This is a genomic window from Pseudomonas sp. MPB26 (genome assembly GCF_046605355.1).
Lineage (GTDB): Bacteria > Pseudomonadota > Gammaproteobacteria > Pseudomonadales > Pseudomonadaceae > Aquipseudomonas > Aquipseudomonas cedrina.
In genome coordinates this window covers 4,555,184-4,610,561 of the sequence record NZ_CP176793.1, presented here as the reverse complement: position 1 = coordinate 4,610,561, position 55,378 = coordinate 4,555,184, and the positions used below count along the sequence as shown (strand labels likewise).

58 protein-coding genes and 1 pseudogene (1 of these 59 only partly in view) are annotated in these 55,378 nt (G+C 61.7%); 27 read left to right on the top strand and 32 right to left on the bottom strand.

The window, feature by feature from the left end; all coding sequences use genetic code 11:
* Together ACLH0H_RS21365 and ACLH0H_RS21360 are read right to left on the bottom strand one after the other, a co-directional pair.
* Positions 1-408 carry the 5' end (the start) of a M10 family metallopeptidase C-terminal domain-containing protein gene (locus tag ACLH0H_RS21365; protein ID WP_411379524.1) on the bottom strand. It extends 1,125 nt beyond the left edge of the window, so the window shows 408 of its 1,533 coding nt (coding positions 1-408); its start codon is at positions 406-408; the stop codon falls past the left edge of the window.
* A gap of 306 nt (positions 409-714) precedes the next feature.
* A pseudogene (locus ACLH0H_RS21360) lies at positions 715-822 on the bottom strand (type II toxin-antitoxin system HicB family antitoxin); the annotation flags it as partial.
* 104 nt (positions 823-926) lie between these two features.
* On the opposite strand from ACLH0H_RS21360, the gene ACLH0H_RS21355 reads away from it, so the two are divergent.
* Positions 927-1,823 (top strand): LysR family transcriptional regulator, encoded by an 897-nt coding sequence (locus ACLH0H_RS21355; protein WP_411379523.1) that lies wholly within the window; start codon positions 927-929, stop codon positions 1,821-1,823.
* 177 nt (positions 1,824-2,000) lie between these two features.
* Here ACLH0H_RS21355 and phnN read toward each other — a convergent pair whose 3' ends face one another.
* The 11 genes from phnN to ccmA form a co-directional block, all read right to left on the bottom strand.
* The gene (phnN, locus tag ACLH0H_RS21350; protein ID WP_411379522.1) at positions 2,001-2,573 is read right to left on the bottom strand and encodes a phosphonate metabolism protein/1,5-bisphosphokinase (PRPP-forming) PhnN; all 573 of its coding nucleotides are present in this window, start codon (positions 2,571-2,573) and stop codon (positions 2,001-2,003) included.
* Positions 2,574-2,918: 345 nt separating this feature from the next.
* Positions 2,919-3,314: a hypothetical protein gene (locus ACLH0H_RS21345; RefSeq protein WP_411379521.1), complete on the bottom strand. Its 396-nt coding sequence runs from the start codon at positions 3,312-3,314 to the stop codon at positions 2,919-2,921.
* 16 nt (positions 3,315-3,330) lie between these two features.
* The gene (ccmI, locus tag ACLH0H_RS21340; RefSeq protein WP_411379520.1) at positions 3,331-4,515 is read right to left on the bottom strand and encodes a c-type cytochrome biogenesis protein CcmI; all 1,185 of its coding nucleotides are present in this window, start codon (positions 4,513-4,515) and stop codon (positions 3,331-3,333) included.
* Entirely contained in the window at positions 4,508-4,981 is a 474-nt protein-coding gene (locus ACLH0H_RS21335; RefSeq protein ID WP_411379519.1) for a cytochrome c-type biogenesis protein, read from the bottom strand. The genes ccmI and ACLH0H_RS21335 overlap by 8 nt, the downstream gene beginning before the upstream one ends.
* Positions 4,978-5,514, bottom strand: a complete 537-nt coding sequence (locus ACLH0H_RS21330; RefSeq protein WP_411379518.1) for a DsbE family thiol:disulfide interchange protein — start codon at positions 5,512-5,514, stop codon at positions 4,978-4,980. Before ACLH0H_RS21330 ends, ACLH0H_RS21335 begins: the two co-directional genes overlap by 4 nt.
* A complete protein-coding gene (locus ACLH0H_RS21325; protein ID WP_411379517.1) occupies positions 5,511-7,499 on the bottom strand; it encodes a heme lyase CcmF/NrfE family subunit in 1,989 nt (662 codons plus the stop codon). Before ACLH0H_RS21325 ends, ACLH0H_RS21330 begins: the two co-directional genes overlap by 4 nt.
* 3 nt (positions 7,500-7,502) lie before the next feature.
* Positions 7,503-7,970 carry a cytochrome c maturation protein CcmE gene (gene ccmE, locus ACLH0H_RS21320; RefSeq protein ID WP_076950450.1) on the bottom strand — a complete coding sequence of 156 codons (468 nt, stop codon included), beginning with the start codon at positions 7,968-7,970 and terminating at the stop codon, positions 7,503-7,505.
* Entirely contained in the window at positions 7,967-8,143 is a 177-nt protein-coding gene (ccmD, locus tag ACLH0H_RS21315; RefSeq protein WP_061435869.1) for a heme exporter protein CcmD, read from the bottom strand. The genes ccmE and ccmD overlap by 4 nt, the downstream gene beginning before the upstream one ends.
* Positions 8,140-8,895 carry a heme ABC transporter permease gene (locus ACLH0H_RS21310; protein ID WP_076950449.1) on the bottom strand — a complete coding sequence of 252 codons (756 nt, stop codon included), beginning with the start codon at positions 8,893-8,895 and terminating at the stop codon, positions 8,140-8,142. Before ACLH0H_RS21310 ends, ccmD begins: the two co-directional genes overlap by 4 nt.
* Before the next feature lie 84 nt (positions 8,896-8,979).
* Entirely contained in the window at positions 8,980-9,648 is a 669-nt protein-coding gene (ccmB, locus tag ACLH0H_RS21305) for a heme exporter protein CcmB (protein WP_411379516.1), read from the bottom strand.
* Positions 9,645-10,280: a cytochrome c biogenesis heme-transporting ATPase CcmA gene (gene ccmA / locus ACLH0H_RS21300; RefSeq protein ID WP_411379515.1), complete on the bottom strand. Its 636-nt coding sequence runs from the start codon at positions 10,278-10,280 to the stop codon at positions 9,645-9,647. Before ccmA ends, ccmB begins: the two co-directional genes overlap by 4 nt.
* 200 nt (positions 10,281-10,480) lie before the next feature.
* On the opposite strand from ccmA, the gene ACLH0H_RS21295 reads away from it, so the two are divergent.
* Both ACLH0H_RS21295 and ACLH0H_RS21290 read left to right on the top strand, forming a co-directional pair.
* On the top strand, positions 10,481-12,058 hold the full coding sequence (locus ACLH0H_RS21295; RefSeq protein ID WP_411379514.1) for a flagellar hook-length control protein FliK: 1,578 nt from the start codon (positions 10,481-10,483) through the stop codon (positions 12,056-12,058).
* Positions 12,055-12,384, top strand: a complete 330-nt coding sequence (locus ACLH0H_RS21290; RefSeq protein WP_411379513.1) for an EscU/YscU/HrcU family type III secretion system export apparatus switch protein — start codon at positions 12,055-12,057, stop codon at positions 12,382-12,384. Before ACLH0H_RS21295 ends, ACLH0H_RS21290 begins: the two co-directional genes overlap by 4 nt.
* 705 nt (positions 12,385-13,089) lie before the next feature.
* Here the strand turns inward: ACLH0H_RS21290 and glp are convergent.
* The gene (gene glp / locus ACLH0H_RS21285) at positions 13,090-14,316 is read right to left on the bottom strand and encodes a gephyrin-like molybdotransferase Glp (RefSeq protein WP_411379512.1); all 1,227 of its coding nucleotides are present in this window, start codon (positions 14,314-14,316) and stop codon (positions 13,090-13,092) included.
* The gene (gene moaB / locus ACLH0H_RS21280) at positions 14,300-14,839 is read right to left on the bottom strand and encodes a molybdenum cofactor biosynthesis protein B (RefSeq protein ID WP_076950445.1); all 540 of its coding nucleotides are present in this window, start codon (positions 14,837-14,839) and stop codon (positions 14,300-14,302) included. The genes glp and moaB overlap by 17 nt, the downstream gene beginning before the upstream one ends.
* 76 nt (positions 14,840-14,915) lie before the next feature.
* Here moaB and mobA point away from each other — a divergent pair, with 76 nt between their 5' ends.
* Together mobA and ACLH0H_RS21270 are read left to right on the top strand one after the other, a co-directional pair.
* The gene (gene mobA / locus ACLH0H_RS21275) at positions 14,916-15,518 is read left to right on the top strand and encodes a molybdenum cofactor guanylyltransferase MobA (protein WP_411379511.1); all 603 of its coding nucleotides are present in this window, start codon (positions 14,916-14,918) and stop codon (positions 15,516-15,518) included.
* A 79-nt stretch (positions 15,519-15,597) separates the two neighbouring features.
* Complete coding sequence (locus ACLH0H_RS21270; protein ID WP_010211805.1) at positions 15,598-15,819, top strand: YgdI/YgdR family lipoprotein; 222 nt, start codon at positions 15,598-15,600, stop codon at positions 15,817-15,819.
* 125 nt (positions 15,820-15,944) lie between these two features.
* Here ACLH0H_RS21270 and ACLH0H_RS21265 read toward each other — a convergent pair whose 3' ends face one another.
* The 3 genes from ACLH0H_RS21265 to ACLH0H_RS21255 form a co-directional block, all read right to left on the bottom strand.
* Complete coding sequence (locus ACLH0H_RS21265; RefSeq protein ID WP_411379510.1) at positions 15,945-16,835, bottom strand: pseudouridine synthase; 891 nt, start codon at positions 16,833-16,835, stop codon at positions 15,945-15,947.
* Positions 16,836-16,907: 72 nt separating this feature from the next.
* Positions 16,908-17,243, bottom strand: a complete 336-nt coding sequence (locus tag ACLH0H_RS21260; protein ID WP_076950442.1) for a transcriptional regulator — start codon at positions 17,241-17,243, stop codon at positions 16,908-16,910.
* A gap of 74 nt (positions 17,244-17,317) precedes the next feature.
* Positions 17,318-17,554, bottom strand: a complete 237-nt coding sequence (locus ACLH0H_RS21255) for a glutaredoxin family protein (RefSeq protein ID WP_076950441.1) — start codon at positions 17,552-17,554, stop codon at positions 17,318-17,320.
* A gap of 216 nt (positions 17,555-17,770) precedes the next feature.
* Here ACLH0H_RS21255 and ACLH0H_RS21250 point away from each other — a divergent pair, with 216 nt between their 5' ends.
* Entirely contained in the window at positions 17,771-19,480 is a 1,710-nt protein-coding gene (locus tag ACLH0H_RS21250; protein ID WP_411379509.1) for a cation:proton antiporter, read from the top strand.
* Between the two features lie 7 nt (positions 19,481-19,487).
* Here the strand turns inward: ACLH0H_RS21250 and ACLH0H_RS21245 are convergent, their stop codons facing one another.
* Positions 19,488-20,696 (bottom strand): ammonium transporter, encoded by a 1,209-nt coding sequence (locus ACLH0H_RS21245; protein ID WP_411379508.1) that lies wholly within the window; start codon positions 20,694-20,696, stop codon positions 19,488-19,490.
* A 348-nt stretch (positions 20,697-21,044) separates the two neighbouring features.
* On the opposite strand from ACLH0H_RS21245, the gene ACLH0H_RS21240 reads away from it, so the two are divergent.
* The 8 genes from ACLH0H_RS21240 (at position 21,045) to ACLH0H_RS21205 (ending at position 29,835) form a co-directional block, all read left to right on the top strand.
* A complete protein-coding gene (locus ACLH0H_RS21240; protein WP_411379507.1) occupies positions 21,045-21,359 on the top strand; it encodes a YqjD family protein in 315 nt (104 codons plus the stop codon).
* A gap of 4 nt (positions 21,360-21,363) precedes the next feature.
* Positions 21,364-21,747 (top strand): phage holin family protein, encoded by a 384-nt coding sequence (locus ACLH0H_RS21235; protein ID WP_076950438.1) that lies wholly within the window; start codon positions 21,364-21,366, stop codon positions 21,745-21,747.
* A complete protein-coding gene (locus ACLH0H_RS21230; protein ID WP_076950437.1) occupies positions 21,744-22,082 on the top strand; it encodes a hypothetical protein in 339 nt (112 codons plus the stop codon). Before ACLH0H_RS21235 ends, ACLH0H_RS21230 begins: the two co-directional genes overlap by 4 nt.
* Positions 22,083-22,173: 91 nt before the next feature.
* Positions 22,174-23,337 (top strand): EAL domain-containing protein, encoded by a 1,164-nt coding sequence (locus tag ACLH0H_RS21225; protein WP_411379506.1) that lies wholly within the window; start codon positions 22,174-22,176, stop codon positions 23,335-23,337.
* A gap of 71 nt (positions 23,338-23,408) precedes the next feature.
* Entirely contained in the window at positions 23,409-24,740 is a 1,332-nt protein-coding gene (locus ACLH0H_RS21220; protein WP_411379505.1) for a deoxyguanosinetriphosphate triphosphohydrolase, read from the top strand.
* Between the two features lie 172 nt (positions 24,741-24,912).
* Complete coding sequence (locus ACLH0H_RS21215) at positions 24,913-25,314, top strand: response regulator (protein WP_411379504.1); 402 nt, start codon at positions 24,913-24,915, stop codon at positions 25,312-25,314.
* Positions 25,315-25,564: 250 nt separating this feature from the next.
* Positions 25,565-26,191 carry a response regulator gene (locus ACLH0H_RS21210; RefSeq protein WP_411379503.1) on the top strand — a complete coding sequence of 209 codons (627 nt, stop codon included), beginning with the start codon at positions 25,565-25,567 and terminating at the stop codon, positions 26,189-26,191.
* Between the two features lie 8 nt (positions 26,192-26,199).
* On the top strand, positions 26,200-29,835 hold the full coding sequence (locus tag ACLH0H_RS21205) for a transporter substrate-binding domain-containing protein (RefSeq protein ID WP_411379502.1): 3,636 nt from the start codon (positions 26,200-26,202) through the stop codon (positions 29,833-29,835).
* Positions 29,836-29,999: 164 nt separating this feature from the next.
* Here the strand turns inward: ACLH0H_RS21205 and ACLH0H_RS21200 are convergent, their stop codons facing one another.
* Complete coding sequence (locus ACLH0H_RS21200; RefSeq protein ID WP_411379501.1) at positions 30,000-30,482, bottom strand: GAF domain-containing protein; 483 nt, start codon at positions 30,480-30,482, stop codon at positions 30,000-30,002.
* On the bottom strand, positions 30,479-31,369 hold the full coding sequence (locus ACLH0H_RS21195; RefSeq protein WP_411379500.1) for an ATP-binding protein: 891 nt from the start codon (positions 31,367-31,369) through the stop codon (positions 30,479-30,481). The genes ACLH0H_RS21200 and ACLH0H_RS21195 overlap by 4 nt, the downstream gene beginning before the upstream one ends.
* Before the next feature lie 163 nt (positions 31,370-31,532).
* Here ACLH0H_RS21195 and ACLH0H_RS21190 point away from each other — a divergent pair, with 163 nt between their 5' ends.
* Positions 31,533-33,842: an ATP-binding protein gene (locus tag ACLH0H_RS21190; RefSeq protein WP_411379499.1), complete on the top strand. Its 2,310-nt coding sequence runs from the start codon at positions 31,533-31,535 to the stop codon at positions 33,840-33,842.
* Between the two features lie 9 nt (positions 33,843-33,851).
* Here ACLH0H_RS21190 and ACLH0H_RS21185 read toward each other — a convergent pair whose 3' ends face one another.
* Together ACLH0H_RS21185 and msrB are read right to left on the bottom strand one after the other, a co-directional pair.
* Complete coding sequence (locus ACLH0H_RS21185) at positions 33,852-34,337, bottom strand: glutathione peroxidase (protein WP_411379498.1); 486 nt, start codon at positions 34,335-34,337, stop codon at positions 33,852-33,854.
* A 403-nt stretch (positions 34,338-34,740) separates the two neighbouring features.
* On the bottom strand, positions 34,741-35,133 hold the full coding sequence (gene msrB / locus ACLH0H_RS21180; RefSeq protein WP_411379497.1) for a peptide-methionine (R)-S-oxide reductase MsrB: 393 nt from the start codon (positions 35,131-35,133) through the stop codon (positions 34,741-34,743).
* Between the two features lie 202 nt (positions 35,134-35,335).
* Here msrB and ACLH0H_RS21175 point away from each other — a divergent pair, with 202 nt between their 5' ends.
* Positions 35,336-36,547: a pyridoxal phosphate-dependent aminotransferase gene (locus ACLH0H_RS21175; protein ID WP_003209058.1), complete on the top strand. Its 1,212-nt coding sequence runs from the start codon at positions 35,336-35,338 to the stop codon at positions 36,545-36,547.
* 304 nt (positions 36,548-36,851) lie between these two features.
* The gene (gene htpX / locus ACLH0H_RS21170; protein WP_411379496.1) at positions 36,852-37,739 is read left to right on the top strand and encodes a protease HtpX; all 888 of its coding nucleotides are present in this window, start codon (positions 36,852-36,854) and stop codon (positions 37,737-37,739) included.
* Between the two features lie 169 nt (positions 37,740-37,908).
* On the opposite strand, the gene ACLH0H_RS21165 is transcribed toward htpX, so the two are convergent.
* Entirely contained in the window at positions 37,909-38,565 is a 657-nt protein-coding gene (locus tag ACLH0H_RS21165) for a thiopurine S-methyltransferase (RefSeq protein ID WP_411379495.1), read from the bottom strand.
* A 103-nt stretch (positions 38,566-38,668) separates the two neighbouring features.
* On the opposite strand from ACLH0H_RS21165, the gene ACLH0H_RS21160 reads away from it, so the two are divergent.
* Positions 38,669-39,436: a DODA-type extradiol aromatic ring-opening family dioxygenase gene (locus ACLH0H_RS21160; protein WP_411379494.1), complete on the top strand. Its 768-nt coding sequence runs from the start codon at positions 38,669-38,671 to the stop codon at positions 39,434-39,436.
* 119 nt (positions 39,437-39,555) lie between these two features.
* Here the strand turns inward: ACLH0H_RS21160 and ACLH0H_RS21155 are convergent, their stop codons facing one another.
* A complete protein-coding gene (locus ACLH0H_RS21155) occupies positions 39,556-41,229 on the bottom strand; it encodes a DEAD/DEAH box helicase (RefSeq protein WP_186692766.1) in 1,674 nt (557 codons plus the stop codon).
* Between the two features lie 424 nt (positions 41,230-41,653).
* Here ACLH0H_RS21155 and ACLH0H_RS21150 point away from each other — a divergent pair, with 424 nt between their 5' ends.
* Positions 41,654-42,445 carry a crotonase/enoyl-CoA hydratase family protein gene (locus ACLH0H_RS21150; protein ID WP_411379493.1) on the top strand — a complete coding sequence of 264 codons (792 nt, stop codon included), beginning with the start codon at positions 41,654-41,656 and terminating at the stop codon, positions 42,443-42,445.
* Positions 42,446-42,580: 135 nt separating this feature from the next.
* On the opposite strand, the gene ACLH0H_RS21145 is transcribed toward ACLH0H_RS21150, so the two are convergent.
* Positions 42,581-43,336 carry a spermidine synthase gene (locus ACLH0H_RS21145; protein WP_076950422.1) on the bottom strand — a complete coding sequence of 252 codons (756 nt, stop codon included), beginning with the start codon at positions 43,334-43,336 and terminating at the stop codon, positions 42,581-42,583.
* Between the two features lie 124 nt (positions 43,337-43,460).
* On the opposite strand from ACLH0H_RS21145, the gene ACLH0H_RS21140 reads away from it, so the two are divergent.
* On the top strand, positions 43,461-44,807 hold the full coding sequence (locus tag ACLH0H_RS21140; protein ID WP_411379492.1) for a class II 3-deoxy-7-phosphoheptulonate synthase: 1,347 nt from the start codon (positions 43,461-43,463) through the stop codon (positions 44,805-44,807).
* 116 nt (positions 44,808-44,923) lie between these two features.
* On the opposite strand, the gene ACLH0H_RS21135 is transcribed toward ACLH0H_RS21140, so the two are convergent.
* Both ACLH0H_RS21135 and ACLH0H_RS21130 read right to left on the bottom strand, forming a co-directional pair.
* Positions 44,924-46,153 (bottom strand): winged helix-turn-helix domain-containing protein, encoded by a 1,230-nt coding sequence (locus tag ACLH0H_RS21135; RefSeq protein WP_411379491.1) that lies wholly within the window; start codon positions 46,151-46,153, stop codon positions 44,924-44,926.
* Between the two features lie 45 nt (positions 46,154-46,198).
* A complete protein-coding gene (locus ACLH0H_RS21130; protein WP_411379490.1) occupies positions 46,199-46,405 on the bottom strand; it encodes a DUF1127 domain-containing protein in 207 nt (68 codons plus the stop codon).
* A 70-nt stretch (positions 46,406-46,475) separates the two neighbouring features.
* Between ACLH0H_RS21130 and ACLH0H_RS21125 the strand changes: the two genes are divergently transcribed.
* On the top strand, positions 46,476-47,357 hold the full coding sequence (locus ACLH0H_RS21125; protein ID WP_411379489.1) for a LysR family transcriptional regulator: 882 nt from the start codon (positions 46,476-46,478) through the stop codon (positions 47,355-47,357).
* Here the strand turns inward: ACLH0H_RS21125 and ACLH0H_RS21120 are convergent.
* Positions 47,347-48,096: a sulfite exporter TauE/SafE family protein gene (locus ACLH0H_RS21120; protein WP_307386053.1), complete on the bottom strand. Its 750-nt coding sequence runs from the start codon at positions 48,094-48,096 to the stop codon at positions 47,347-47,349. The two genes, ACLH0H_RS21125 and ACLH0H_RS21120, sit on opposite strands and share 11 nt — an antisense overlap.
* Positions 48,097-48,205: 109 nt before the next feature.
* Here ACLH0H_RS21120 and ACLH0H_RS21115 point away from each other — a divergent pair, with 109 nt between their 5' ends.
* From ACLH0H_RS21115 to ACLH0H_RS21100, 4 genes are all read left to right on the top strand, one after another.
* Positions 48,206-49,156 carry a LysR family transcriptional regulator gene (locus ACLH0H_RS21115; RefSeq protein WP_411379488.1) on the top strand — a complete coding sequence of 317 codons (951 nt, stop codon included), beginning with the start codon at positions 48,206-48,208 and terminating at the stop codon, positions 49,154-49,156.
* Positions 49,157-49,236: 80 nt separating this feature from the next.
* Positions 49,237-49,689 (top strand): MarR family winged helix-turn-helix transcriptional regulator, encoded by a 453-nt coding sequence (locus ACLH0H_RS21110; protein WP_411379487.1) that lies wholly within the window; start codon positions 49,237-49,239, stop codon positions 49,687-49,689.
* A gap of 263 nt (positions 49,690-49,952) precedes the next feature.
* The gene (locus ACLH0H_RS21105) at positions 49,953-50,372 is read left to right on the top strand and encodes an organic hydroperoxide resistance protein (RefSeq protein ID WP_010176159.1); all 420 of its coding nucleotides are present in this window, start codon (positions 49,953-49,955) and stop codon (positions 50,370-50,372) included.
* 28 nt (positions 50,373-50,400) lie between these two features.
* Positions 50,401-51,417 carry an alpha/beta hydrolase fold domain-containing protein gene (locus ACLH0H_RS21100; protein ID WP_411379486.1) on the top strand — a complete coding sequence of 339 codons (1,017 nt, stop codon included), beginning with the start codon at positions 50,401-50,403 and terminating at the stop codon, positions 51,415-51,417.
* A 65-nt stretch (positions 51,418-51,482) separates the two neighbouring features.
* On the opposite strand, the gene ACLH0H_RS21095 is transcribed toward ACLH0H_RS21100, so the two are convergent.
* A complete protein-coding gene (locus ACLH0H_RS21095; protein WP_003172723.1) occupies positions 51,483-52,055 on the bottom strand; it encodes an elongation factor P in 573 nt (190 codons plus the stop codon).
* 49 nt (positions 52,056-52,104) lie between these two features.
* On the bottom strand, positions 52,105-53,238 hold the full coding sequence (earP, locus tag ACLH0H_RS21090) for an elongation factor P maturation arginine rhamnosyltransferase EarP (protein WP_411379485.1): 1,134 nt from the start codon (positions 53,236-53,238) through the stop codon (positions 52,105-52,107).
* A gap of 132 nt (positions 53,239-53,370) precedes the next feature.
* Here earP and ACLH0H_RS21085 point away from each other — a divergent pair, with 132 nt between their 5' ends.
* Positions 53,371-53,739 (top strand): hypothetical protein, encoded by a 369-nt coding sequence (locus ACLH0H_RS21085; RefSeq protein ID WP_411379484.1) that lies wholly within the window; start codon positions 53,371-53,373, stop codon positions 53,737-53,739.
* Between the two features lie 5 nt (positions 53,740-53,744).
* Positions 53,745-54,227, top strand: coding sequence for a transcription elongation factor GreAB (locus ACLH0H_RS21080; protein WP_411379483.1), 483 nt, complete (start codon positions 53,745-53,747; stop codon positions 54,225-54,227).
* A 118-nt stretch (positions 54,228-54,345) separates the two neighbouring features.
* On the opposite strand, the gene cysB is transcribed toward ACLH0H_RS21080, so the two are convergent.
* Entirely contained in the window at positions 54,346-55,320 is a 975-nt protein-coding gene (gene cysB / locus ACLH0H_RS21075; RefSeq protein ID WP_012722988.1) for an HTH-type transcriptional regulator CysB, read from the bottom strand.
* Positions 55,321-55,378: the final 58 nt, after the last annotated feature.

Below are 55,378 nucleotides of genomic sequence, written 5' to 3'. Positions count from 1 at the left end.
TCGGCTTTCTCCCAGCGTGCCGATAGTGGCATAGTTGTTGGCCGTAAAACGGTTGGGAAATGAGGCATAACCCCGATCACTGCGCGGGTTATTGAGGATGTTGAGGCTGCCATCGGCACCGCCCGATCGCTCGCGAAAACTGATATTGGCTACATCCTCCCAGGACTGCAGGGCCTGGCGGACGCGTTGCTGCTGCGCGTGCGTGAAACTGTTATCTACCGTGTAGTTCACATCGACTTTAGAGTCGCCATCACGGTCGTGATAATGCAGGTTTCCCCGCGTGAGTTGCCGGGCTGCCTGGTCCGTTGTGTAAGAGGGTTTATTCCCCACTCCTACACCAAACGGGCCGAAGTCCGACGCCGGCAGGCGATCTACAGGACTAACACGAAGCAGGTCAAAAATGTTCATTGTGCGGCACCTTCAGTTTTCACAAAGAGAGCCGGCCAACCGAGCGTTGGCCAGCCGTTCCAGTGGTAAAACTCGCACGCTGAAAACCCGAATACCAACGTCGATTTGGTTCTAACCGCAACATCTGCACGCGTTGAAATACCAGGCGATACAACCGGGTATTCATTTGCAATTTAAATACGCCAAAACACAAAGATCAGGGAGATATCACCTTGTTTTCACAAGAAAAAAACAAAATATAAAACAGCATTGTTTGCTCAAGCACCCTGTTTTCCCTTTGACCGGGACATATCCATTCAACCTTCCTCAGGAGCGCACCAATTTCTCAAGCGCGGCATCCGCCAGAAAGGAAGAGCAGCTCTTGACCTTGTGCTCACGCACATAACGGTCGATACGCTGGATGACATAACCGGGTTTTACCGGCTATTGAAAACCCGGCTGCTCAACGCTGGAAACACATGACACCCATCGTTCATCGCCTTAGGCTTGAGCGCCGCCAAGCCAAACAGGGAACACCGATGGACCGCCTCACCGCCATGGAAACCTTCGTCCACGTCGTCGAAACAGGCTCGTTCTCCGCTGCCGCCAAGCGCCTGGGTATCGGCCAGCCCGCCGTCTCCAAAAGCATTGCGCAACTGGAGGCGCGCCTGGCGGTACGTTTGGTGCTGCGCTCCACGCGAGGCCTGACGCCAACCGAGGCAGGCCTGGCGTTTTTCGAAAAGGCGCGGCGCGCCATCGAGCAAGCCAACGCCGCCGACGATGCCGCCCGTGGTGCCGGCGCGGGGCTCATCGGCAACCTGAGGATCAGCGCCCCGGTGACCTTCGCCCGTATGCATATCGTTCCTCACCTGGGCCCCTTCCTGGCGCAATTTCCCGAATTGAATGTGGACGTGGTGCTCGATGACCGCAGCCTCAACCTGGTCGAGGAAGGCATCGACGTGGCGCTGCGCATGGGCAATCTGGTCGACTCGAGCCTGACGGCACGCAAGATCGGCGAATCGCCGTGCGTCATCCTGGGCACACCGGCCTATTTCGAACGCTTCGGCGAACCCGCCACGCCGGCGGATCTGTTGCAACACGAGGCCGTGATTTACACCCGCGGCGAAGGCGCGCATTGGAACTTCACCCAAGGCGACACGCAGTACCCGCTGCTCGCCCATGGCCGCGTCCGCGTGACGGCGGCCGAAGGCGTGCGCGCTGCGGTGTTGAGTCATCTGGGATTGACCTTGTCGTCTACCTGGATGTTCGCGCCGGAGCTGGCCAGCGGCGAGGTGAAGCCGGTGCTGACCGACTGGGCATTGCCGGCCCGCGATTTATGGGCGGTGTTCCCGACCGGCAGGATGGCCAGTGCTAAGGCGCGGGCGTTTGTGGAATATGTGGAGCAATTACTGGCCGGGGCCCTGCGCCCAGACTAAATGGCGAAGCTACACACTGTAGTGAGCGGGCTTGTCCCGCGCTGGGGGGCGAAGCCGCCCCAATAAAGCCACCGCGGTGCTTCAGCTAGAACCGAGTCGCCTGGGTTGGGGCGGCTTCGCCACCCAGCGCGGGACAAGCCCGCTCACTACAGGTTCGTGTCGATACCCATGGCCATGTCAGGCGCGCGCCGAATTCCCGTGGTCGAGGCTACACAGCAGGCGTTCTACCGTATGTTCCAGGGGCCCGGAGTTATCCAGCACCAGCAACCCCGCGCGATTGCCGGTGATCAACTCGGCGGTAAACCCCGCATTGCGTGCTAGCCGCGCCTCGATATCCACCAGCGCTTCACGCCCGCGCGCGATCAAGCGTTGGCGCAGCACCGCCTGGTCGACCGTCAGCAGCAGCACCAACGCCGTCGGGTAACGTTCGCGCGTCTGCGCCAGGTGCGCGCGGGAGCCGTTGACCAGCACATCATCACCCGCCGCCAGCCAGTCGTCGATCTGCCGGGGAATGCCGTAAGACAAGCCGTTCGCCTGCCAACTGAGGGCAAACGCGCCCTCGGCCTGCATCGCGGCAAACTGCTGCGGGCTGACGCCCTGCGCCGCCTCGCCCACCGCTTCGGCCGAGCGGGTGATGACGCGGCGCACGATGCGGCAACCGCGCTCGGCCAAGCGTGCGCGTGCGGCGTCCAGCAGGCTGTCCTTGCCCGAGCCGGAGGGCCCGATGAGATAGATCAACCTGCCTGCCATCAAAACACCCTCTTCACTTGTCGACCGCGGCCACATTACCGGAGTACCACCCGCCGCGCACTACGTTCGGTGCGCCCATCAAACTGGTAACGGCCGTTGTACAGACCGGTGAGATGGCACGGCTGTTGATGCAGGAACGCTGGATCTGGAGTGTCCTGTGTCCTGATGGGCTGAGATGATCTCCTGTGGGAGCGGGCTTGCTCGCGAATGCGGTGGTTCAGTCAACGGATGCAGTGACTGACACACTGCATTCGCGAGCAAGCCCGCTCCCACATTTGGCTACGCGTTGATGTAGAGGATGTATTTCAAGGCCAACAAAAAAGGCGACCCGAAGGTCGCCTGTTGTCATTGCGCGTACTGCTTGCTCAGCCCTGGCGGCACGCCCTGCACGTTGGTCTCTTCCCACGGCCCGTTGGGGCTGATCGAACGGCTCCAGCCGTTGCTCCAGCGGTAGTACGTGCGCTGGCGGTAGAACGTATCGGGCTGGTCGTCGAGCACATACACCTGCATCTTGCCGTCCCAGTGGCTGGCCGCGCCCGGTGGTGGGGCGAAGGTCGGGGACTTACTCGGCAGCGGCTTCGGCGGCGGGGTCACCGGGCCGGAGGGTTTGGTGCTCGGCTGGGTCGAAGGGCCCGAGGGCGGGATGGTCGGGCCGGTGGGCCCCGGAGGTGGGCGGTGGACCGCACAGGCGCTCAGGCCCAGTACCAGGCTGAGCAGGGTGATGCGTGCAAATGCGATCATGGGCGTTTCCTCGAAATTACTTGTCCGGAGTGTCGATGGTCAGTTGCTGCAGCGCGGTGGTGCTGCTGGCCAGGGGTTGGCTGCGGCCGATCCACTCGCCCGTGGTCGGAAGACCTGCCCGGGATATGCGTGCAACCAGTTGGACTTCAGGGAAGTTGGACAGTTTCAACTGCGGCATCATCGCGTCGGCATCGCCCAGTTCGACGGTGACCGGCAGCTCGGCGACAGTGACGCGCTTGGCCGCCAGCGGCGCCGGCGGGCCGTTCACGGCGCGGGCGAAGATGAATACGCTGTCGGTCGGCAGGGCTTTGGCTTTGACCTCGGCGGATAAATCTACACGCACTTTCATGACGCTTTTTTGCGCGACAGTGCCACCGCTCTCCTTGAGCTTTTGCGCAGCGCGATCAATCCCGCCCTGCAGTGCGGCGCGGGAGTTGTCCTGCGCTGGCAGTTGCACCAGCAGGCGGCTCCAGTAGTCGATCGCTTCCTGATAACGCTGGCCTTCAAAGGCTGCGATCCCCAGCAGCCCGAGGCTGGTGACTTCCTTGGGATCGAGCTTTAACGCTTCGTCGGTCAACGCCTGGACCTTGGGCGACCACTGTTTGTTGTCGGCAAAGTACTGCGCCTGGGCCCACTGGCCGAGCAGTTCCGGCTGGCGGCCGGCCAGGGCCACGGTGCGTTCGAAAACTTTGGCGGCATCAGCCGGACGATCCTGGGCCATATAAGCGCGGCCGAGGAAGTACAGGCCTTCGGCCGAATCCGGTTGGGCCACGGCGGCGCGTTCCAGGCGCTGGGTCATGTCTTGCATGGACACCGGCGGCTGGGAGAATTCGCGGGTCAGCTCGACCTTGTCGCTGGCGCCGAAGTGCAGGTACAGGCCGAGGCCAAGCACGGGGACCAGCACGGCAGCGAGCAAGGGCAGCGGTTTGCCCAGGCGCGATTCGCGGGGTTTTTCCACGCCTTCGGTATCGGCCAGCAATTCACGGGCCGCTTCGGCGCGGCCGCTGTCGAGTTGCGCGGCATTCAGCACGCCTTCGTCCTGCTGCACTTGCAGTTCGGCGACGCGCTCCTGGTAGAGCGCCACGTTCAGCGCGGTGCGGTCTTCTTCGCGCTGGGCACGGCGGCCACGCAGTACGGGGATCAGCAGGAAACTCAGGGCAATCAGAAGCAGCAAGCCGGCTGCGAGCCAGAAATCAATCATCAGTCTTGGTGTCCAGCAATTGGTCGAGGCGTTTACGCTCTTCAGGGGACAGCGCGTCGGCGCCATCGGCAGGCGCGGCGCGGCGGCGGCGCACGATCACCGCCATCACCACCACGCCGGCCAGCAGCAGCCCGGCGGGGCCGAACCAGAGCAACGCGGTCTTGCCGGTGAGAGCCGGTTTGTAGCGCACGAAATCACCGTAGCGGTCGACCATGAAGTCGATGATCTGCTGGTCATTCTTGCCCTCCCCCAGCATGCGGAAGATTTCCCGGCGCAGGTCGGTGGCGATGGGCGCATTGGAGTCGGCGATGTCTTGGTTCTGGCACTTGGGGCAGCGCAGTTCCTTGGTCAGGTCGCGAAAGCGCTGACGCTCGGCGTCGTTGGCGAATTCGTAGGTGTCGATGGCGGCCTGGGCCACGCCGGCCAATCCCAGCGCCAGCACCGCAGCGGCGAGCAGACGCTTCATGGCGTGGCCTCGTCGACCAGCGCCTGGTACTTGGCGGCCAGTTGTTCGCGCCACACCACCTCATCGATCACACCGACATACTTGTCGCGGATCACGCCCTTGGCGTCGATGAAGAAGGTTTCCGGCGCGCCATAGACGCCGAGATTCAGGCCGAGGTTGCCGTCTTCATCGCGGATATCCAGTTGATACGGGTTGTGAAACTCGGCCAGCCACTTCAAGGCCGCCGCGTTGTCGTCCTTGTAGTTGATGCCGTAGATCACCACGCCCTTTTCGGCCAGCTTGTTCAGCACCGGGTGTTCGACGCGGCAGGAGATGCACCAGGTGCCCCACACATTGACCAGCGCCGGCTTGCCACGCAGGTCGGCCTCGGTCACGGTCTTGTCGCCCTGTACCGTCGGCAGGGAAAACGCCGGGAACGGCTTGCCGATCATTGCTGAGGGCAACTCGGCCGGGTCCAGGTAAAGACCGCGATACAGAAACACCGCCACCACCAGAAACAACGCCAGCGGCACGACCATCAACCAACGCTTCATACCGCCGCTCCTTGCAGGCCGAGGGCTTCACGCACCCGGCTCTTGACCTTGACCCGATACCTGCGGTCCAGCGCCGCGAGCAAACCACCAAACCCGGTAAGCAAACCGCCAAACCAGATCCAACGCACGAACGGCTTCACATGCACCCGCACCGCCCACGCCCCCTCGCCCAGGGGTTCACCCAGGGCCACGTAGAGGTCACGGGTGAAGCCTGCGTCGATGCCCGCTTCAGTCATCATCGAACTCTGCACGGTATACAGGCGTTTTTCCGGGTGCAGCACGGCGATTTGCGTGCCGTTGCGCACGACGCGCACGGTGCCTTTGTCGGACGTGAAGTTGGGCCCTTCAAAGTGCCTGGCGCCTTCGAAGATGAACTGGTAACCGCCCAGGTCCATGGACTCGCCCGGCGCCAGACGCAGGTCGCGCTCGGCGCTGTTCTGGCTGGAGAGCACCACGCCCAGGGCACACACGGCGATGCCGATATGCGCGATCTGCATGCCCCAGTAGCTGCGGGTCAAAGTCGGCAGACCTTTGAGCAGGCCCTTGTGGCGAGTCTTGTCGGCGATATCGCGCACGCCGGCCAGCAACACCCAGGCCGCAAGCAGGAAAGTAGCGAGCACCGCCCAGTTGAAGTCGCCATAGGCGACACCTGCGATCACCGCCAGGGCCACGCTGCCCAGCAACACCGGCATCAGCATGCCTGCCAGCCATTTGACAGGGGTGTCTTTCCAGCGCACCAGCATGCCGACGGCCATCACCACCATCAACAGGCCCATCAGCGGAATAAACAGCGCGTTGAAGTACGGCGGGCCGACGGACAATTTGGCGCCGCTCAAGGCATCCAGCACCAGCGGATACAGGGTACCGAGCAGGATCATCGACGCGGCCACCACCAGCACCAGGTTGTTGCCCAGCAGCAGGGTTTCCCGCGACCACAGGTTGAAGCCGACCTGACTCTTGACCACCGGCGCGCGCAACGCGAACAACGTCAGCGAGCCGCCGACCACAAACAGCAGGAAGATCAGGATGAACACGCCGCGCGCAGGATCAGAGGCAAACGCATGCACCGAGGTCAGCACGCCCGAACGCACAAGGAAAGTGCCGAGCAGGCTGAGGGAAAACGCGGCGATGGCCAGCAGCACGGTCCAGCTCTTGAACACGCCGCGCTTTTCGGTGACGGCCAGCGAGTGAATCAAGGCGGTGCCGACCAGCCAGGGCATGAAGGAGGCGTTTTCCACCGGGTCCCAGAACCACCAGCCGCCCCAGCCGAGTTCGTAGTAGGCCCACCAGGAGCCCAAGGTAATACCAATGCCGAGGAACGCCCAGGCGACGATAGTCCATGGCCGCGACCAGCGCGCCCAGGCCGCATCCAGGCGGCCGCCGAGCAAGGCGGCGATGGCAAAGGCGAACGCCACCGAGAACCCCACGTACCCCATGTAGAGCATCGGCGGGTGCACGATCAGGCCAATGTCCTGCAGCAGCGGGTTGAGGTCGTGACCGTCCACCGGGATCTGCGGCAGGATGCGGCTGAACGGGTTGGAGGTCATGATCAGGAACAGCAGGAAGCCGATGCTGATCATGCCCATCACCGCCAGCACACGGGCCAACATGACTTGCGGCAGTTGCCGCGAGAACACCGACACGGCGAAGGTCCAGCCGCCGAGGATCAGCGCCCACAGCAGCAACGAGCCTTCGTGGGCGCCCCACACGGCGCTGAACTTGTAGTACCAGGGCAAGGCGCTGTTGGAGTTATTGGCGACATAGGCGACGGAAAAATCGTCAGTCATAAAGGCGTAAGTCAGACAACCAAATGCGAACAGCAAAAAGGCGAACTGGCCCCAGGCGGCCGGCTGCGCCAGGCTCATCCACAGGCGGTCGCCGCGCCAGGCGCCGAGCAACGGCACCACGGCCTGGACCATGGCGAAGCACAGGGCGAGGATCATCGCCAACTGGCCCAGTTCCGGAATGAACAGTGCGGACGTCATCACTTAGCCCTCCTTCGCAGGCTTTGAATTTAAGCCAGGAGCGGATTGGCCGCTGTCTTTCAAAGCCTTGGTCACTTCCGGCGGCATGTATTTTTCATCGTGCTTGGCCAGGACCTCGTCGGCCACTACCACACCGTCGGCGTTGAGCTTGCCCAGGGCGACGATGCCCTGGCCTTCGCGGAACAGGTCCGGGAGGATGCCGCGGTAGGTGATGGTCACGGATTTGCTGAAGTCGGTGACCACGAAGGTCACGTCCAGGGAATCGCCGGAGCGCTTCAAGGAGCCCTTCTCCACCATGCCGCCGGCGCGTATGCGCGTATCGACGGGCGCTTCGCCGTTGGCGATCTGGGTCGGGGTGTAGAACAGGTTGATGTTCTGCTGCAAGGCGCTCAAGGCCAGAGCCACGGCAATGCCGACGCCGGCCAGGATGGCAAGGATGATCAACAGACGCTTTCTACGCAGCGGATTCACTTTTCGGTCTCCCGGCGCAGACGACGCGCCTCTTGTTGCAGGTAACGCTTGCGGGCCAGGATCGGCGCGGCGACGTTGAGGGCCAGCACCGCCAGGCAGATACCGTAGGCCGTCCAGACATAAAGGCCGTGATGGCCCATGGCGAGAAACTCGCTGAAAGAAGCAAAACTCATGCACGCGCCCCCAGGCTGTTTTGCACTTCGGCCTTGACCCAGCTGGCGCGGGCTTCACGTTTGAGCACTTCAAGGCGCATGCGCATCAGCAGCACGGCGCCGAAGAAGCAATAGAACCCCAGCACCATCAGCAGCAGCGGCGCCCACATCTCCACGGGCATCGCCGGTTTTTCGGTGAGGGTGAAGGTGGCGCCCTGGTGCAGGGTGTTCCACCACTCCACCGAGTACTTGATGATCGGGATGTTGATCACACCGACAATCGCCAGCACCGCGCAGGCCTTGGCGGCGCTGTCACGATTGCTGATTGCGTTGCCCAGGGCAATCAGACCGAAGTACAGGAACAGCAGGATCAACATGGACGTTAGTCGCGCATCCCACACCCACCACGAACCCCAGGTGGGCTTGCCCCAGATCGCACCAGTGACCAGCGCCACGGCGGTCATCCACGCACCGATGGGCGCGGCGCACTGCAGGGCCACGTCCGCAAGCTTCATCTTCCAGACCAGGCCGACGACACCGCACACCGCCAGCATCACGTAGCAGGACTGGGCCAGCATCGCGGCGGGCACGTGGATATAGATGATGCGAAAGCTGTTGCCTTGCTGGTAGTCCGGCGGCGCGAAGGCCAGGCCCCAGACCAGGCCGATGCCGATCAGCAACATCGCGGCGACACTCAACCACGGCAGCAGCCTGCCGCTGATGCCGTAGAACCATTTGGGCGAGCCGAGCTTGTGAAACCAGGTCCAGTTCATTGCTGTTTCCATCACGGGTGCTTCTTGTCGTTGCAAGAAGCCTAGGGTCTTTACTGACCAGACATAACGCTTGGTCAGACCTCATTATTCGCCGACGCTGATCTTCAGGCCGGCCGCTATAGCAAAGGGTGTCAGGGTTACCGCCAGGGCGGTCAGGCTACCCAGCCACAGGAGGTAACCGGTCGCCGGCATGCCCATGAGCGCGGCTTGCAAAGCGCCGCTGCCCAGGATCAACACCGGGATATACAAAGGCAAGATCAGCAGGGCCAACAGCAGGCCACCGCGCTTCAAACCCACGGTCAATGCCGCGCCCACCGCGCCCAGCAGGCTCAGGGTGGGCGTGCCGAGCAGCAGCGACAGGAGCAACACCGGCAGGCACTCGCCGGGCAACCCTAGCATCATCGCCAGCAACGGCGAGAGCAGCACCAGCGCCAGCCCGGAAAAAGCCCAGTGTGCCAGTACCTTGGCCAGTACCAGAAGTGGCAGGGGGTGCGGCGAAAGGACCCACTGTTCGAGGGAACCGTCTTCGAAATCGCTGCGAAACAGCCCGTCCAGCGAGAGCAATACCGATAACAGCGCCGCGACCCACACCAGTCCAGGAGACAAGGTTTGCAACAGTTTAGTCTCCGGCCCCACCGCCAAAGGGAACAACGCAATCACGATGGCAAAGAATACCAGCGGGTTGGCCAACTCGGCCGGGCGACGACACAGCAAGCGGGCCTCACGGGCAACCAACAGACCGAACACACTCACGGCAACCACCGCCCCAGGTCCAGGTCACGGTAACCGGCGGGCACGCGGGCCAGGGTGTGGTGGGTGGTGAGCACCGCCAGGCCGCCCTGCTCGCAGTGTCGGGCCAAATGTTCTTCCAACTGGGCGACGCCGTGTTTGTCGAGGGCCGTGAAAGGTTCGTCGAGAATCCACAGCGGCGGTCCCGGCAGGTACAAACGCGCCAGGGCCACGCGGCGCTGTTGGCCGGCGGACAGGGTGTGGCAGGGGACGTCCTCGAAACCCTTGAGGCCGACGGCGGCAAGGGCCTGCCAGATGGCATCACGGGAGGCACGATGATGCAGGGCGCCAAGCCAACTGAGGTTCTCTTCGGCGCTCAGCACGTCCTTGATACCGGCGGCGTGGCCGATCCAGATCAAGTTGCGCGCAAGTTCCGTGCGCTGTTGGTCGAGGGGCTTGCCGTTGAGTCGAACCTCTCCGGCCGTCGGCTGCATCAGCCCGGCCAGCAGGCGCAGCAAGCTGGTCTTGCCGCTGCCGTTGGGGCCGCTGACTTGCACCATGTCGCCGCCGGCCAGCCGCAGCTCAAGGTGCTCGAACAGCAGGCGCAGGTCGCGTTCACAGGAGAGCGCTACGGCTTCAAGAAGAGGGCTGGTCAAGAGATCGCGGGCCTTTACGGTTCAAGTCGGCGGTGCAGCGGCCGTTATAGAAAGAAGCACAATAACGGCTTTGGCGACCGATTTTAGAGAGCTGGATCAAATAGTTGTGAGGTTTTTAGCGCTCTCTTTGCAGACGGGCGGCATTATACATGCGATGCCCTACGCTAAAGAGGGCAATTTCCCCAGAGACGATGCGCACGATGACCGGCGAGATCAACCTTCCTACGCTCCCTCCCACGCCGGCCGCCGGGCAAACGCCCGCGCCCGCGGCAGGCGCCTTGCTGAAATTGCTGGAGCCGCAGATCGGCTTGATTGACCCTGGGAAAACCGCGAATGCCGAAGTCATCGCCCTCAAGCAAGGCGGTGAAGCTTTTCAACTGCTGCTCAAGCTGACCCTGGAAGGCGGCCGCCAGACCCTGGTGCAGGCCAGCAGCGCCCAACCCTTGCCGCTGGGCAGTAACGTGGCGGTGAGCCAGACGCCCGCCGGCAACCTGACCCTAAGCCTGCAACAGGCGTTGAGCGCGAATGTGGCGGCCCTCACGCGCATCGATACCGCCAAGATACCGGAAGGCACTCTGCTGCAAGCCAAGGTGCTGACCACCCAGATGCTGCCCCAGGGCACCGCGCAACCGGCGATCTACCGGTCGCTGGTGACGGTACTCAATAACGCCCTGGCCGGGGCGACGCTGACGCTGGAAAGCCCGCAACCCTTGCGCGTGGGCAGTTTGCTCAGTGCCGTGGTGCAGAACGCGCAGACCCTGAATTTCGTGCCGTTGAGCGGGCTCAAGGATCAATTGGCAATCACGCAGCAACTCTCCACCCAGCAAAGTCGCCAAGGCTCGCTGGATGCGGTGTTCACTGCGCTGCAGAACCTGCCGCGCGGCGACAGCACCTCCGCCGACCTGCGCGCCGCCGCCGATCGCTTGCTGGCTGCGTTGCCGGACCTGGCACAGGTGAGCAACCCCAAGGTGCTGGCCCAAGTGATCCAGAACAGCGGGGCCTTCCTGGAGGCCAAATTGCTCGCCGGGCAAAATCCGCAAGTACCGCCGCTGGACATGAAAGGCGCCTTGCTGCGCCTGATCGCCGATCTGGTGCCCGCCCTGCCCGTCAGCACCAATCTGAATGCCATCCTCGCCGCCAACACGCTGGCGCAGATGTTGCCCAACTTTGTCCGCAGCCCGCTCAATACCCTTGGCCAAGTCAGCGCACGGCAGGCGCCGGCCAGCTTCCCGCTGCCCGAGCGACTGATGGGCAAGCTGGAAGGCGAAGGCGACCTGGAAAACCTGCTGCGCCTGGCTGCCGGGGCGATTTCGCGGTTGCAGAGCCATCAGCTGTCGAGCCTGGAGCAGACCGGCACCACCGCCGACGGCCGCCTGCAAACCACTTGGCAATTGGAGATTCCCATGCGCACCCTGCAGGACATCGTGCCATTGCAGGTCAAGTTCCAGCGCGAAGAACCCGCGCCGGAGAAGGACCAGCCCGAACGCAAAGAAAAGAAAGACGCCAAACAGATGCTCTGGCGCGTCGAACTGGCCTTCGACATGGAGCCGCTGGGTCCGTTGCAGGTCCAGGCGCAACTGAGCCAGGGCAAACTGTCCAGCCAGCTGTGGGCCACTCGGCCGTTCACCGCCAGCTTGATCGAAAGCCACTTGGGCAGCCTGCGCGAACGCCTGGTGACGTCGGGCCTCAACGTCGGCGATCTCGACTGCCACCTCGGCACCCCGCCACGCGGGCCAAAAACCGGGTTGGAGCAACGCTGGGTGGATGAAACCGCATGAACCATTCCACCCCACCGCGCCAGGCGATTGCGCTTAAATACGATGGACAACAAGCCCCGACCCTGACGGCCAAGGGCGATGACGCCCTGGCCGAAGCCATCCTGAAACTGGCACGGGAAAACGAAGTGCCCATCTACGAAAACGCCGAGCTGGTGAAGCTGCTGGCGCGCATGGAACTGGGCGACAGCATCCCGGAAGAGCTGTACCGCACGATTGCCGAGATCATCGCGTTTGCGTGGACGTTGAAGGGCAAGTTCCCGGTGGGGTATGACCCACACGCCGCGCCGGTCGAGCGCGACGTGACCGAACGTGGGGATGATTACTGAGTTTTATCGGACTCACATCGATCCGACTGTGGGAGCTGGCTTGCCTGCGATAGCCATGGGTATCTACACAACTTTCAGTTGACCAATCTCCCTGTGGGAGCTGTCGAGCCTTAGCGAGGCTGCGAAAGCGGTGGGTCAGGCGAAAAAAATGCCAGCAGTGCCGCCGCCTTCGCAGCCTCGCTGGGGCTCGACAGCTCCCACATTTTGAACCGAGTTCGACATGAATACCGGTCGGCTCGAAGGCCGCCGCGCTTTGTTTTTGATCTTGATCTGGGGCGCCCCGTCAACCACGCTGGCCGGAATTCGACAGTGATTTGGGGGGTAAACCGGCAGGACGCCGGTTTAGCCGCCCCGCGCCATGGATGGCGCGTGGCGGCGGCCCCCAAAATCAATGTCGGATTACGGGCATGCCGAGCCTAGGCGAGGCACCGAGTGGTGGGGCGAAGCGTTTTTGGTTACTTTTTGCGCTCTTCAAAAAGTGACCCGCCGTAAGGGCGGAACCCTAAGCCGCCGTTACCGCAGCAACGGATATGTACTCGGTCAAGCCCAAAAAAACGGTCGGCCCGAAGGCCGCCAAGCAAGCTCCTCGCCACACACCGTTGAAAGTTGTGTAGATACCCATGCTGCGATAGCCCTAGGTCCCTAAAACTTTAAAAGGTTGAAAGTCTCCTGTACGCACCCAGCTCCCACCTTGGAGGTGCAGGGTCAGTTGAGGACTTCACTCAGGGGAATGAAGTTGACCCGGTCGCCAACCTCCAGGGTCGTCCCTTCCAGCACTTCCACAAACCCCTCCGCCCACGCCGCACTCCTCAGCACGCCGGAACTCTGGTTGCGGTAGATGATCGCCTTGCCTTGCTCGATGCGCCCGCGCAGGTATTCGCGGCGGTTGCCCGGCTTGGGCCAGGTAAACCCCACCGGCACTTCAAAGCGTAGTGGCTCGACGTCTTGCACGCCTTGGCGACGCAGCAGATAAGGGCGTGCCAGCAGGGCGAACGTCACCAGGGTCGACGCCGGATTGCCCGGCAGGCCGATTACCGGCACACCACGGAAGTGGCCGAAGGTCAGCGGCTTGCCCGGCTTGATCGCCAGTTTCCACAAGGCCAGCTCTCCCTCCTCACGCAGGGCGATACCGAGAAAATCCGCCTCGCCCACCGACACACCGCCGGTCGACAGGATCAGGTCAACGCCGCCCAGCTCGGCCAGGCGTGTGCGGGTGTGTTCCAGGTCATCGGGCAGGATGCCGGCGTCGATGACTTCGCAGCCCATGCGCGTGAGCCATGTACACAGCACCCGTCGGTTGCTGTTGTAGATCTGGCCGGAGCCCAGCGGCAAGCCCGGCTCGATCAGCTCGTCGCCGGTAGACAGCACCGCCACGCGTGGGCGGCGGACTACTTCCAGCCTGTCACGGCCGAGTGAGGCGGCGAGCCCCAGTTCGATCGGGCCCAGGCGCGTGCCGGCCGACAGGACACATTCACCGACGGTGGTTTCCTGGCCCTGGGGACGTATGTTCTGGCCAGCCCGCAACGGCTCGGTAAAGCCCACCCGATCATCAGCGTGGACCACGGCGTTTTCTTGCATTTGCACACAGTCGGCACCTTCGGGTACCGGCGCGCCGGTGAAGATGCGCGCGCAGGTGCCTGCGGCCAATGGCAGCGGTACAGCGCCTGCGAAGATGCGCTGGCTGACCACCAGCGGCTCGCCGGTCCAGTCCGACAGACGCAGGGCGTAACCGTCCATGGCGCTGTTCGGCCAGGGTGGCAGGTCGAGGGTGGAGATCAGGTCTTGCGCCAGGACGCGACCGTCGCAATCGGCCAGCGCCAGGGTTTCCCGCTCGCGGATCGGCGCGGCTGCGGCCATGGCCAGCAGTTGCTCCAGCGCGTCTTCGACCGGCATCAGCGCGCCGCTCTTGCCGGGCTTACCCACGGGATTCACAAGGCTCGGCCTGTTTGAGGTGCGGCACGAAATTGCACGGGCGGTGACGGTTGTCCAACTGCTCGGCGAGGATGCCGTCCCAACCGGTGCGCACCGCATTGGTGGAACCCGGCAGGCAGCACACCAGGGTGCCGTTGGCCAGGCCGGCCAGGGCGCGGGATTGCACGGTGGAGGTGCCGATATCGGCCACGGAAATCTGGCGGAACAGTTCGCCAAAACCATCGACCTGTTTATCCAGCAGGCAACTCACGGCTTCGGGCGTGCTGTCACGGCCGGTGAAGCCGGTGCCGCCAGTGATGAGCACCACCTGCACTACGTCTTCGGCGATCCAGTGGGCGACCTGGGCGCGGATCTTGTAGAGGTCGTCCTTGAGCAGCACGCGCTCGGCCAGCCTGTGGCCGGCGGCGGTCAGGCGGTCGACGAAGACCTGGCCGGACGTATCGGTTTCCAGGGTACGGGTGTCGCTGACGGTCAATACGGCGATATTCAGGGGTACGAAGGGCGCATCTGCCTTGGCGTTCATGGCACGGTCCGGTTGTCGAAGGAACAGCCCGATGTTATATCACAGGCCCCCCTTTTGCTGCCGCTGCGGAACCACCATGCCTATCGATTCATCCCCCCTGCCCTGTTCGGTCCTGCTGCTGTCCGGTGGCCGCGGCCAACGCATGGGCGGCCAGGACAAAGGCCTGCTGGAATGGCGCGGCCAACCCCTGATCGCGCATTTACAGCGCGTGGTGCGGCCGCTCACGGATGACCTGATCATCTCCTGCAACCGCAACCCGCAACAGTACGCGGTGTATGCCGACCGGCTGGTGAATGACGACAGCCCGGACTTTCCCGGCCCGCTCGCAGGTATCCGTGCGGGACTCACTGTCGCGCGCCACGGGCACCTGCTGATTGTGCCGTGCGACGTGCCGAATCTCGACGACCGACTGCTCGCCGACCTGCGTGAGATGGCGCAGCAGCACCCGCTGCTGCCTGTGATGGTGCGCCATGGCGAGTTCTGGGAACCGCTGATCTGCATCATCCCGACCGCCCTGCGCGACGCGGTGGACAGCGCCTGGCACGCCGGGGAACGCAGCCCGCGCAAGCTCTTCCTGCAACTGGGCGGCTTGGGCCTTGAGTGCCCGGCGGACGACCCGCGCCTGGCCAACCTGAACACGCCGGCGCTGTTAAAGACGCGCTCGGGCGTGTCAGAATGAACCTCGCACAAGGAACTTTGTCGGCGCTTCACGCGTCACAAGGTCAGCATTTAAAAAGTATTCTCTCGGAGACACACCCATGACTCAACGGACCATCGCCGCTCTCATGCTTGCACTGGGCCTCGCTACCCTCGCCGGTTGCGCCTCGCCGACAGTGATCACCCTGAATGACGGTCGCGAAATCCAGGCCGTCGACACCCCGAAATACAACGAAGATTCGGGTTTCTACGAATTCGAACAACTTGACGGCAAGCGCACCCGAATCAACAAAGACCAGGTTCGCACCGTTAAAGACCTGTAGTGAGCGGGCTTGCCCCGCGCTGGGTGGCGAAGCCGCCCTAAACAGGACGCCGCGCAGTATCAGAAAGCCCCAGCTATCCGGTTAACCCAAGGCCCGCCTCGCGCGGGCCTTGTCGTTTCCGGCGCTTACCAGTCGAGGCTGATCCGGCTGCGAAAGACACGCTCGTGACCTGTGACCGGGTCGATGAAGCGCACGCCCTGGGCCAGCAGTTTCAGCGGGTTAGCGTAGTCGTCCACGGCGTCCTTGAGCACGTCAGGGTAGAACGGGTCGTTGCAGATACTCGCGCCAAGCGCGGTCATGTGCACGCGCAACTGGTGCTTCTTGCCCGTCACCGGAAACAAGCCGTAGCGCCACAGGTTGCCGTTCTTTTCTCGCACCTCCACGGCTGTTTTGGTGTTGGCGATACCGTCGCCTTCCTGCATGCGAAAAAACGGTTCGCCATCGACCAGGCGGCTTTTATGCACCAGGGGGAACGTCAGGTCAGGCAAGGCTGGGGCGATGGCTTCGTAGTATTTATCGATCTTGCGCGTGGGAAACAGTTGTTGATACGCGGAACGGCTGGCCGGGTTGGCCGAGAACAGCACCAACCCCGCCGTATGCCGGTCGATGCGATGCAAGGGAACCAGCGACGGATTGTCCAGACGACGAATCAGGCGGCGCAGCAAAGTCTGTTCGACGTACTCACCGGCCGGCGTCACGGGCAGGAAGTGCGGTTTGTCCGCGACCACCAGATGCTCGTCGGCATACAGGATGGCCTCCTGCACCGGGATTACCTTCTCGTTCGGCACTTCCCGGAAGTAGTAGACGCACAGGCCTTCCTTGTAGGCCAGGTCCAGGGCGATCGGGCTGCCGTTGATGTCCAGCACCCGGCCTCGGGCGATACGGTCCAGCCAGTGCTCACGGCCAATCGCCGGGAAGTGTTCGCACAGGCAATCGAGCACTGTCGTCCAGGCGCCGGGCGGCAAGTACAAGGTGCTGGCTTGGTGCTGGGACGCGGAAAAACCGGATGTGGACATGAACCTGCTCGAACCTGGAAAAAACAGGCGGGCATTATCCCGCATGGAGCGGGATTGAGCCTAGGGCCTATCTCAGGCCTTGAGCAACTCGGGCCGCAGGATCTTTGAGGCACTCGCGGCCTCGGTGAATTCCTTGAGCCAGCGCAATACGTCCACCGCTTCCCAGCGGCCCGGATCGTATAACGCGTACAGCAATCCCTGGTAACCCACCACATCCAGTTGCTTGTGATAGCCGGCGCGCTGGAACAGCGCCTCGATCTCGGCGAAGCAGGTATTAAAATGCACTTTATTAAACGGCGTCTTGCCTTCCGTGACCAGGCCATCGAGGCGCAGCTCGTTCACCGCGTCGCGCACGACATCGGCGGACATGCGATTGACGCTGCTTTTCAGTTGTTCAACATTCACCACGGGCGTTCCCTCTATTCAATCGCTGTACAAACATACAGTAACGTAATATTCGGAAACCCGCCATCGCATAAATGTCAGCGCAGGAAGGCGACCACCTGCTCAGTGTCGAAGGGCCAGTCCAGCTCAGCACCGGTATCTACCCGGCGAAGCACCGGAATCCGCAGGCCGTAGACCTCGGTCAGGTCGTCGGGGTCGGTGATGTCCACCAGTTCCACCAGCAGGCCGTGTTCGACGAGCGGCATGACTTCGGCTTCGGCGATCTCACAAAGATGACAACCGAGGGTGCCGAACAGCTGGCATTCAGGAAGCATGGCGAACAGACCTTGTCAGAACGTAGGCAACCATTCTAAGCCCCCACAATACCTGTGGCGAGCGGGCTTGTTGTGGCGAGCGGGCTTGCCACAACAAGCCCGCTCGCCACCATAAGCCTGCCAGCCACACATAAACCCTGACCCACGTCACAATGACCTATAACTGATTCAGCGATACTTGCAGGCTTTTGCCTGCCCCTTGCAATGGAGATGCGTGTGTTTGCCAACCTGCTGATCATTCTGGCCTCATCCCTGGTGGTGATTGCGCTGTTTCGCCGGCTGCAATTGCCACCCGTGCTGGGCTACCTGTGCGTCGGCCTGGCCGTGGGGCCCACCGCCCTGGACTGGGTGAATGACAGCGAAGAACTGCCCGACCTCGCCGAACTGGGCGTGGTGTTCCTGCTGTTTTCCCTGGGCCTGGAGTTTTCCCTGACGAAGATGCTTGCCCTGCGCCGCGTGGTGTTTGGCCTGGGCAGTCTGCAGGTGTTGGGGTGCGGGGCGCTGCTGGGGGGCTTGCTGGTGACCCTGGGCGTAGCGCCGGGCATCGCGTTGTTGCTGGGGGCGGGGCTGGCGTTGTCCTCCACGGCCATCGTCAGCAAGGAACTGAGCAGCCTGGGTGAAATCTTCAGCAGCCACGGCCAGAACGCGATTGGCGTATTGCTGTTCCAGGATGTGGTGGCGGTGCTGCTGCTGACCCTGGTGCCGGTATTTGCCGGCACTGGCGAGCAAGCCTGGTACCTGGCGCTGCCGCTGACCCTGGGCAAGACCGTGGTGTTGTTTGTCGGCCTGCTGCTGGCCAGCCGCTTGCTGTTGCCGCGCTTGTTCCGTGAAGTCGCCGCCTCCCATTCGGCAGAGCTGTTCGTGCTGCTGGCGCTGGTGATCGTGCTGCTGACGGCCTGGCTCACGCATTTGTTGGGGCTCTCCCCTGCCCTCGGCGCGTTCCTGGCTGGCATGCTGCTGGGTGAGAGCCACTACCGCCACCAGATCGAGGCGGATATCCGCCCGTTTCGCGACATCCTGCTGGGGCTGTTTTTCGTCAGCATCGGCATGCTGATCGACCTGCAGTTGTTCGTCAGTCACAGCCTGCTGATCCTTGGCCTGACCTTGACCCTGATGCTGGTCAAAGGCTGCGTGGTGGCAGCGCTGGTCAAGTTGCGCGGCAGCGACGCCGAGACGGCCTGGCGCAGTGGCCTGGCGCTGGCCCAAGGCGGCGAGTTCTGCTTTGCGCTGATGGCGCAGATGCAGCAGAGCCGGCTGATCCCCGACGAATTCAACGGGCTGCTGCTGGCCGCCACCTTCTGTTCAATGCTGCTGACCCCGCTACTGTTGCGCGCCGCGCCGCGCATTGCCCTGCGTCTGCACCGCAAACCCAACCAGCAAGTGCAGTTGGAACACATCACCGCGTTGAATGCCGAGCTACGCGGGCACGCGGTGATCTGCGGCTATGGACGTGTCGGCCAATCCATCGGGCGTTTCCTGCGCAAGGAACAACAGGCCTTCATCGCCCTGGATGACGATCCGGAACGGGTTCAGGAAGCCACCCCCGAAGACAGCAGCGTGCATTATGGCGACTGCCGGCGGGGCGCCCTGCTGAGTGCGGTCGGCCTGGAACGCGCGCGGCTGGTGGTGATTGCGGTGGACAACACCGATGTGGCGCTGGTGGTGCTGAAAGAGGCGCGCCGGATCAACCCCCAGGTGCCGATCCTGGTGCGTACCCGCGATGACAGCCAATTGGCTGAACTGAAAGCCGCGGGCGCCACCGAAGTGGTACCCGAGCTGTTGGAGTCGAGCCTGATGCTCGCCTCCCATGCGTTAATCCTGCTGGGCCTGCCGGACCAACAGGTACAGGCGCGGGTCGATGAAGTGCGGCAGAACCGCTATCGCCTGCTGCACGGTTTTTACGCGCAACCGGACGACGAAGAATAGGCGCCGATCAATCCTGACTGACCGCGCCGATCTTGTGGATCGACAGGTCCGCACCGTAATACTCCTGCTCCTGGCTCAGGCGCAGCCCGGTGACACGCTTGATCACGCCGTACACCAGCAAGCCGCCGAGCAGCGCCACCAGCACGCCGAGGGCCGTGCCGATCAATTGGCTGATCAGGCTGACACCGCCCAGCCCACCCAGGGCGGCCTGGCCGAAAATGCCACAGGCAATGCCGCCCCACACGCCGCAGAGGCCATGCAACGGCCACACACCCAATACATCGTCGATCTTCCAGCGGTCCTGCGCCGCGATGAAACACCACACGAACAACCCGCCGGCGACAGCACCGGTCACCAGCGCGCCCACCGGGTGCATCAGGTCGGAGCCGGCGCAAATGGCCACCAGCCCGGCCAGCGGGCCGTTGTGCAGGAAGCCTGGGTCATTGCGGCCGATGATCAACGCAGCGACCGTGCCGCCGACCATCGCCATCAGCGAGTTGACCGCCACCAGGCCGCTCACGCCGTTCAGGGTCTGGGCGCTCATCACGTTGAAACCGAACCAACCGACGATCAGGATCCACGAACCCAACGCCAGGAACGGAATGCTCGACGGCGCGAACGCCACCAGGCGCCCTTCGCGGTAGCGCCCATTGCGCGGGCCGAGCAACAACACCGCCGCCAGCGCCAGCCAACCGCCCATGGCGTGTACCACCACGGAACCGGCGAAGTCATGGAAGCTGGCGCCAAAGGTCGCGAGCAGCCAGGCCTGCAGGCCGAAATTGCCGTTCCACACCACGCCTTCGAAAAACGGGTAGATAAACGCCACGATCAACGCCGTGGCGCAAAGCTGAGGAGCGAACTTTGCGCGCTCTGCAATGCCACCGGAAATGATCGCCGGGATCGCTGCCGCAAAGGTCAGCAGGAAGAAAAACTTCACCAACCCATAACCATGGTCGGCGCTGATCACCGCAGCCGGTTGCATGAAACTCACGCCGTAGGAGATCCAATAGCCTATAAAGAAATAAGCCAGGGTGGAGATGGCGAAGTCGCTGAGGATTTTCGACAGCGCGTTGACCTGATTCTTCTGGCGCACCGTGCCGACTTCCAGGAACGCGAAGCCGGCGTGCATGGCCAGGACCATGACCGCACCGATCAGGATAAACAGGGTGTTGGAGCTGTGGACGAGCGTGTCCACTGCACTTTGCAGAGTTTCCATGGAAGTTGGCAGGCCTGCAGTCAAGGCAAAAAAGCACCAAAGCGGGTCGAGCCAGGTGTTTGTGCACTAAATTGGCACCCGCGACCCCGCCCCTCTTCAGAGGGCGTGAACCGCTTTAGCGCAGCGATTAACACAACAGGCCGTTACCGACAGGGTTTTTCCGCGAGTTTGAGTTATTTAGGGTAAGGTTTTTCAAGGCTTGCTGCCCCACCGCCCGGATTCAGCGCAGACTCGTTGGCCCGCGCACCAAGGCGTAGCAAAAGCTGTACCAGACAATTGCACTGAACCTTCACCGATGCCGGTGACTCGAAACCACTACATACCGATCAGCCAATCACGGAGATAACCATGGCCCGAAGCACTGCAAAGAACGCCCAGGAAATACTGATGGCGGATTTTCAAACCCTGGTGACTGACACCGAAAGGTTGCTGAACGACACCAAGGTACTCGCGGGCGACCAGGCCGACGAGCTGCGCGCTAAAATCCAGGAATCGCTGCTGCAGGCCCGTGAAACCCTGAGGTTGACTGAAGACTCCCTGCGCGAACGCGGCCAGGCGGCGGTCACCGCCACTGAAGATTATGTGCAGGCCAACCCTTGGCAGTCGGTGGGCATTGCCGCCGGCGTGGGCTTTTTGATCGGCCTGCTGGCCACAAGGCGCTAATACCATGTCTATCGGCGAATCCAGCTCGACCACGAGCTCAACCTCAAGGCGTCTGGGCGCGGCCGTGCTGGGCTTGCTGCACAGCCACGTCGAATTGTTTGGCATCGAATTGCAGGAACAGAAGGCCCGCACCGTCAGCCTGTTGCTGTTTGCCGGTCTGGCGCTGGTGTTTGCGCTGCTGTTGCTGGTGGGGTTGTCGACGTTGGTGATGATCCTGGTGTGGGACACCGGCTACCGGCTGACCGGGATCATCTGCCTCTGCGTGTTCTACACCCTGGCCGCCGCGTTCTGCGGGGTGCGCTTGAAAGCGGCGGTATTCGATGAGTCCACGCCGTTCCACGCCACCCTCGAAGAATTGGCCAATGACCGGGAGCGCCTGCTGCCATGAGCTCGAATGAAAACCAGCAAACCTCCCGCCGAGAAATGCGCAAGGCTTTGATTCGCCTGCGCATGGAAATGCACCGTCAGGAGATCCGCCACGAGTCCCAGCAGTTGATGCTGCCGCTGAACAAGGTGCGCAACATGGGCCAGAGTCTGCAGGGTGGCCTGGGCATCAAGCACGCGCCGCTGTGGGGCGTTGCCGCCGTGACTCTGATGGGCTTCTTCACGGGCAAGGGCGCCAAGGGTGGAGGCATCGGCGGCGTGACGCGCCTGGTGCGCCTCGGTGCCGGCTTGATCCCGCTGATCAAGTTGGCCATGCAGGGCTCTTCGCGTAAAAGCTGAGCGTACTGGCTGCATTCTTGCTAACAGAACTGGCTCGGCCCTCGTTTTCGAGGGCCGGGCCTTTTTTCGCCACCTCTCTTAAGGAGGCCCCGTGATCGACGGGCAACCGCTCGCCTGCTTCCAACCGTTTATCGACACCGCCACGGGCCGCATCGCCGGCGTCGAGGCCTTGGGCCGCCTGCGGCAGTCGGATGGCCGCTTGCAGTCCGTCGGCCCGCTGTTCGCCGACCCACGCACCCCAGGTGTAACCTTGCGACGCCTCGACCGGCAGATCCGCGACAACGCCTTGAGCCGCTTGCACGAAGCGCCTGAAGACTGGTTCATGAGCCTGAACATCTCGCCACGCTGGATCAACCGGCTACGCCCCGGCCAGGCGCTGCCGAGCCTGAAACAAATCCACAAACATGGCGTCGATCCACGGCGCATCGTGTTCGAGATCACTGAACTGGGTGGCGACATCCAGCGGATGGCTGACGTGGTGGCGCGTTATCGCGAAGCCGGGGCGCGCATTGCCATCGACGACTTTGGCGCCGGTTATTCCCAACTCGACCGGGTACTGGCATTGCAGCCGGATATTCTCAAGCTGGACATGCGCCTGTTCCAGGACGCCGCTCGCGGCGGGCCTGGCAGCGAAGTGGTGCGGGCCCTGGCGCAAATGGCCGAGAAGACCGGCTGCTGGATCATCGCCGAAGGCGTGGAGACCGAAGCGCAGTTGAGCTTTGCCCTGGAGTGCGGCGCGCGCTATGTGCAGGGCTATCTATTTGCCCAGGCCCGGTTGGACTGGTTCGCCACCGACGCCTTCGTGCCGCGTTTCGCCCAGCTGCGCACGGTGTACGTCCAGCAAAAGCTGGCAGAGCGCGGGCGCATCATGCAGCTGCGCCAGCAATTGGCCGAGCTGATGACTATCCTGCAAACCTGGGCCCAGGCACAGGCGCCGCTGAGCCGATTGCCTCATCTGCCGGCGTTTCCCTGGCTGCTGCGCTTCTACCAGTGCGACCGGCATGGCACCCAGCTGACGCCAAACTTCGAATGGCACCAGGACGCCTGGCAGGCCGACAGCCGCTACCTGGGCCACAACTGGTCATGGCGCCCCTACTTTTATCACCTGCTGGCCGAAGGTTGGGAGGAGCGCCGCCTAAGCCTGTCCTCGACCTACCGCGACGCGACCACCAACCGGTATTGTCTCACCGCCGGACAATTCTTCGAGAACGGTCAGCGTTTGCTCTTAATCGATATCGACGCGGCCGGGTTGTAGATTTTCGCTTGCCCAGGCCGCGCTGAACCGGGAAGCTGGGAGGGTCATTCACCCTACGGAGAGCATCCGCCTTGGATTGGCCCACCCTGCTGACTCGCGAACGTCTTGGCAAACCGCTGCACAGCCCGGAAGAACTGGGACGTAGCCCGTTTCACAAAGACCACGACCGTATTATCTTCTCCGGCGCGTTTCGTCGCCTGGGCCGCAAGACCCAAGTGCACCCGGTCTCCAGCAACGACCATATCCATACCCGCCTGACACATTCCCTGGAAGTGAGCTGCGTAGGCCGCTCCCTCGGCATGCGCGTCGGCGAGACCCTGCGCAGCGCCCTGCCCGACTGGTGCGACCCGAGCGACTTGGGCATGGTGGTGCAATCGGCCTGCCTGGCCCATGACATCGGCAACCCGCCGTTCGGGCATTCCGGTGAAGACGCCATTCGCCACTGGTTCCAGCAGGCCGCGGGACGTGGCTGGCTGGACGATATGAGCAGCGCCGAGCGCAACGACTTCCTCAACTTCGAAGGCAACGCCCAGGGCTTTCGCGTGTTGACCCAGCTCGAATACCACCAGTTCGACGGCGGTACGCGACTGACCTACGCCACCCTGGGCACGTACCTGAAATACCCCTGGACCGCCCGGCACGCCGATTCCCTGGGCTACAAGAAACACAAGTTCGGCTGCTACCAGAGCGAGCTGCCGATCCTTGAGCAGATCGCCCACAAGCTCGGCCTGCCGCAACTTGAAGAACAACGCTGGGCCCGGCACCCTTTGGTGTACCTGATGGAAGCGGCGGACGACATCTGCTACGCCCTGATCGACCTGGAAGACGGCCTGGAAATGCAGTTGCTGGAATACGCCGAAGTCGAGTCGCTGCTATTGGACCTGGTGGGCGATGACCTGCCCCAGACCTATCGCCAACTCGGCGCGCAGGATTCCCGGCGCCGCAAACTGGCGATCCTGCGCGGCAAGGCCATCGAGCATTTGACCAACGCAGCGGCGCGGGCCTTCGTCGAGCAGCAGGATGCCTTGCTGGCCGGCACGCTGCCCGGCGATCTGGTGGAACACATGCACGGCCCCGCCAAACGCTGCGTCCTGGATGCCAAGGACATGGCGCGCAAGAAGATCTTCCAGGACAAGCGCAAGACCCTGCATGAAATCGGCGCCTACACCACGCTGGAAATCCTCCTGAACGCCTTCTGCGGCGCGGCACTGGAACAGCATGGCGGGCGCACGCCGTCGTTCAAGAACCGACGCATTCTCGACTTGCTGGGCAACAACGCACCAAACCCTGAATGGCCGCTGCACGCTTCGTTCCTGCGCATGATCGACTTTATCGCCGGCATGACCGACAGCTACGCCACCGAAATGGCGCGGGAAATGACCGGACGTTCCAGCCCTCAATAAACGAACTCGATCAAGCTGCCTGTCTCTTGAAAGGAATCCACCTACAAAGGGAACAGAGCGGCCTGATCGAATTCGCACAAGCACACGATGAATAATCACGCACGCTTCCCGCGACCCTGGCGAACTGTTCCTACGCGCCCTCCATCGACGCTTGACTCATCGTGTGGCCCCAATGCCCAGCTATCCGCTTCGTATCCTGTTGGTGGAGGATCATCCCTTTCAACTCCTCGCCACCCAGTGCCTGCTCAGGAGCTTCGGCTTCGCACGGCTGACCCCGGCCGAAAACGCCGAGCAGGCAATCTGTGTGATGGCGCAGGCCGAGGTGCCCTTCGACATCATCCTGTGTGATCAATGCCTGCCCGACCTGCCGGGACTCGAGCTGATTGAAATCGCCAGCCGCAGGCGCTTTACCACCACCGCCATCCTGCTGAGCGGATTGCCGGTGGCGGAACTCGCCAGTTTGATAAGCCAGGCCATGGATCGTGGCCTGCCACTGCTCGGCTATTTATCGAAACCGCTGAACAAGGATGAACTGGCGCACTTGCTCTGCCCATTATTGAAGTTACGCTTGTAGGATTTAAACATCATTGCTCGACGAAAAAGATCAATGCTGCCACAGCCAAATCCATGGCAGCCGCCTTTAACCCGCGCCCTCCTCGAATACTGACCTATCGCTTCACGAAGCCTTAGTGACTAGTAGGCCGTTACCTTTTTTACTGTAGGAATATTCCTGTTTTATATCTACTCCCCTCTGAGCTCATGCGCCTTACTCCGCTTCTGAGCTAATGTGCCCACTTTATTTTGCACTTGCACGGAATGTGACCATGAACACAGTTTTTATTATCGATGACCATCCGGTTATACGGCTTGCCATCCGAATGTTGCTGGAGCACGAAGGCTATAAAGTGGTCGGCGAAACGGATAACGGATGCGACGCCATTCAAATGGTCCGCGAATGCCTGCCCGACCTGATCATCCTGGATATCAGCATTCCCAAGCTGGACGGGCTCGAAGTACTCTGCCGCTTCAACGCGATGAACACGTCGATGAAAACCCTGATCCTGACGGCCCAGTCGCCCACGCTGTTCGCCACACGCTGCATGCGCTCAGGCGCCGATGGCTACGTGTGCAAGGAAGGCGATCTGAGTGAACTGCTCAGCGCCATTCGCGCGGTGTTGTCCGGCTACAACTATTTCCCCAGCCAGGCACTCACCACCAACGGCGTAGAGGGCGTGGAGTCCCAGGAACTTGAACTGTTCAAGTCCGTCAACGACCGGGAACTAATGGTATTACAACTTTTTGCACAAGGCCGCACTAACAAGGAAATTGCCAAGGGTATGTTTCTAAGTAATAAAACCGTGAGTACTTATAAAAAGCGGCTGATGCAAAAACTTCAAGCCAAATCCTTGGTAGACCTTATCGAGATGGCAAAACGAAACGCGCTAGTGTGAGAAAGTGGATGCCCAGCCGTATAAAGGACTACCTGATCATATTGAGTGCCAGTCTGTGCTTCAGCACCGTCGTGCTCGCGAACCAACCAACGGGCCCGGAGTATCTCACCTTACTGAGCCGTTCAGGCTCGTTTCAACTGGACACCCACCTGAACAAGACCCAGCGTCAATGGTTGCAAAACAAGCGTGAATTGGTGCTGGGCGCCGCATCCCCTGACTACCCTCCCTTCGATCTCACCTCCAGCGGGCGCGACTATGAGGGCCTCACCGCTGATTACGCCGGTCTGCTGTCCCGGGCCCTGGCGCTGCCGGTGAAGGTATTGCGCTACGCCTCCCGGGAGGACGCGATTCGCGCGCTTGAAAGCGGGGAGATCGATCTGCTGGGCTCCTCCAACGGCTTCGAGGCGAAAAACCCGAACCTTACGTTGTCCGAACCCTACGCCGTGGACCAGCCGGTACTGGTTACCCGCGAGCGTGAGACGCGCAGCCTGGATGATGGCCTGGCCGGGATGCGCCTGTCCCTGGTCTACCACTACCTGCCCCTGAGCGAAGTGGAAAAACTGTATCCCAAGGCGATCATCCGTACCTACCCCTCCTATCAAAACGCCTTGAACGCGGTGGCATTCGATCAAGCCGACGTCTTCCTCGGCGATACCATTTCCACTCATTACATGATCAACAAGGGCTACCTGAAGAACATCCGCATGGCTAACTTCGGCAAGCACGAGGCCTATGGATTCAGCTTTGCCATGCCCGTGCACCAGCGCACCCTCTTGAGTATCGTCAACGCGGTATTGACCGCCGTGCCCACCGCGGAACGGGAAGCGATCGCCAAGCGCTGGAGCGCCGGCAGCGACATCCTGCTGACCGCCGAAAAGCTGCAACTGACACAACGCGAGGAGCGCTGGCTGAAGGACCACCCGGTGGTCAAAGTGATCGTGAACGAGACGTTGGCGCCACTGACTTTCTTTGATGCGAACGGCAACTTCCGCGGCATCACCGCTGATTTGCTGGAGCTGATTCGCCTGCGCACCGGGCTGCGTTTCGAGATGCATCGAGTGCGAGACGTGAACGCGATGATCGAACAGGTCGACACCGGCAACATCGACATCATCGGCGCAATCGTGCCCAGCGCTGAACGGGAAGCCCAACTGAATTTCAGTCGACCTTACCTGGAAAACTCCTACGTGCTGCTGACACGCAATGAGCCCAATGCGCCGGCGAACCTGGAGCAAATGGCCGGCAAGCGCCTGGCACTCACCCCGGGCAACCCGTTGGAGGCCTTCCTGCGCAGCGACTATCCAGAGATCCAGCTGGTCAAGGCCAGCGACACCTTCAAGGCCTCCGAACTGCTGGCCCAGGGGCATGTGGAGGGCGCGGTGAATTCCCTGGTGGTCGCCAACTATTTCCTGTCGTCCCAGGTGTTCCAGGACAAATTGCAGATCAGCAGCGGCATCGCCACCTTCCCCGCTACCTTTGCCCTGGCTACGGCGCGCGGCGCCACCGAGCTCAGCTCGATCCTCGATAAAGCCTTGCTGAGCATCGCACCGGATGAACTGGGGGTGATCAACAGTCGCTGGCGAGGCTACACCTCCGCCTCCGATAGCTACTGGCGCAACTATCACCAACTGATCGCACGCATCATCATCGTTACCGGGCTGTTGCTGTTGGTCTCCCTGGGCTGGAACGCCTACATGCGTCGCCAGATCAAGCACCGCAAGATGGCCGAACGCGCCCTCAGCGACCAGTTCGAGTTCATGCGCGCGCTGGTCAACGAGACCCCACACCCGATCTACGTGCGCGATCGAAACGGCCTGCTGCAGACCTGCAACGACAGCTACCTGCAGGCGTTCGACGTCAAGCGCGAGGACGTGGTGGGCAAAAGCGCCATCCAGATGAGCGAGGCCCTGGAAACCGATGCCGTTCAATATCACGACGATTACCAGCGGGTGATGAGGGAAGGCAATCCGCTGATCCTGGACCGCACCCTGCATATCCGCGGAAAAAAACTGACGATCTACCACTGGATCCTGCCGTACCGCGATTCCATCGGAGAAGTGCAAGGCATCATTGGCGGCTGGATCGACATCAGCGAACGACGCCAACTGTTCGACGAAATTCGCGCCGCCAAAGAGCGCGCCGACGAGGCCAACCGGGCCAAGAGTACGTTCCTCGCCACCATGAGCCATGAAATCCGCACACCAATGAACGCGGTGATCGGCATGCTCGAACTGACCCTCAAGCGCGCCGACCAGGGCCATCTCGACCGCCCGGCCATCGAAGTGGCGTACAACTCGGCCAAGGACCTGCTGGAACTGATCGGCGATATCCTGGACATCGCACGCATCGAATCCGGGCGCCTGAGCCTGGCACCGGAGCGCGTCAACCTGCGGGAAGTCATCGAGTCGGTGGTGCGTGTTTTCGACGGCCTGGCCCGCCAGAAAACCCTCAGCCTGTCCCTTGAGTTCAAGCCCAACCTGGACGACACCGAAGTGCTGATCGACCCGTTGCGCTTCAAACAGGTGCTGTCCAACCTGGTCAGCAACGCCATCAAGTTCACCGAGCGCGGCCAGGTGAAGATCAAGGTGGAGGTATTGCCCACCGAGCAGGCGCAGCAGGTCGAGATGAAACTGGTGGTCGAGGACACCGGGATAGGCATCAGCCGAGATGATCAATTGCGCCTGTTCGAACCCTTTGCCCAAGCCGACAATTCCGGGCAACTGGCCAGGAGCGGCGCCGGCCTGGGGCTGGTGATCTGCCGCAGCCTGTGCGCGATGATGGGCGGGCAACTGAGCCTGAGCAGCGTGCCCATGGTCGGCACCCAGGTGCACGTCAACCTGAACATGACGCGCTTGCAGCCGGAACAGACCCGGGTGGAGCAGACACCCGAGGCGCCCGCGACCGCACCGGTGCTCAATGTACTGGTGGTGGACGATCATCCCGCAAACCGCTTGCTGATGTGCCAGCAACTGGCTTACCTGGGGCACCAGTACACCGCCGCCCAGAACGGCGCCGCGGGTTTCCAGGCCTGGCGCCAGGAACGCTTCGACCTGATCATCGCCGACTGCAACATGCCCATCATGAACGGCTACGAGCTGAGCCGCTCGATCCGTGAGTACGAACAACGTGAGCAACTGGCGCCCTGCGTGATCCTGGGTTTTACCGCCAACGCCCAGCCTGAAGAGAAGCAACGCTGCGCTGAAGCGGGCATGGACGATTGCCTGTTCAAACCCATCAGCCTCACGGCACTGGAACGGCAATTGGCGCAGATTCCCCCTCAACCCACCGACCTGAACCTGGACCTCGGCAACTTCGAGGCCCTGACCGGCGGCGATCCGCAATTGAGCCGGCGTTTGCTGGAGGAGTTGTTGAGCAGCAGTCAACATGATCGCCAGGAACTGACAGCCCTGATTGAAGCCCATGCCCCGCTTCAGGAGATTGTCGAGCAGGCGCACAAGATCAAGGGGGCCGCGCGTATCGTCCAGGCGGCGCCGCTCGCCGGGCAGTGTGAAGCGGTTGAACAGGCGTGCGCTCGGGGAGATGAATGGATGCAGGTTGAAGCAGGTGTGAAGTGCCTGGAGAAGTTCATGCTGGAATTGGAGAGGTTGTTGCGAGTGCAGCTTCACAAGTTGGATTCACAGTAGTGAGCGGGCTTGTCGAATCGTCGCACCGCCCGCGCTGGGTGGCGAAGCCGACCCAAAATCATTCACCGCGATCCTTCAGACAGAATGCGGTGTTCCGATTGGGGCGGCTTCGCCACCCAGCGCGGGGCAAGCCCGCTCACTACAGGGGTGTGGATATCCGTGCTTCAGCAATCGGTCAAACGCAGGAAAATCGCCGTCAGCTGTTCAATACCGGCCTGATCCTCAAGGGTAAACCGCCCCAGCGACGGGCTGTCGAGGTCAAGCACGCCTATCAGTCTGCCATCCTTGACCAGCGGCACCACCAACTCGCTGTTCGACGCACTGTCGCAGGCGATATGTCCGGGAAATTCATGCACATCCTCCACCCGCTGGGTTTGCCGCGACGCAGCCGCCGCACCGCACACCCCGCGGCCGAACGGTATGCGCACACAGGCGATCTGGCCCTGGAACGGTCCGAGCACCAGCTCTTCGTTACGGTTGAGGTAAAAGCCGGCCCAGTTCAAGTCGTCTAGCTGGTTGAACAGGAACGCCGAAAACTGCGCGCTGTTGGCGATGAAATCCCGCTCATCGGCCAGCAGCGACTCCAACTGCGCGCAGAGCATGCCATAGCCTTGCAGGCCAGTACCGGCGGTTTGCAGGTCGATCATAGTTGACGCTCCAGCAATTTGAGGCCCACCCAGTAACGGGCGAATTGGTACGCGCAACGGCCGTTGCGGTTGCCGCGTCCGGTGGCCCAGCGCACGGCAAGGATGTCGAGAGCCTCGTCGCGCTGCCACTGCAGGCCGGCCTTGTTCGCCAGCTCGCCGATCCAGTGCTCCACCACGTCCAGGAAATGCTCCTGGGTAAAGGGGTAGAACGACAGCCACAAGCCAAAACGGTCGGACAGGGCGATCTTGTCTTCCACCGCTTCGCTGGGGTGCAGCTCGCCATCCACGCGCTTCCAGTTGTCGTTGTCGCTCTGGTTTTCCGGCACCAGGTGGCGGCGGTTAGAAGTGGCATACAGCAGCACATTTTCCGGGGCCTGTTCGAGGGAGCCGTCAAGCACGCTCTTGAGCACGCGGTAATCGCCCTCGCCGGCCTCGAATGACAGGTCGTCGCAGAACAGGATAAAACGCTGCGGCAGCTTGAGCAGTTGCTCGACCACCCGCGGCAGATCGGCCAGGTGGTCGCGCTCGATTTCGATCAGGCGCAAGCCGGCCTTGGCGTGCTGCGCCAGCAAAGCGCGCACCATGGAGGATTTGCCGGTGCCGCGCGAACCCCATAGCAGCGCATGGTTGGCGGGCAAACCATCGATGAATTGCTGGGTGTTGCGCGCCAGGGTTTCCCGTTGCTTGTCGACACCGATCAGGTCGGACAGCCGCATGTCCAGGCTCACGTCCAGCGGTAGCAGAAAACCATTGCGCCCTTCGCGTTGCCAACGGGCAGCCAGGCACTGGCTCCAGTCGATGGCTTGACGGGGCGCGGGCAACCACGGCTCCAGGCGGGTGAGCACCGCATCGGCGCGCTCAAGAAAGGCACTCAATCGAGAATCCACGATTATTCCTCTGGCAAGTTCTTGCAAAAGATGGCGTATTGGCAACCCTGCGGCAGACCGCACAAGGCTGCGTAAAAAATGATTCATGCCGGGCAAGCCAGAGCGTGTGGATGTTCAGCTATGCTTGCCGGGCGAAGGGAAACGTGAAGTGGTTCAACACTCGATGGATATCAAGTTCGCCCACCGCTTGTCTTATAAACAAGCCAGATTGACGGTGCTGGTCGGTTTCGTCTTGGGAACCTTGCTCAGCCTGATCCAGATCGGCATTGATTATGCCAGCGAAGACGCATCCATCAACCGCGAAATTCGCTCGCTGATCGAAATCAGTCACAACCCCGCGTCACGCATCGCCTACAACATCGACGCCGAACTGGCCCAGGAACTGACCCTGGGCCTGCTGCACTCCCCCGCCATCGTTCACGCCCAATTGATCGACAATAACGGCGTCGTACTCGCCGATGTCGAACGGCCGCGCCAGGAAAGCAGCTACCGCCCCCTCAGTGACTTTCTGTTTGGTGCCAACCGTCGGTTTGAAGACCGGCTGTTCCTCAGCCACCTGCCCGGCGAGTCCCTCGGCATCCTGCGCCTGGACGTGGACACCTATGCCTTTGGCAGCCGCTTTCTGCGCCGTGCCGAGATAACCCTGCTCAACGGTTTCGTGCGCAGCCTGCTCCTGACCGGCATCCTGCTGGGCTTGTTCTACGTGATGCTGACCCAACCGCTGGTCCGCATTATCCGTGAGCTGAGCAACCGCAAGCAGGCACGCCTGGATTGCCCGCCCGGCCACGAACACGACGAAATCGGCGTGCTGGTGAAGGTTGCCAACCAGCAATTCGAAAACATGGAGACCGAGATCCAGCAACGCCGTCATGCCGAAGATCGACTGACCGAATACCTGGCGCAACTGGAAGACATCGTTTCGGCGCGCACCTTGGAGCTCAAGGCCAGCAACCAGCGGCTGAGCCAGTCCAACGACGAACTGGAAGCGGCGAAGATGCATGCGGTGAGCATGGCCCAGGCGCGGGCGGCATTCCTGGCCAATATGAGCCACGAGATCCGCACCCCGCTCAACGGCCTGCTGGGGATGCTCGCGCTGTCATTGGACAGCCCGCTCAACGCCGAACAGCGCCAGCAACTGTCCATTGCCCATGACTCGGGCAAGGTGCTGGTGGAACTGCTCAACGATATTCTCGACCTGTCCAAGTTCGACGCCGGCCAGTTGGAGCTGGAGCGCATCCCCTTCGATCTGGGCTCGCTGGTGGAAGACACCGCCAACCTGCTGTCACAAAACGCGGCGCCCAGCGTCGAATTGACCTGCCTGATCGACCCGCGGTTTCCCGCCCAGGTGCTTGGCGACCCGACCCGTGTGCGGCAAATCGTCAGCAACCTGTTGTCCAACGCCCTGAAGTTCACGCGCTTCGGCCGGGTGGATGTGCGTCTCAGCGCGCTTGATGACCGGGTGCGCATCGAGGTCTGCGACACCGGTATCGGCATTGCGCAGGAGGCTCAGGTGAAGATCTTCCAGCCCTTCACCCAGGCCGGCGCGGGCATCACACGCCAGTTTGGTGGCACCGGCCTCGGCCTGGCGTTGACGCACAACTTGTGTGAAGCGATGAAGGGCCGGCTGAGCATCAGTTCCGAGGTGGGTTTCGGTAGCCAGTTCTGCGCCGACCTGCCGTTGCCGACGCATTTGCCTGCAGTACGACCGCCACCGCTCAAGGGTGAAGTGGTCGTGATCACCAATGCCGGCAGCGGGCTGACGGAATTGCTCACTACCTTGCTGCCGCATTGGGCACTGACACCCCGCTGCTATACGCAAGACGACGATCTGAGCGGGCAAAACCCGGACCTGCTGATCACCGACTGCCCCGAATGCCTGTTTCGCCTGCGGCCTTTTATCGGCGCGCCGATCCTGCTGGTGACCGCTTATGGCAATTTCATGCCCAGCGAAGAAGTCGCGGCCCTGGCACCGTTGCAGCAACAGGCGCGCCCGCTGAGCCGCAACGCGCTGTATCAGATCCTGGAGCGCACCTTGCGCAGCGATGCCCGACTGGTCCTTGATCCTATCCAGATGGAAGCCGCGCCGCTGGCACACCGGGCGCGCATCCTGTTGGTGGAAGATAACCCAGTCAACCAACTGGTGGCCAAGGGCATGCTCAGCAAGCTGGGGTGTGAAGTGATCGTGGCCGCCCACGGTGGCGAGGCGCTCAGGTTTCTTGAAGACCAACGCTTCGACCTGGTGTTGATGGACTGCAACATGCCGGTGATGGATGGCTACGAGGCCAGCCGGCAGATCCGTCGCAGCGGGCGCTGGCCCGACCTGCCGATCGTCGCCTTGACCGCCAACGCGCTGTCCGAAGAGCGCGAACGGTGCCGGGCCGCGGGCATGAATGACTACCTGGCCAAGCCGTTTCGCCGTGAGGAACTCAGCGGCTTGCTGGAGCTGTGGGTGCCGAAGACGACAAGTCTCTGACCTGCCGGCTCATTTGAGCAGGGCTTCGATCTCCTGGGTGAGGTCCTGCGGCTTGGTGGTCGGGGCAAAGCGCTTGACCACCTGACCATCGCGGCCAATGAGGAACTTGGTGAAATTCCACTTGATCCCCTTGGTACCCAGCAGGCCCGGCGCTTGCTTTTTCAGCTGTACGAACAACGGGTGGGCAGCACCACCATTCACGTCGACCTTCTTGAACAGCGGGAAGCTGACACCAAAGTTCAACTCGCAGAATTCGGAAATCGCCCCTTCGTTACCCGGCTCCTGCTTGCCGAATTGATTGCAGGGGAACCCCAGCACCACCAGGCCCTGGTCCTTGTACTGCTGCCAGAGTTGCTCCAGGCCCTTGTACTGCGGGGTGAAGCCACATTGGCTGGCGGTATTGACCACCAGGACGGCCTTGCCGGCGAAATCGGCCAAGGTCTTTTGCTCACCCTTGATGGTAGTGCAAGGAATGCTCAGCAGGTTGTCGCTCATGGCGGTGGCTCGATAAGGGATTAAAGAGGAAGAAACATAGTAGCCAACTCGATTGCGTACAATTTAATTGACCGCGATGATGGCGTGTTATCACTGTGGGAAGCCCCTCCAAATCTCTGACTTGGCGCTGTCGCTTAGCAAACTGGAACCTCTGTGGCGAGCGGGCTTGCCCTAATGCCAGTCAGTTAAGCGTACATCGCCGTCGCTCCTACAAAAAACCTTAACTGACTGGCATTAGGGCTTGCCCCACGTTGGGTGCGAAGCGCCCCAGTGAAGACGAACGCGGCGTATCAGACATGCCTCTGCGCATGGTTATAGGGCTGCTTCGCACCCCAACGCGGGGCAAGCCCGCTCGCCACACAAAGCCCGCTCGCACATGCTCGGTCGGTTTACAAGCTGCCACCTAGCGCGGGACGAAGTCCAGGCACACCGAGTTGATGCAATAGCGCAGTCCCGTCGGCGGCGGACCGTCCGGGAACACATGGCCCAGGTGCGCGTCGCATTTTGCGCAAGTGACTTCGGTGCGGATCATGCCGTGGCTGACATCACGGATCTCGATCATTGCGCTGTCGGCGATAGGCTCATAAAAGCTGGGCCAGCCGCAACCGGAATCAAACTTGGCACGGGAATCGAACAGCGGCTCGTTGCAGCAAATGCAGTGGTACACGCCGTCCGTCCTGGTGTCGTTGTACTTGCCGCTGAACGGTCGCTCGGTGCCCTTGAGACGGCACACGTTGTACTGATCCGGGTCGAGCATGGCCTTCCATTCTTCAACGGTTTTCTGCAACTTTTCCATCGGTACACCTCGGCAACTGAAAAACCCTGATCTGGATCTTTTCCGTGGATCAGGTGGCACGTATGATTGCGCCTCTTCAAAACGCCAGTCTGGCACCCGCGCTACCGGCATTCAAACGTATTTATGGGGGCGGCCCCGGCGGGATTCGCAGTACGGTAGTGTCCACACCGTCTGGATCGTTCATTTTCAGGATCACATCGCCATGCAGGTCAGCAAATCGAACAAGCTCGCCAACGTCTGCTACGACATTCGCGGCCCAGTGCTCAAGCACGCCAAACGCCTGGAAGAGGAAGGCCATCGCATCCTCAAGCTGAACATTGGCAACCCGGCGCCTTTTGGTTTCGAAGCGCCGGACGAAATCCTCCAGGACGTGATCCGCAACCTGCCCACCGCCCAAGGCTACAGCGACTCGAAGGGCCTGTTCAGCGCGCGCAAGGCGGTGATGCAGTACTACCAGCAAAAGCAGGTCGAAGGTGTCGGCATCGAAGACATCTACCTGGGCAATGGCGTGTCCGAGCTGATCGTGATGTCCATGCAGGCCCTGCTCAACAATGGCGATGAAGTGCTGGTGCCGGCGCCGGATTATCCGCTGTGGACCGCCGCCGTCACACTGGCCGGTGGCCACCCGGTGCACTACCTGTGTGACGAGGGCGCCGACTGGTTCCCGGACCTGGCCGACATCAAGGCCAAGATCACCCCGAACACCAAGGCCCTGGTGATTATCAACCCGAACAACCCGACCGGCGCGGTGTATTCCAGGGAGGTGTTGCTGGGCATGCTCGAACTGGCGCGCCAGCACAACCTGGTGGTGTTCTCCGACGAAATCTACGACAAGATCCTCTACGACGACGCCGTGCACATCTGCACCGCCTCCCTGGCGCCGGACCTGCTGTGCCTGACGTTCAACGGCCTGTCCAAATCCTACCGCGTGGCGGGTTTCCGCTCCGGCTGGATCGCCATCTCCGGCCCCAAGCACAACGCCCAAAGCTATATCGAAGGCATCGACATGCTGGCCAACATGCGCCTGTGTGCCAACGTGCCAAGCCAGCACGCCATCCAGACCGCCCTGGGCGGCTACCAGAGCATCAATGACTTGGTCCTGCCCCAGGGCCGCCTGCTCGAGCAGCGCAACCGCACCTGGGAACTGCTCAACGCAATCCCGGGCGTAAGCTGCGTGAAACCCATGGGCGCGTTGTACGCGTTCCCGCGGATCGATCCCAAGGTATGCCCGATCCTGAACGACGAAAAGTTCGTGCTCGACCTGTTGCTGTCGGAAAAGCTGCTGGTGGTGCAAGGCACTGCGTTCAACTGGCCGTGGCCGGATCACTTCCGCGTGGTGACGCTGCCGCGCGTGGATGACTTGGAGATGGCCATTGGTCGCATCGGCAACTTCCTCAAGTCCTATCGCCAGTAGCGCACATGGCGCTGTACGAACGGCAATCGGTCGTACAGCGCGTATCTGGCAACACTTCTCTGCCCGTGCGCCACTGCAGCACCTCACCGGCCCGGCAAAAGCCAACCAGCCCCTGTAATTGCTGGGGCGAAACGCACCGGCGCAGCGATAACGCCGTCTTTTTCGTGTCGGAAATGCCCTTCAAGACTCTTCATTCCGGCTGTAGGACACAGTTTGAAATAGTCGCTCGGTTGAATCACCCCAAGGCGCACCTTATATACCCCGCAGTACGCGACATATTAAGCATGAGGAGAACTCTACAACCATGATGCGCATCCTGCTGTTCTTGGCCACTAACCTTGCGGTCGTGCTGATTGCCAGCATTACCTTGAGCCTTTTCGGCTTCAACGGGTTCATGGCGGCCAACGGGGTTGACCTGAACCTCAATCAGCTGCTGATTTTCTGTGCGGTCTTTGGTTTTGCCGGCTCGCTGTTCTCGCTGTTCATCTCCAAATGGATGGCGAAGATGAGCACCAGCACCCAGGTGATCACCCAACCGCGCACCCGGCATGAGCAATGGTTGCTGCAGACCGTCGAGCAATTGTCCCGCGAAGCCGGGATCAAGATGCCCGAGGTCGGGATCTTCCCGGCCTATGAAGCCAACGCCTTTGCCACCGGCTGGAACAAGAACGATGCACTCGTTGCGGTAAGCCAGGGCATGCTGGAACGCTTCTCCTACGATGAAGTGAAGGCGGTGCTGGCCCACGAGATCGGCCACGTGGCCAACGGCGACATGGTCACACTGGCGTTGATCCAGGGCGTGGTGAACACCTTCGTGATGTTCTTCGCGCGGATCATCGGTAACTTTGTCGACAAGGTGATCTTCAAGAACGAAGGCGGCCGCGGCATTGCCTACTTCGTGGCGACCATCTTCGCCGAGCTGGTGCTGGGCTTCCTTGCCAGCGCGATCACCATGTGGTTCTCGCGCAAACGGGAATTTCGCGCAGACGAAGCCGGTGCCCGCCTGGCCGGTACCGGTGCGATGATCGCAGCGCTGCAACACCTGCGCTCCGAACAGGGACTGCCGGTGCACATGCCGGACAGCCTGACGGCCTTTGGCATCAACGGCGGTATCAAGCAGGGCATGGCTCGCCTGTTCATGAGCCACCCGCCGCTGGAAGAACGTATCGACGCACTGCGTCGCCGGGGCTGATTGCTGGCAGCAACACCGAAAGGGGCGATCTGATCGCCCCTTTTTTTGTGCAAATATCGTCATCGCGGGCAAGCCCCAATGTCAGTCAGTTAAGGTTTTTTGTAGGAGCGAGGGCGATGTACGCTTAACTGACTGCCATTAGGGCAAGCCCGCGATGGCAATGGCAGGCTCAGCGCCTGGTCAGCCGATACACCCGCTCATCAAGCCGCGTGACACCCTCCTGCACGAACTTCCAGCTCTCCCCCAGGATGTCTTGCTCTTCCAGCACGTCCAGTCGCCAGTGCGAACCAAACAACACCTTCAGCTCATCATCCGTTACCGCGAACGGCGGCCCGGCTTTTTGCGCCTGGTCGTAATCAAGGGTAACCAGCAATCCCTGGCAGCCTGGGGGCAACAGGCGGTTCAGGTGCTCGGCGTATCGCGCACGCATCAGCGGCGGCAAGGCAATCAGTGCGGCGCGATCATACAACGCAGCGCAATCGGCCAATGCCTCGGCATCCATGGCGAAGAAGTCGCCGCACCACACTTCGATCCGATCAGCCTGATACACCTTGAAGGCGCCCCGCTCGCTGATACGTGGCGTAAGATTCTGCTCGTTGAAAAACGTCTCCACGGCTTGCTGCGACAGCTCCACGCCCAACACCCGTAGCCCATGACTGGCCAGCCACATCAAGTCCAGGCTTTTACCACACAAGGGCACCAGCACCTGGGCGCCTTCGGCGAGCGCCAGTTGCGGCCAGTGCCGCTGTAGATAGGGGTTGACCTCAGGCAGATGAAAGCCGATCTGATCTCGCGCCCAGCGCTCCCGCCAAAACTCAGGTTCCATGAACCCTCCCTAAAATTCGATCAACTGGTGCTAAAAGTTAGATTAGATTTAGATCAATGATCTGACTGAAGATGGGCCCATGTTAACGCCCAGGACCCCTCTTATGCTCCCCAGCCTGTTTATCTCCCATGGTTCGCCCATGCTCGCCCTGCAACCCGGCGCCAGCGGCCCGGCCCTCCAGCATCTGGCGGCAGGAATGCCACGGCCGAAGGCAATCGTGGTGGTGTCGGCGCACTGGGAAAGCCAGGAACTCCTGGTCAGCGGCAGCGCCGCGCCGCAAACCTGGCATGACTTTGGCGGTTTCCCGCGTGAATTGTTTGCCGTGCAGTACCCGGCGCCGGGCGATCCGCAACTGGCCGCTGAGATTGTCGAGTGGCTGCAGGCCGACGGCCTGGATGCACACATCGATGAGCGCCGTCCCTTTGACCACGGCGCATGGGTGCCACTGTCGCTGATGTACCCCGCGGCGGATATCCCGGTGGTGCAGGTATCCCTGCCCAGCCGCATGGGCCCGGCGCTGCAGACTCGGATCGGACATGCGCTCGCCGGCCTGCGCGAGCGCGATGTGCTGCTGATCGGCTCGGGCAGCATCACTCATAACCTGGGCGAACTGGACTGGCACGCAGGACCTGAGAGCATCGAGCCGTGGGCGCGGGATTTCCGGGACTGGGTGGTGGATAAGCTGGCAGCCGATGATGAACCCGCCTTGCACGACTATCGTCGCCAGGCACCGAATGCCGTGCGCAGTCATCCGACGGATGAGCATCTGTTGCCGTTGTACTTTGCGCGAGGCGCGGGGGGTGATTTCAGCGTGGCGCATCAGGGCTTCACCCTGGGTGCGCTGGGGATGGACATCTACCGCTTCGGCTGACGAAACGCCAGCTCCCACATTGAACTGAGTGCAGCTCCAAAAGCTGAAATCCAAGCCCAAAAAAAATCCCCGAACCAGTCGGGGATTTTTTATGTGCGATCAATCAGCCCAAGGGCGGATCAATCTTCGCGGTAGCGACGCAGCTTCAGTTGCTTACCGGCAACACGTGTATCTTTGAGCTTGGTCAGCAGTTTTTCCAGACCGTCTTCCGGCAGTTCCACCAGGGAGAAGCTGTCACGGACCTGGATGCGACCGATGGCTTCACGTGCCAGGCCACCCTCGTTGAGGATAGCGCCCAACAGGTTCTTGGCAGCGATACCATCACGCGCGCCCAGCGCAGTACGGCAACGCGCACGGCCTTCAGCCAATGGAACCGGAGCGCGACGCTCACGATCACCACGGTCTGGACGGTCGCCAGTACGCTCTGGACGATCACCGCGTGGCGCGTTGTTCGGTACCAGTGGGCGTTCTTTCTCGATGGCTGCCAGGGTCAAGGCCTGACCGTTGGTGGCTTTACGCAGCAGGGCTGCGGCCAAGGCACGTGGGGTGCAACCGATATCGGCGGTCAGGCGGTCCAGCAGGTCGCCGTGGGTCGATTCAGCGTCAGCCACCAGTGGCGACAGGCTGTTGGTCAGTTTCTTGATGCGTGCATCGAGAACGGCCTGGGCATCCGGCAGGCGGACTTCGGCGACTTTTTGACCGGTTACACGCTCGATCACTTGCAGCATGCGGCGCTCACGTGGAGTCACCAGCAACAGTGCACGACCTTCGCGACCGGCACGGCCGGTACGGCCGATACGGTGAACGTAGGATTCCGGATCGTAAGGCATGTCAACGTTGAACACGTGGGTGATACGTGGAACGTCGAGGCCACGGGCAGCAACGTCGGTCGCTACAACGATGTCCAGGCGGCCATCCTTGAGGGATTCGATGACACGCTCACGCTGGTTCTGGGCGATGTCACCGTTCAGCGCAGCGGCTTTGTAGCCTTTGGCTTCCAGGGCACTGGCCAGGTCCAGGGTCGCTTGCTTGGTGCGCACGAACATGATCAGGGCGTCGAAGTCTTCGACTTCCAGCAGGCTCAATACAGCCGAGGTCTTCTGGTCAGCGTGAACCAACAGGTGAGCCTGTTCGATCGCGGTAACGGTCTGGGTCTTGGTCTGGATCTTGACGTGTTGCGGATCGCGCAGGTGGCGTTCGGCAATGGCGCGGATCGACTGTGGCAGGGTGGCCGAGAACAGCACGGTCTGACGGGTCGGTGGCAGTGCCTTGAAGATGACTTCCAGGTCATCCATGAAGCCCAGCTTCAACATTTCGTCAGCTTCGTCCAGAACCAGGTGGTTCACGGTCGACAGGACTTTCTCGTCACGACGCAGGTGGTCGCACAGGCGGCCCGGGGTGGCGACAACGATCTGTGCGCCATTACGGATTGCCTTGAGTTGCGGGCCCATCGGCGCGCCGCCGTAGACGGCCACGACGGTTACGCCTGGCATCTGCTTGGCATAGGTTTCAAAAGCGGTTGCTACTTGCAGCGCCAACTCACGCGTTGGCGCCAGGATCAGGGCTTGCGGTTCGCGCTTGGCAGGATCGATGCAGTGCAGGATAGGCAGGGCGAACGCGGCGGTTTTACCGGTACCGGTTTGCGCCTGGCCAATCATGTCCTGGCCGGCCATGATGATCGGGATCGATTGCTGCTGAATCGCCGAAGGTTCTTCGTAGCCGGTCGCGATGACGGCTGCAAGAATGTTCGGGTTAAGATTAAAAGCGGCGAAGCCGCCGGTTTCCTGGGTCATGGGTCTGCCTCTAAGTGCATCCGCAAAGACCCATGCTCCAAAGCTGCGCATGCCGTGTTGAGACTCAAGAGTCGCCCTGGCTGCTTTGTCGGCGGGGATTTGCGAAAACGAATGAATGAAAAAGATTCGTCAAGGAAGAGTCCGCTGTGCGGACGTGCAGCCGAAGCTGACTTCGGGGAATTGCGCTACCTAAACGCGGCCCGGTTAAAGGCCGGCGCGCACTATACCGGAAATAGCTGAAAAAGGGAGCTTTTTTTATCGGAAAGTGCGGATAAACCCTGCTGCGTCAAAGCCTTTGCAGATAACACCGCCAGGGCTTATTTTTCACAGGCCCGGTCCTGCTGGGTATAACGCTTAAACGGTTCACCTGAACTTTTCCGGCCCTTTGGTCTGAAACCCTTCCCCGCGCCCGAGGGCACACTCGATGAATCAAGCCAGCAGCAGCCGCGTCAGCCGTGAACTCCAGGGCCATGTCCTGTTGCTGGGGCTGGACCGGCCGGCCAAACGCAACGCATTTGACCTGGATCTGCTCAATGAGCTGAGCCTGGCGTATGGCGAATTTGATCGAAATACCCAAGCGCGGGTGGCGGTGGTGTTTGCCCACGGCGATCATTTTACCGCGGGGCTGGACCTGGCCAACGTCAGCGGCGTGGTGGCCGGTGGCTGGCAGCCACCCTTGGGAGGCTGTGATCCCTGGGGCGTGTTCAGCGGCCCACGCGTGAGCAAGCCGGTGATCGTCGCGGCCCAGGGTTACTGCCTGACCCTCGGTATCGAGCTGATGCTGGCGGCGGACATCAATCTTTGCGCGAGCAATACGCGCTTTGCGCAGATGGAAGTACAGCGCGGGATTTTCCCGTTTGGCGGCGCGACGTTGCGCTTTCATCAGATCGCCGGCTGGGGCAATGCCATGCGTTGGCTGCTGACCGGTGATGAGTTCGACGCCCATGAAGCCTTGCGTCTGGGGTTGGTGCAGGAAGTGATGGCCAGCGAAGACCTGCTGCCGCGCGCCATCGAACTGGCCAATCGCATCGCGCGGCAGGCGCCGCGGGGTGTGCAGGCCACATTGATGTCGGCGCGGCAGGCGCGCCTGGAAGGTGAAGCCGTCGCGACGGCCGGGTTGCAGCCGATGGTGGATAAACTGTTCAACAGCGAGGATGCCAGGGAGGGTGTGCGGGCGATGATCGAGAAGCGGCCAGGGGTGTTCAAGGGGATTTGAACAGGCTGAATCAGCCGTCGGCAGTGATGGCCTCTTCGCGAGCAAGCCCGCTCCCACCCTCGACCGCGTTTAACCTGTAGGAATCAGGTCCAAATGTGGGAGCGGGCTTGCTCGCGAAGGCGTCGGCACAGGCGCCTAAGTCGCCGGGCGTATGGCCTTGATCAGCGCCTGCAACGAATACCCCAGACGCGGCGCCAGCCCTTGCGCCCTGGCAGACAGCCCATCCAGGTCCAGCGCCTGATCCAGCTCCGCGGGCACCAGCAAAATCACATTGCCCTCCTTCACCGGCAGCTCCCAGTAATGCCGGTGGTACAGGCCACGCAACAACGCCGCCCCCAGGGGTTTGCCATCGTCGGTGGCCCACTGGTTGATCACCAGCCAGCCGCCGGGGTTGAGTTTCTTCTGGCAGTTTTCCAGGAAGGTCCAGGCCAGGTGGCCGACGCCAGGGCCGACGTCGGTATAGAGGTCGACGAAAATAAGGTCGGCTGGCTCGGCGGTCTCCAGCAACTGCAGGGCATCGCCGATGCGGATATACAGCCGCGGGTCATCGTCCAGCCCCAGGTATTCAATCGCCAGGCGCGGTACGTCGGGGCGCAGCTCAATCGCTTCGACATCTTCCAGCGGCAGGAACTTCAGACACGCCTGGGTCAGGGTGCCGGCGCCCAAGCCGAGAAACAGCGCGCTCTCGGGCTGCTCATGGGCCAACGCGCCAATCAGCATCGCGCGGGTATAGTCGTACTCCAGCCAGCTCGGGTCAGCGGTAAATACGCAGCTTTGCTCGATGGCGTCGCCGAACTCGAGAAACCGGTAATCGGCCACTTCGAGCACACGGATCATGCCGAAGTCATCATGGACTTCGGCGAGCAGGCGCTCGACACGCTCCTCGGTCATCACTACTCCTAACGGGTTCGCGGCAGGGCAAAGGCGCGATTGTCGGCCAACCGGCGGCAACAGGTCACGCACTAATTGCTGATAACATTGGCACCCGACCGTCAATCAACCAATCGAGTTCATGATGAGCCAACCCTGGAGCCCCGACAGCTGGCGTGCCCTGCCGATCCAGCAACAACCCCAGTACCCGGACGCTGCGCACTTGCTGCAGGTAGAGCAAAGCCTGGCCAGCTACCCGCCGCTGGTGTTTGCCGGGGAAGCCCGCGAGTTGCGTCGCCAGTTTGCCGAGGTCACCCAAGGCCGTGCGTTCCTGTTGCAAGGCGGCGACTGCGCCGAGAGTTTTGCCGAATTCTCCGCCGCGAAAATCCGCGACACCTTCAAGGTGCTGCTGCAGATGGCCATTGTGATGACCTTCGCCGCCGGTTGCCCGGTGGTGAAGGTCGGGCGCATGGCCGGCCAGTTCGCCAAGCCGCGTTCGGCCAACGACGAAACCATCGACGGCATCACCCTGCCCGCCTACCGTGGCGATATCGTCAATGGCATCGGCTTCGACGAAAAAAGCCGTGTGCCGGACCCGGAGCGCCTGTTGCAGTCCTACCACCAGTCCACCGCCACCCTGAACCTGCTGCGCGCCTTCGCCCAGGGCGGGTTTGCTGACCTGCACCAAGTGCACAAGTGGAACCTGGACTTTATCGCCAACTCCGCACTGGCCGAGAAGTACAGCCAACTGGCCGACCGCATCGACGAAACCCTGGCGTTCATGCGCGCCTGCGGCATGGACAGCTCGCCGCAGCTGCGTGAAACCAGCTTCTTCACCGCCCACGAAGCGCTGCTGCTCAACTATGAGCAAGCGTTCGTGCGCCGCGACAGCCTGACCAACGACTACTACGACTGCTCGGCCCACATGCTGTGGATCGGCGACCGCACCCGCCAGTTGGACGGCGCCCATGTCGAGTTCCTGCGCGGGGTGAACAACCCGATCGGGGTCAAGGTCGGCCCGAGCATGAACCCCGACGACCTGATCCGCCTGATCGACATCCTCAACCCGGACAACGATCCCGGCCGCCTCAACCTGATCGCGCGCATGGGCGCAGGCAAGGTCGGCGATCACCTGCCAGGCCTGATCCGAGCCGTGCAGCGCGAGGGCAAGCAGGTGCTGTGGAGCTCGGACCCGATGCACGGCAACACCATCAAGGCCAGCAGCGGCTACAAGACCCGCGATTTTGCGCAGATCCTGGGCGAAGTGAAGGAGTTCTTCCAGGTTCACCAGGCTGAAGGGACATACGCCGGCGGTATCCACATCGAAATGACCGGGCAGAACGTCACCGAATGCATCGGCGGCGCACGGCCGATCACCGAGGATGGTCTGTCGGACCGCTATCACACGCATTGCGACCCGCGGATGAATGCCGATCAGTCGCTGGAACTGGCGTTCCTGATTGCCGAGACCTTAAAGCAGGTCAAGCGCTGAGATTTAAGTCGCCTGGGCTGACGCCATCGCGGGCAAGCCCGGCTCCCACAGGGGGAATGCATTCCAACAGGAGGAATGCTATCCCCTATGGGAGCGGGCTTGCCCGCGAAGGGGCCCTAACGGCCAATCCCCCTATTGATCATTGCCATCCTTAACCGCGCCGCACTCGGTCGCTGACAATTGAGCTGAACCTGCTCAAGCCCCAGCCAATCGGCCATCTGCCGCAGATTCAATGCCAGCGCCAACATCCCCTCCTCGTCCAGCCCCGGCTCCTCCTCGTGCACCGCATGCACGGCCAAACGCCCATGGGCGCGTTCGGCGCGCAAGTCGATGCGTGCGGCAATCCGCTCGTTGTGCAAGAACGGCAGCACGTAGTAGCCGTACACCCGTTTGTCCTGCGGGGTGTAGATCTCCAGGCGGTAGCGGAAGTCGAACAGGCGTTCGGTGCGGCTGCGTTCCCAGACCAGTGAATCGAACGGCGACAGCAAGGCGCTGGCCGGTACTTTGCGCGGCACTTTTGGACCAGGCAGGCAGTACGCCGGTTGTTTCCAGCCTTGCACCTGGCAGAGCTGCAGTTGGCCGTCTTCCACCAGCTCGGCGAGGCGACTGCGGCTGTCGCCAGGCTCAAGACGAAAGTAATCGCGCAGGTCTTTTTCGGTGCCCACCCCCAACGCCGTGGCGCTGTGCAGCAGCAAGCCGCGCTGGGCCTCGGCCTCCGTCACCTGGGTTTGAAGGATATCGCGCGCAATGACCCGCTCAGGCAAATCGTAGAGTCGTTCAAAGCCACGTCGGCCCGCAACCGTGACCAGGCCGGCGGCAAACAGCCATTCCAGCGCATGTTTCTCGTCGCTCCAGTCCCACCACGGGCCGGCGCGCTCCTGGCGGGTCGACAAGCTGCCGGCGCCCAGCGCGCCCTGTTGCTCGACAGTCCGTAAAACCCGCTGAATCGTGGCCTGCTGCTCACGACCAAAACGCGCCATCTGCGAATAGATGCCCTGCCCCTGCTGCGCCCGCACCATGCGCCAACGCATCAATGGGTAAAGCGCCATCGGCAGCAAAGAGGCTTCGTGCCCCCAGTATTCGAACAACGAACGCCGCCGCCCCTGGCTCCAGGCCGCCTGCTCAAGCATCGAAGGGGGATAGCTGCCCAGGCGGGAAAACAGCGGCAGGTAATGCGAGCGTACCAGCGCGTTGACCGAATCGATCTGCAACACGCCCAGGCGTTCGATCATCCGGTTGAGGTGCGTCGCCTTGATCAGTGCCGGCGCCTGGCGCCCGGAAAAGCCCTGGGCCGCCAGCGCCATGCGTCGCGCTTGCTTGAGTGAAAAACACAGGTCGGCGGGCATGGGGTTCTCCGTATGGACGCACCGACTACCCTACTGCATCGGCGATCATTTTCGCAGCGGGTCTTGCCAGAAATGCAGGTGACGGTCCTGCTCCACGTCACCGCGATTGAGCCCGATGTCTTTGAGTGCGTCGTCGCTCAGGCTCGCCAGCAGCTGGCGCTCTTCATGCAGCGCCTGCCAACGCGCCATCCGCTGGAACAGCCCAGAAAACGGACGTCTTGCCATCAACACAAAGCCTTTTTGACCTTTCATCTTCTCGCCCTCCAATGGGGATGACGCGAGTGTGTGCCTGGCCTTATGATCAATCCAACGAATGTTTCTTATGCAATACATCTCGGAGATTGATCAATTGTCAGGCTACCCGAGCATCGACACTGAAGTACTGCGTACCTTCGTCGCCATCGCTGACCAGGGCGGTTTTACCCGCGCGGGCGAAGTGGTCAACCGCACCCAATCGGCGGTGAGCATGCAGATGAAGCGCCTGGAGGAAGACGTGCTGCAGCGCAAGTTGTTCGAGCGTGATGGGCGGCAAGTGCGGTTGACGCCCGAGGGCCAGGTGCTGTTGGGGTACGCGCGCCGTATCCTGAAACTGCACAGTGAGGTGTTCAACACTCTGCGCGAACCGCACATGGTCGGGCTGGTGCGCATCGGCACGCCGGACGATTACGTGATGCGCTTCCTGCCGGGGATTCTCAAGCGGTTCTCCAAGGCGTACCCGCTGATCCAGATCGAGATGCATTGCGAGGCCTCGACAGTGCTGATGCAACGTCGGGACCTGGCGCTGACCGTCATCAGCCGCGAGCCCGGCAGTGAGATCGGCGAATTGTTGCGCACCGAGCGCATGGTATGGGTGGCTGCCCCGTGTTTTTGCGCGGACGAACACCAGGCCCTGCCGCTGGCGGTTTCCGGCGTCGACGCTTTTTGTACCCAGTGGACCCGCGGGGCGCTGGACGCGGCCGGGCGCGAGTACCGGCTTGCCTACCACAGCTCGAACGTGGCGGCGATCCAGGCCGTGGTGAGTTCCGGCCTCGCGGTGATGGCTAGCATGGAAAGCCTGGTGACCGAGGACCTGCGTGTACTGGGCAGCGAAGAAGGCTTTCCGCCCCTGCCGTCGATGAATCTTCGATTGCTGCGTAACCCGGCGATGAGCTCGCCCATCACCGAATGCCTGGCCGAATACATTCTCGAAGGTTTTAAACTTTAAAGGTCAGCATTACTGCGCACACGGCTAGAAAGCCGCAGAACAGGCCACGCAACACGCGCTCCGGCAGCGCATGGGCAACCTTCACCCCCCAGCTGATACTGAGCAGACCGCCGACGGCCAACGGCACGCCAATCAGCCAATCCACTTCGTGGTGCCAGGCGTAGGTGACCAATGTCACGCCCGTGCTGGGCAATGCCAGGGCCAAGGACAAGCCTTGGGCCACCACCTGAGTGGTGCCGAACAGGCTGGTGAGCACCGGCGTCGCCACCACCGCCCCGCCAACGCCGAACAAACCGCCCATGGACCCGGAGGCAGCACCGAGCACCCCAAGCCACGGCCAGGAATAACGCATCTGCGCGGTCGGCGGCGCATTGCGGGTGAACATGCGCAGCAGGTTGTAGGCGCCAAGCGCCAGCAAGAAGGCGATAAAGCCGATGCGCATGGCGCCCGCATCCAGGCCTACCGCCCAGATCGAGCCGAGCCAGGCAAACACGAACCCCATGACGCCCAGGGGCAGCGCATGGCGCAGTTCGATACGGTTGCGCTGGTGATAGCGCCACAATGCCAGCATCACGTTAGGCACCACCATCACCAGCGCCGTGCCTTGGGCCAATTGCTGATCCAGGCCAAACAACACGCCCAGCACGGGTATCGCAATCAGCCCGCCACCAATGCCGAACAGGCCGCCGACCGTGCCAAGGGCCGCGCCCAAGAGCAGATAAATCATCAAATCCAACACCGCGCGTTACTCCACAATCCCAGGCCTTGCATGCTACGCAGTCGGCTATGGCGCGCAAAGGCACAGCAACGCACAATGGCTGTGCCAATCTAGCATAAGCGTTGCTTCGATGAACCCGAATACCTTGACCGACCAGCTGGGCCTGTTTCTGGATGTGCTGGAAACCGGCAGCTTTTCCGCCGCCGCACGCCGCCATCCCCTGACGCCCTCAGCCGTAGCGCGGCGCATCGACAGCCTGGAACGTTCGGTGGGCAGCCGCTTGTTCCAGCGCAGCACCCACGCGGTGGTGCCGACCCCGGCGGGCCTGGCGTTTGCCGAGCGCGCGCGGCGGATCGTCAGCGAGTTGCAACTGGCGCGGGCCGAAGCGGTGTCCCTGAGCCATGCGCCGGAAGGCCTGATTCGGGTGGATGCGCCCGCTGCGTTTGGTCGACGGCACCTGGCGCCGGTGATCGCGGACTTCCTCAACGTGTATCCGGGACTGGACGTGCACCTGCATTTGATCGACAGCTTTGTGGATATGCAGGGCGCGCACCTGGGCAAGGTCGACCTGGTACTGCGCGCAGGGCATATCGTCGATACGCGGCTGATCGCCACGCCGCTGGCCAGCATCGTGCGCATCGCCTGCGCCAGCCCGGCCTATCTGAAAAGCCGTGGCACGCCGCGCCATCCCCGTGAGCTCAGCGAGCATGATGGACTGGACTGGGACGGCCTGGCGCCGATGTTCGCCTGGCGCTTCGAGCTGGATGGGCGCCGCGCGACCTATCGCCCGCGGCGCATCCGCCTGAGCGCCAATAACGCCGAAGCCTTGCTGTCCGGCGCCTTGGCCGGGCTGGGTATCGCCCACCTGCCCACTTGGTTGGCCAGCGAGTACCTGGTGCGTGGCGAACTGCTGCCGTTGTTCTGCGAAAACGGCCTGCCCAGCCCGGAGACCACCGGCATCTATGCGCTGCGCCTGGAACAGCAACCCAATGCGCGCAGCCGCCTGTTGTTGGAATACCTGAAAACCCGTTTCAGCCCGGTACCGCCCTGGGACCTGGCCCTGCAAAGTGGTTTGGTCTGACCGCTGGGACAGAATTATCTGGCGCATTAAAGGTTTGCCCGCTAGATTCCAGCCCAGACACGCTTTTTCGAGGTACCGCCATGAGCAAGAATCCCAATCCGTGCGAATCGCTGATGCTGGACAACCAGTTGTGCTTCGCCCTGCACTCAACGTCGCTGTTGATGACCAAGGTCTACAAGCCGCTGCTGCAAGCCCTGGGCCTGACATACCCGCAGTACTTGGCGATGATGGTGTTGTGGGAAGAGGATGGGTTGACGGTCGGCGAAATCAGCAACCGCCTGCTGACCGATCCGGGTTCGCTGACGCCGCTGCTCAAGCGCCTGGAAGGCGAAGGCCTGCTCAGCCGGACTCGCAGCCGTGAGGATGAACGGGTGGTGGTGGTGGAGCTGACCGACGCCGGCCGTGCCTTGCAGGACAAGGCCATGGGTATTCCTCACTGCATCCTCGGCGCCAGCGGCCTGGAGCTGGAACAACTGCGCAAGCTGCAAGGCGACCTGATAGCCCTGCGCACCAACCTGCAAGCCAGCCTCTAACGCGGTAGACCAAACACCAAAAATCTAAAATGTGGGAGCGGGCTTGCTCGCGAAAGCGGTATGTCAGTCGACTGATTCAGCGGCTGATCCACCGCTTTCGCGAGCAAGCCCGCTCCCACATTTGGTTTTGGCGTGTCAGAAAATCATATGTTGAAAACTTTTTTATAAATTTATCTTGCGCGCAAAACATTAGCGCTATACATTCGCTCCACCAACTACTTAGCGCGCAAATATTTAGCGCTAACAACCCTGAGGAAACCACCATGCAAACGCTCTATACCGCAGTAGCCACCGCCACCGGCGGCCGTGATGGTCGTGCTGTTTCCAGCGACAACATCCTCGACGTCAAACTCTCCACTCCCAAAGAACTGGGCGGTGCCGGTGGCCAGGCCACCAACCCGGAACAATTGTTCGCTGCCGGCTACTCGGCCTGCTTTATCGGCGCGCTGAAATTCGTCGCCAGCCAGACCAAACGCAAAATCCCGGATGACGCCTCGATCACTGCCCACGTCGGCATCGGCCAGATCCCCGGTGGTTTCGGCCTGGATATCGACCTGCACATCAGCCTGCCGGGCCTGGCCCAGGACGACGCGCAAAGCCTGGTCGACGCCGCTCACCAAGTGTGCCCGTACTCCAACGCCACCCGTGGCAACGTCGATGTCCGCCTGCACGTAACCGTTTAATCAACCGCAGCCGCTCAAGGAGAAGAACATGAACACAGTCGCTAAAGCGCTCACCGGCACCCTGCTCGCCCTGTCCATCACCCAGGCCTTCGCGGCGACCGGTGATGTGGAACACAACACCCAGGCCTTCCTGGATGTGTTGAACGCCGGCACCGGCAAACCGATAGAACAGCTGAAGCCAAAGGACGCCCGTGCCGTTTTGACCGGCGCCCAGGCCGGTGTGAAGCTGACGCTGCCGGCAGCGGATGTGAGCCATAAAACCATTCAGGTCGACGGCAAGCCACTGGACTTGACTATCGTGCGTCCGGCCGGGGTCAAGGGCACATTGCCGGTATTCATGTTCTTCCATGGTGGCGGCTGGGTGCTCGGGGACTACCCGACCCATGAACGCCTGGTGCGGGATTTGGTCGTGGGCTCGGGTGCGGTGGCGGTGTTCGTCAACTACACACCTTCGCCGGAAGCGCATTACCCGGTCGCCATCAACCAGGCCTACGGCGCGACCCAATGGGTGGCCGAGCATGGCAAAGAGATCAATGTCGACGGCAAGCGCCTCGCAGTCGCGGGCAACAGCGTCGGTGGCAATATGGCGGCGGTGGTCAGCCTGATGGCCAAAGACAAGGGCACGCCGGCGATCAAGTTCCAACTGCTGCTGTGGCCGGTGACCGACGCCAACTTCGACACCGGGTCCTACAACCAATATGCCGAAGGGCACTTCCTCACCCGAAACATGATGAAGTGGTTCTGGGACAACTACACCACCGACGCCAAGCAACGTGCCGAGATCTACGCCTCGCCGCTGCGCGCGACCACGGATCAGCTCAAAGGCCTGCCGCCCGCGCTGGTCCAGACCGCAGGCGCCGACGTGCTGCGTGATGAAGGCGAGGCCTATGCGCGCAAGCTGGATGCAGCCGGTGTGCCGGTGACCGCGGTGCGCTACAACGGCATGATCCACGACTACGGTTTGCTGAACGTGATCAGCCAAGTGCCAGCCGTCCGTTCGGCGATGCTGCAGGCTTCGGACGAGTTGAAGCAACACCTGAAGTAAAACGTAACGCCCATGAAAAAGCCCGACGCAAGGTCGGGCTTTTTTTCGTATCGGCGGGGCCAGAATTACTTCTTGGCGCGACCTTTGTACGAACCACCTTCGCGGGTGTCGATCTCGATCAGGTCGTCGATTTCGATGAAATCGGCGACTTGCAGTTCGGTACCGTTGCTCAGCTTGGCAGGCTTCATCACCTTGCCCGAAGTATCGCCGCGAGCGGAACCTTCGGTGTAGGCCACTTTACGCACGATGGTGGTCGGCAGCTCTACGGAAACCAGGCGCTCTTCAAAGAAGATTGCTTCGCAGACGTCTTCCATGCCTTCTTCGATGAACGGCAGAACGGCTTCGATATCTTCAGCGTTCAGCTCGTACATGGTGTAGTCGGTGGTGTCCATGAACGTGTAGGTGTCGCCGCTGATGAAGGACAGGGTCGCTTCCTTGCGGTCGAGGATCACGTCGTCCAGTTTGTCATCGGCGCTGTAGACGATCTCGGTCTTGTAACCGGTCAGCAGGTTCTTCAGCTTGGTCTTCATGATGGCGCTGTTACGACCAGACTTGGTGAACTCAGCTTTCTGAACCAGCCAAGGGTCGTTTTCGAGACGGATCACTGTACCGGGTTTCAGTTCTTTACCAGTTTTCATTGCATATATCCGAAATTTGGATGGGATTTACAAAATTCAAGGTGGCGTATCATATCCAACTTTCATGAAAATTCACCAGTGCCGTCGCAAGATCGGCCTGCAAACCCTGTTCCAGACACCATGTTTCAGCGTGCAGATTGACCTCGGGCCAGTGTTCCCGCAGCATTTTCCACGGTTGCGCCATATCGCCCTCGGTATTCCAGGCGTGCCAGAGCCCGATCAGCGCAGCCCTTGCAGCCGGTGACAAGCCGGCGGTGTAGAGCTCGAGGAAGGCATCGAGCTTGTCGAGGTGGATGTCTTCATCCTGCCGGTAGATGTGCCACAGCAGCGGGCGCCCGGCCCACTGGGCACGCACGAACGAATCTTCGCCGCGCACGGCATTGAAGTCGCAGCACCACAGCAGGCGGTCATAGTGCTCTTGCGGGACGAAGGCGATGACCTGTACCGTCAGCGCGCCGCGTTGCTGGATATCCCCCGCAGCCAGGCGTTCCAGGCCCAGCCAGCGCTGTACGTCACCCAGGATGCGCCCCTCCGGCACCAACAGATGAGTGGCACGCCCGTCCGTCGATAACAGCTCCAGCCAACCGGCCAACCCGGCGTTCTCGTAGGCGAACAGTGAGATAAGCCGCGCATCGGCTGCGGGAAATATGCCCAGAGCTTGCAGGAATTCTCGCTGCACACTGGCATCCTGCTGAAAAGCCCGGCGCTGTTCCAGCAACCCCGACTCACGCAACAGGCCGCCAGTGCCCGGTCGGAAGCCGGGAAAGAAGAAGTACTTCTGCACGCCCTTGAATTTCACCGAGGGCAACCTGTGGCAGCCTACCACCCAGTCTTCAGCGCTCAGATAATCCAGATTCATCCACAACGGCGTACGGTCGCGGGCGGCCATGGCTTCCATATAGTCGGGCGGCAACTGGCAGGCAAACGCGGCAATCACCACATCCGCCGCTGTCGCCCCCGGCCATTCGGCCGGCCAATGGCGCACGTCGACGCCTTCCTGCCACTGCGCATCCTGGCGCACATCAATGTCCGGACACAGGCGTTCGAAAGCGCGCAGGTCATCAACCCACAGGCGCACAGCGCAGGCGTGCTCCACCACCAATTGCCGGGCCAGGCGCCAGGTCACGCCGATGTCGCCGTAGTTATCGACGACGCTGCAAAAAATATCCCAGCGGGCTTTCATTCCGGGCTCCAACGATCAAAGGCTCGATTGTCCGCATAAATGCGCGGATGCAGAAGGCTTGATCGCGATTATTCTGCACACGGGCTGTGCGACAATCGCCACCACGCTGCAAATGCCCGCCAGGAGGCCGCCATGTCCGATCGTCCGTTGTCGCTGTTCAAACTCAGTGTCGCCATCGCGTTTGGCGTCTGGCTGGGGTTTATCGCCATTGTGCTGAGCACTTGGCTGGCGTCGCGCTACCTGTTCCCTCAGAGCCTTGCGCCAGTAGCCCAAGCCGTCGAACAACTGGGCAAACCCGCCGTCGTGGCACCTGAGCCGCCCAATCGCATGTTCGAGCAATACCAGCAGAACCTGCAGAAGCAGGAACAGCAACAAACCCTGGACCAGGCCCGCAACAACGCGCGCAACCTGTCCAACCCCAAATGCCAGTTCTGGCTGCAACAGGACCAGAACGCCCCCAACGAAAAGACCCGGGCCAATGTCCTGCAATTCTGCGATTGATGACCATGAATAAACACGCCGTCCACCTGCTGATCCTCGAAAAGCTCAGCGTCGACCTCGACATTGCCCAGCGCGCCGCGCAGACCGCCTACGAAACCGCGACCCACGAAGAAAACATTGCGGAAAACAAGTACGACACCCTTGGGCTCGAGGCCTCCTACCTGGCGGCCGGGCAAGCCAAGCGGGTTGAGGAAATCAAGCAGGCGTTGACGCTGTGCCAGAACCTGGCACTGCGCGCGTACGATGACCGGCGGGGCATAGAAATCGGCGCGCTGCTGGGCCTGGCTGACGAGAACGACCGCCAGCAGTGGCTGTTCCTCGCGCCGGACGCGGCGGGCCTGAAGGTGGACGTGGTCGGGCAACCGGTGACCGTCATCACCCCGCGCTCGCCGCTGGGCAAGAGCCTGTTGGGCAAGTTCGAAGGCGATGAGGTGGAGATTCTGGTAGCAGGCGCTCGGCAACACTTTACAGTTACCGAGGCCAGGTAAACCCCTGTAGGAGCGAGCTTGCTCGCGAAGAACTTGAGAGCGCCGCGTTAAACCAGAGTCGCTGCGTTTTCGTTGACGTTTTTCGCGAGCAAGCTCGCTCCTACAGTATCGGCAATACTTAATGGACGGGCAGTTCCACGCCGTCGAACAGCTCTTCCAGTTCCTGCTTGTTGTGGCACTGGATCGCCTTGGCCATGACTTCACGGGTCAGGTGCGGCGCGAATTTTTCGATGAAATCGCACATGAAGCCGCGCAGGAACGTGCCGCGACGGAAACCGATCTTGGTCACGCTGGACTCGAACAGTTCGCTGGCATCGAGCACCACCAGGTCCTTGTCGAGCGCGGTGTCGACCGCCATCTTGGCGACGATCCCCACGCCCAGGCCCAGGCGCACGTAAGTCTTGATCACGTCGGCGTCGGCGGCGGTGAACACCACTTTTGGCGTAAGGCCGCGATGGCTGAAGGCTTCGTCGAGCTTGGAACGCCCGGTGAAACCGAACACATAAGTCACGATGGGGTATTCAGCCAAGGCTTCCAGGGTCAGCTTCGGCAGCTTGGCCAGGGGGTGGCCTTGGGGCACGACCACGCAACGGTTCCAGCGGTAGCAGGGCATCATCACCAGGTCACCGAACAACTCCAGGGCTTCGGTGGCGATGGCGAAATCGACGGTGCCATCAGCGGCCATCTCGGCGATCTGCATCGGCGAGCCCTGGTGCATGTGCAGGGCCACATCCGGGTACTGCTTGATGAAATCGCGGATTACCGGCGGCAACGCATAACGCGCCTGGGTGTGGGTGGTGGCGATGGACAGGGTGCCCTTCTTCTCGTTGGAGAATTCCTGGGCGATCTGCTTGATGCTTTCGACTTTGCGCAGGATCTCGCCGGCAGTGGTGATGATGCGCTCGCCGGCCGGGGTCACGCGGGTCAGGTGCTTGCCGCTGCGGGCGAACACTTCGACGCCCAGCTCATCTTCGAGCAGGCGGATCTGCTTGCTGATACCAGGCTGGGAGGTGTAAAGGCTTTGAGCGGTAGCGGAAACGTTGAGATCGTGGTGCGCCACTTCCCAGATGTAGCGCAGTTGTTGAAGCTTCATATGTGTCCCTCAAAGCAGATAGACGCCACGGGTATCAGCGACGGTATATAACTATATT

Bases quoted from the DNA above. Each gene is read 5' to 3' on its own strand.
- ACLH0H_RS21200 (WP_411379501.1), bottom strand. From the start codon at position 30,482: ATGATCGACCTGCAAACCGCCGGTACTGGCCTGCAAGGCTATGGCATG.
- ACLH0H_RS21100 (WP_411379486.1), top strand. From the start codon at position 50,401: ATGAACACAGTCGCTAAAGCGCTCACCGGCACCCTGCTCGCCCTGTCC.
- ACLH0H_RS21330 (WP_411379518.1), bottom strand. From the start codon at position 5,514: ATGAAGCGTTGGTTGATGGTCGTGCCGCTGGCGTTGTTTCTGGTGGTG.
- ccmI (WP_411379520.1), bottom strand. From the start codon at position 4,515: ATGATTGATTTCTGGCTCGCAGCCGGCTTGCTGCTTCTGATTGCCCTG.
- ACLH0H_RS21085 (WP_411379484.1), top strand. From the start codon at position 53,371: ATGTCCGATCGTCCGTTGTCGCTGTTCAAACTCAGTGTCGCCATCGCG.
- msrB (WP_411379497.1), bottom strand. From the start codon at position 35,133: ATGGAAAAGTTGCAGAAAACCGTTGAAGAATGGAAGGCCATGCTCGAC.
- ACLH0H_RS21080 (WP_411379483.1), top strand. From the start codon at position 53,745: ATGAATAAACACGCCGTCCACCTGCTGATCCTCGAAAAGCTCAGCGTC.
- earP (WP_411379485.1), bottom strand. From the start codon at position 53,238: ATGAAAGCCCGCTGGGATATTTTTTGCAGCGTCGTCGATAACTACGGC.
- ACLH0H_RS21135 (WP_411379491.1), bottom strand. From the start codon at position 46,153: ATGCCCGCCGACCTGTGTTTTTCACTCAAGCAAGCGCGACGCATGGCG.
- moaB (WP_076950445.1), bottom strand. From the start codon at position 14,839: ATGAACGCCAAGGCAGATGCGCCCTTCGTACCCCTGAATATCGCCGTA.
- ACLH0H_RS21270 (WP_010211805.1), top strand. From the start codon at position 15,598: ATGACTCAACGGACCATCGCCGCTCTCATGCTTGCACTGGGCCTCGCT.
- ACLH0H_RS21185 (WP_411379498.1), bottom strand. From the start codon at position 34,337: ATGAGCGACAACCTGCTGAGCATTCCTTGCACTACCATCAAGGGTGAG.
- ACLH0H_RS21210 (WP_411379503.1), top strand. From the start codon at position 25,565: ATGAACACAGTTTTTATTATCGATGACCATCCGGTTATACGGCTTGCC.
- ACLH0H_RS21310 (WP_076950449.1), bottom strand. From the start codon at position 8,895: ATGAACTGGACCTGGTTTCACAAGCTCGGCTCGCCCAAATGGTTCTAC.
- ACLH0H_RS21175 (WP_003209058.1), top strand. From the start codon at position 35,336: ATGCAGGTCAGCAAATCGAACAAGCTCGCCAACGTCTGCTACGACATT.
- ACLH0H_RS21235 (WP_076950438.1), top strand. From the start codon at position 21,364: ATGTCTATCGGCGAATCCAGCTCGACCACGAGCTCAACCTCAAGGCGT.
- ACLH0H_RS21245 (WP_411379508.1), bottom strand. From the start codon at position 20,696: ATGGAAACTCTGCAAAGTGCAGTGGACACGCTCGTCCACAGCTCCAAC.
- ACLH0H_RS21165 (WP_411379495.1), bottom strand. From the start codon at position 38,565: ATGGAACCTGAGTTTTGGCGGGAGCGCTGGGCGCGAGATCAGATCGGC.
- ACLH0H_RS21290 (WP_411379513.1), top strand. From the start codon at position 12,055: ATGAACCATTCCACCCCACCGCGCCAGGCGATTGCGCTTAAATACGAT.
- ACLH0H_RS21265 (WP_411379510.1), bottom strand. From the start codon at position 16,835: ATGTCCACATCCGGTTTTTCCGCGTCCCAGCACCAAGCCAGCACCTTG.
- ccmD (WP_061435869.1), bottom strand. From the start codon at position 8,143: ATGAGTTTTGCTTCTTTCAGCGAGTTTCTCGCCATGGGCCATCACGGC.
- ACLH0H_RS21145 (WP_076950422.1), bottom strand. From the start codon at position 43,336: ATGACCGAGGAGCGTGTCGAGCGCCTGCTCGCCGAAGTCCATGATGAC.
- ACLH0H_RS21190 (WP_411379499.1), top strand. From the start codon at position 31,533: ATGGATATCAAGTTCGCCCACCGCTTGTCTTATAAACAAGCCAGATTG.
- ACLH0H_RS21230 (WP_076950437.1), top strand. From the start codon at position 21,744: ATGAGCTCGAATGAAAACCAGCAAACCTCCCGCCGAGAAATGCGCAAG.
- ACLH0H_RS21295 (WP_411379514.1), top strand. From the start codon at position 10,481: ATGACCGGCGAGATCAACCTTCCTACGCTCCCTCCCACGCCGGCCGCC.
- ACLH0H_RS21105 (WP_010176159.1), top strand. From the start codon at position 49,953: ATGCAAACGCTCTATACCGCAGTAGCCACCGCCACCGGCGGCCGTGAT.
- ACLH0H_RS21345 (WP_411379521.1), bottom strand. From the start codon at position 3,314: ATGATCGCATTTGCACGCATCACCCTGCTCAGCCTGGTACTGGGCCTG.
- ACLH0H_RS21095 (WP_003172723.1), bottom strand. From the start codon at position 52,055: ATGAAAACTGGTAAAGAACTGAAACCCGGTACAGTGATCCGTCTCGAA.
- ACLH0H_RS21125 (WP_411379489.1), top strand. From the start codon at position 46,476: ATGCAATACATCTCGGAGATTGATCAATTGTCAGGCTACCCGAGCATC.
- ACLH0H_RS21110 (WP_411379487.1), top strand. From the start codon at position 49,237: ATGAGCAAGAATCCCAATCCGTGCGAATCGCTGATGCTGGACAACCAG.
- ACLH0H_RS21150 (WP_411379493.1), top strand. From the start codon at position 41,654: ATGAATCAAGCCAGCAGCAGCCGCGTCAGCCGTGAACTCCAGGGCCAT.
- cysB (WP_012722988.1), bottom strand. From the start codon at position 55,320: ATGAAGCTTCAACAACTGCGCTACATCTGGGAAGTGGCGCACCACGAT.
- ACLH0H_RS21205 (WP_411379502.1), top strand. From the start codon at position 26,200: ATGCCCAGCCGTATAAAGGACTACCTGATCATATTGAGTGCCAGTCTG.
- mobA (WP_411379511.1), top strand. From the start codon at position 14,916: ATGCCTATCGATTCATCCCCCCTGCCCTGTTCGGTCCTGCTGCTGTCC.
- htpX (WP_411379496.1), top strand. From the start codon at position 36,852: ATGATGCGCATCCTGCTGTTCTTGGCCACTAACCTTGCGGTCGTGCTG.
- ACLH0H_RS21215 (WP_411379504.1), top strand. From the start codon at position 24,913: ATGCCCAGCTATCCGCTTCGTATCCTGTTGGTGGAGGATCATCCCTTT.
- phnN (WP_411379522.1), bottom strand. From the start codon at position 2,573: ATGGCAGGCAGGTTGATCTATCTCATCGGGCCCTCCGGCTCGGGCAAG.
- ACLH0H_RS21155 (WP_186692766.1), bottom strand. From the start codon at position 41,229: ATGACCCAGGAAACCGGCGGCTTCGCCGCTTTTAATCTTAACCCGAAC.
- ACLH0H_RS21115 (WP_411379488.1), top strand. From the start codon at position 48,206: ATGAACCCGAATACCTTGACCGACCAGCTGGGCCTGTTTCTGGATGTG.
- ACLH0H_RS21355 (WP_411379523.1), top strand. From the start codon at position 927: ATGGACCGCCTCACCGCCATGGAAACCTTCGTCCACGTCGTCGAAACA.
- ACLH0H_RS21325 (WP_411379517.1), bottom strand. From the start codon at position 7,499: ATGACGTCCGCACTGTTCATTCCGGAACTGGGCCAGTTGGCGATGATC.
- ACLH0H_RS21255 (WP_076950441.1), bottom strand. From the start codon at position 17,554: ATGCTTCCTGAATGCCAGCTGTTCGGCACCCTCGGTTGTCATCTTTGT.
- ACLH0H_RS21160 (WP_411379494.1), top strand. From the start codon at position 38,669: ATGCTCCCCAGCCTGTTTATCTCCCATGGTTCGCCCATGCTCGCCCTG.
- ACLH0H_RS21130 (WP_411379490.1), bottom strand. From the start codon at position 46,405: ATGAAAGGTCAAAAAGGCTTTGTGTTGATGGCAAGACGTCCGTTTTCT.
- ACLH0H_RS21335 (WP_411379519.1), bottom strand. From the start codon at position 4,981: ATGAAGCGTCTGCTCGCCGCTGCGGTGCTGGCGCTGGGATTGGCCGGC.
- ACLH0H_RS21240 (WP_411379507.1), top strand. From the start codon at position 21,045: ATGGCCCGAAGCACTGCAAAGAACGCCCAGGAAATACTGATGGCGGAT.
- ACLH0H_RS21140 (WP_411379492.1), top strand. From the start codon at position 43,461: ATGAGCCAACCCTGGAGCCCCGACAGCTGGCGTGCCCTGCCGATCCAG.